The sequence below is a fragment of the Streptomyces sp. TRD_SC_5 genome (genome assembly GCF_056836825.1).
Window position 1 is genome coordinate 1583287 of sequence record NZ_JBWZZS010000001.1, and the last position, 57671, is coordinate 1640957.

The following is a 57671-nucleotide window of genomic DNA, read 5'->3' on the forward strand; positions in this document are numbered from 1 at the left end:
TTCCAGCCGGCCGTGCAGGGCCTCGAAGGCCTGTTTGTCCATGGCGAGGCAGACATGGTTGACCGGGTGGCCGGCGGTTCCCTCGGCTCCCGGGATGGCGTTCATGGACCCGGCCATGGTGAGCGGGGCGAGGTCGAGGAGGGATACGGCGGAGATGCGCACGGAGGGGAAGGCCGCTTTGCCCTCGGCGAACTCGGCGGCGCGTACGCCGGTCAGGCCCACGGTCTTCTCGTAGAACTCCACCGAGGCAAGGGGGTCGTTGACCCAGAGCACGACGTGATCGAGATGTGTTTCTGTCATCCCCAAAGGCTGCGGCGTGATCGTCTTCGAGCACAAGGGGCGCGCCGCGCGACGTTTGACGGCCCGGTCGGCGCGCCAGGAATGGGGGCATGCCTGACACCGCACTGCAGTTGTCCGAAGAGGTACGGGAGGCGCTGGAGCGGCGCCGTCCCGTCGTGGCCCTCGAGTCGACGATCATCGCGCACGGTCTGCCGCGCCCACGCAATCTGCGGGTCGCGGAGGAGCTGGAGGAGGTGGTACGTAACGTCGGAGCTGTTCCCGCAACCATCGCCGTCCTCGACGGCAGGGCCCATGTCGGCCTGGACAAAGCACAATTGGATCGCATTGCGAACGACGACTCGGTGCGCAAGCTGGGCCATCGCGATCTCGCGCCGGCGCTGGCGACGGGTGCGAGCGGAGCGACGACCGTGTCGGCGACGGCGTTCCTGGCCGCCCGGGCAGGCCTGCGCGTCTTCGCCACCGGCGGGCTCGGCGGCGTACACCGGGAGTGGACCGAGACGCAGGACGAGTCGGCGGATCTGGGGTTGCTGGCGCGGACGCGGATCACGGTGGTGTGCGCGGGAGTCAAGTCGATACTCGACGTCCCGGCGACGCTGCAGCGTCTGGAGACGCTCGGGGTCGGGGTCCTGGGGTACGGAACTGGGCACTTCCCTGGGTTCTACCTGAGCAGCTCGGGCGAGCCGGTCGACTGGACAGTGCGGACACCGGGTGAGGTGGCGGCGGTGATGCGTGCCCAGGAGGCGTTGGGCGGACCGGAAGCGGCGCTGCTCGTCGCCAACCCCGTACCGGAGGCCGAGCAGCTCGATCCGGCGCTGCACGACCGGGTGCTGGCCGAGGCTCTGGAGGAGTGCGGGAAGCGCGGGATCGCGGGCCAGGGGGTCACGCCGTTTCTGCTGGACTACCTTGCGCGGAAAACGGAAGGGGCGTCGCTGGAGGCCAACTTGTCTGCGGTGCGCGGCAACGTGCGACTGGCGGGGCAGATCGCGACCGCTTGGACGCAGGCATGAGCGAGGACGTGGGAGGAGGTGTGGGGGCGGGCGCCGGAGGGGGAGGCTTGGGAGCGAGCGCCGGAGGGAGAGCCAGTGAGGGTGGGGACGGCGGCTCGGGTGGTGCGCTGCTGGTGGTCGGCGATGTGGTCACCGATGTCGTGGCCCGCCATCGCACGCCGCTGGCGCGGGCGACCGACACGGCGGCGGAGATCAGGACGCTGCCGGGCGGGGCCGGCGCGAACGTTGCCTGCTGGGCGGCGTACACGGGACTGGCGGACGTACGGCTTCTGGCGCGGGTCGGTACGGACGCGGGTGCCTGGCACGAGGAACGGCTGCGGAGTGCGGGTGTGCGTCCGCAGATGGTGTTCGACGGGGCGGCGGCGACCGCCACCGTGATCTCCCTCGTCGACGCCGCCGCCGAGCGGACGTTCCTCACCGACAGTGGGGCCGCCCTGCGGCTCTCTCCCGATGACTGGTCCCCTGTCCTGCTGGACGGCGTCGGCCATCTTCATCTCTCCGGTTACCTCTTCTTCGCTGGTACGAGCCGGGAGACGGCCCGGCTGGCGATGCACGCTGCCCGGGAGCGGGCGGTGACGGTGAGCGTGGATCCGGCGTCGGCGGGGTTCATCGCCGAGCTGGGCGTGGACCGCTTTCTGGAGGCCGTGGCGGGGGCGGATGTGCTGCTGCCCAATGAGGACGAGGCCAGGCTGCTCACCGGGCTGCCGGACGCGGGGGACGCCGCGGCCAAGCTGAGCCGGCACTTTCCGCTGGTCGCCGCCACCCTGGGCGCGGGGGGTGCGCTGCTCGCCGCCGCCGGCCAGGTGCGTTGCCGCGTTCCGGCGGCGGCTGCGAGGGCGGTGGACACGACGGGTGCGGGTGACGCGTTCGCGGGTGCGTTCCTCGCGGCGCGCCTCGCCGGGGCGGTCGACGCGTCGGCCTTGGCGGCGGGGTGCGGGGCGGGGGCGCGTGCGGTGACGTGCGTGGGCGGGAGACCGCCTCTTCCGTGAGGGGCGTCGGTGGATCGGAGCCGGGGCGTTGGGGTCGGTGCCGCCGCCGCGGCGTCTCCTCGGGTGCCGAACGGACGGGCACTCGACCTGTTCGGCGGAACAGTGTTCGACACCCTGCGGGGAGCGCCCCGGCACCGTCCCCTCCTGGCACCGCACCGGCGAGGCGGTGGCCTGGAAGTGCCCTAGCCGCCCCGCAGTCCCGACCACGCCGGATGGCGGGGGTCGTCGGCCCGTACGAGCGCGTCCGGCCGCAGGAATCCCTCCGTACTGACCACCAGGACCGTTCGGCCGCGCAGCCGCAACGCTTCGGCGAGCCGCCCGGCCGCCTCGCCGGTACGGGCGGCAGGCGCACCGTCGACGGCCACCTTGAGCCACGGGGACGACGCCGGCAGCCCGTCGTCCGCCGGTTTCAGGGCGTCGAGGTGGTCGGCGAGGGCTTCGGTCAGCCGTTCCCAGGTGATCGCTTCGAAGCGCACAGTCACCTCATGCGGGGGGCGGCGGCGCAGGCGGTCCGATCTGGTCGGCGAGCGCCACACCACGCTCCGCGATCAGGTCCTGGCACGCGCGCAGCCCGGGCCTCGGCGTAACGCCCGAGGAGCGGACGGCGAAAACGGCCTGGACCGACCGCCCCTGGACGACGAGTTCGTCTACTTTGTCCCGTACGGCGGCGGGCAGCGAGGCCCAGAGATCCGAAGTCATGAGACCGACCCTAGCCGCATCCCCGCTTTCCCTCGCCGGCCTGCTTGACCTTGCCCTTGGCGGCAGGTGCTCCGCCGCGTACTACCCCGCCTCGCACGCCGGCGCTTCGGCGTCCACGGAGAGCGGGCTGCCGGCCGGCAGCATGTAGGTCACGTACAGCACGACCGGCTCGCTCCCGAGATTGCGCCCTATGTGCCGGTGCTTGGCTCCGGACGGTTCGATGAAGGACTGGCCGGCGGTCGTCGTCTCGACGGAGCAGTCGTCGAGAGTCCGCGACAGTGTGCCTTTCTGTACGACGGCGATGAGCTGCCCGGGGTGGTGGTGCCAGCCGGTCGATCCGCCCGGGGCAATGGTGATGGTGCGTACGACCACATCGGTGACCCCCTTGGCCGTCACCTTCATGGTCCCGGTCGACGTGCCGGTGGCGAGCACCGTGCCGCTCACTCCGCTGCCGGGCGTCGCGAGTGCGGCGGAAGGCACCATGCCGAGCGCCGCCACGCACCCGCCAAGGACCATGCCCTTGCGCCCCCACCCGTGCTCACCGCTCCGTACGAACCGCGACAAACCCAAGAACCCCAAGAACCTCATTGGAACCCCTCCAACTCCCGGGCGCGGGCAGGGGTTCGATCGGAGCCCCCGCCGCCTGAATCGCCGAAACGGCCTCACCGTATCCGAGACCCACCCCACGCCCCCAGGGGTTGCGCACGACGGTTGTCGAAAGATCGGGAACAGGCTTCGGAGCCTCTCCCGTACGCCGATGATCTGGATGCGGCGACGAGCCGTACCGGCCGCTTCCGGAGTGGGTGCCCCCAGTGACCAGCCCGACCGACTCCTCTTGCGCCACCTGTCTCGTCCCCGTCCGCACCCGGTTCGCGTCCCCTGACCTGACCGAGCAGATCGTGTATGGCGGCCTCGGCCCGGCGGCAGACCCGGCGCTCCTGATCACGGCCCGTACGCCCGACGGAAGGGGCGTCCACTTCCACAACCCGTCCGGCACGACCGCGGCCACCCGGGGGGCGGATCTCCCGCTCGCCACCTTCGAACGCTTCTTCGCGGGCCGTGGGGTGTCGTTCCGTCGCATGGAAGCGGGCCCGGGGGCGTAGCCGGCCCCCGAGCCCTGTTCAATGCCGCCCATCTGGCACGCCGTCCAGTAATGGGACCAGGTCAGTCGTTATGTCGCCGTGTCATGCCTTTAGACCACCGCGGACCGAGCTCCACGGGCCGGAATTGAACCGGCATCTCGACGTGCATGGGCCTGGGCCCGGTTGAACCGGCGATCGGCGGCGAATGCTGAGTCTGGAGCAAGAGTCTGAGATTGATCGCGGCCCGTGTCCGGTATCCCGGCACGCACCGCTCCAGTCACGACGAACTTCAGTTTCAGCTTGCGCTCCTCGCGCACCCCGAGCGCACGATGGCGCCCGGGGAGTCAATAAAACTACTGCTCGCCCGGCTACCCGAAGAGGTAGCCGAAGACGGCGTCTCCCACTCGCTGGTCCGTGACCTCGGCGCCGTTGGCCTCTTCCCGCGCGAACTTCACCGCCTGCTGGAGCTTCTCCACCCGCTCGAGCAGCTCGTTCACACGGCGGGCGGTCAGCGCCCCGGAGAACTTCACGGTCGTCCAGTATCCGACCGGAATGTCTTCGTAGTACACCTCGACCTGCGCCGGGTGCTTGTCGGTCGCCTCCGCCTTCACGTGGTTGCGCGGCACCTTCTTCGTACGAAGCGTCCGTACCGCATCCGTCCTCCAGTCGTCGGTCGACGGGTCCAGCGTCCACGCCTCGGAGGCGTCCAGCACCGGCAGCTTGCGTACGAAGGCGTTGATGTCCGCCAGCTGCTTCTCCAGAAAGAGGAGATAGGAAACCGGTGCCTCGCTCACCAGCACCCGCCCGTCGACGTTCACATCGGCGCGGGCGGTGCAGTTGGCCCAGTCCTTGGTGGCGGTCACGTCGAACAGCCGGGTCAGCGTCTTCGCCGTCTCACGCAGCACGTCCTCGGCCTTGACCTGAACACGCGTGGACTCGGGCGGCAGTTGCTCGCCCTCCTCGTCCTTCGCCTGGTACGTACGCGAAATGCCCGCGAGCAAAGCGGGCTTCTGGAGGCTGTGCTGAGCTGCCGTCAGGTCCTGCTGCGCCTTGGACTTGACGCCTTTCTCGACTGCGATGATCTGATTGAGTTTCGCCACGTCCATGACGCTAGCAACATCAACTGTCCGAACTCGAACGGTTATTCACAACGCCCGGGGAGAACACACCGTAATGGGGACAGCCCTCATCGCCGTCATAGGCACCTTGCTCGGCTCGGTCGCCACCCACTTCTTCCAGCGCCAGACGGCGGAACGCACCGCCGCGCTCACCCGCGCCGAACAGCTCCGCCAGGAGCGGATCTCCGCGTACAGCACCTTCGCCGGCGCCCTCGTGGACTACCGCCGCGCGCAGAACGACCGCTGGCACCGCAAGGCCGAAGCGCCGGACAGCGCCGATGCCAAGAACTCGCGCCTCGACTCGTATCCGCTGCGCTCGGCCGCCCGGCAGGCCCTGATCCGCGTGCAGCTCGTCTGCGCGGACAGGGAAGCCGTACGACTGGCGCAGACGGCCCTGGAGTTCACGCACAGCATGCACGGGGCAACGGACGAACCGGAACGCGCCCGACGCTCGGAGCAGGCGAAGGAAGCCCTGGCCAAGTTCATCGACGCGGCGGCCCCGAGCGTGCGCTGACAGCTGGGTACGCTCCCCGCATGGACCTGGTGGCGATCGAACCAGAACCGAGCAAGCGGAGACACTGTGCCGAGTGCCGCCAAGGCCCCCTCCGCTTCCACCTCCTCGAGTTCAACGCCGCCATCTGCCTCGACTGCGCGGACCTGGCCCACCTGGTCTACCTCCCCCGAGGCAACGCGGCCCTGACGCGCAGAGCACGCGAGGCGAGTTCGCTCTGGGCGGTAGTCGTCCGCCACAGCCGGCGCCGCAGACGCTACGAACGCCAGGGCCTCCTCGTCGAGGCACCGGCCCTGGCCCGCGCCGAGACCGCCTGCCTGGCGGACGCGGACGCCCGAGCCCGCCGCCGCGAACGGGACGCGGCCCGCCGCGCCACCGAGGACGTACGCTTCACCGCCACCCTGACTACCAATATCCTCCGCCTCTTCCCCTCCTGCCCACCCCACCGAGCCCAGGCCATCGCCACCCACACCTCACAACGCGGCAGCGGCAGGGTGGGCCGCAGCGCGGCGGCCCGAGCCCTGGACGAGACGGCAATAACGGCAGCGGTCCGAGCCGCAATACGCCACGAGGACACGCCGTACGACGCACTGCTGATGAGCGGGGTACCACGATGGAAAGCGCGGACGACGGTGGCGGCCGGTATCGACGAAGTACTGACGGCTTGGCGCCTGGAGATCGCCTGCTCATGACGGTCACTAGCGGGTCGTCAGGCCAAGCGGCATTTGCCACGACGAATTCTCCGCTCAGCGCTCAGCTACGCGAATGTGACGCCAGGCCATCGCCAAGGAGTTTCTCATCCGGATCTGCTGGCAGTCGGGAGCGTCAGATCCACCGCAACTCGGCTGCGTGAAGAGCGTTTGCCGCTGCTGCCAAGGGTGCACCCAGTCTCTACCGTGCGGGGGCCAAACCCGTCGGAGTCACCTCCATGGCACCCTGCTTGATCAACACAGTCATGTCCTGCTCGAAGGCCGCCCTGATGTCGGGGCCGAGGCGGTACCAGCCGAAGAAGCGGGCGGTCTCCTGAAGCACCTCGTCGCGCTGGCTGCCGGGCGCTTCGGCGAGAACACCGAGCAGCGCGGCACGGCGTTCGACGGCCGGCACCAGGGCGACCTTGCGTGCGCACTCCGCGGTTGGTGTTCGGGCCAACACCTCGTCACGTTCAGGCAGGTCAACGGTGGTATCGGTCCAGATAATTTGCCGCGAGCGCTTCAGCGACTTGAGTACGCGCCGGATGGCGTCCTGCACGATCACGCCGGAACGGCCGAGCTGCCAGGCGTCGCGCGCCCGGTCGAGGATCAGCTGTTCTTCCACCGGCCCCTCCGTCCGTACAACCTGCATGATCACGTCGGCCAGTACGCCTCTACCTTCCTCCTCACGCAGGTCCACGCCCGGCACCCCACGAGCAGAGGATGCGATCTGCCGGTAGTCCATCAACTCTCGGGCGCTCAGCGCCCGGTAGGGACGGCTCCACTCGGACCGGCTGGGCTCTGCCACCGGAACGTAGTCGACGACGGGTGTGGGCTCCCGCTCCACGCACGCCTCCGCACCGGCAGTGGCCTCCGGGTACGCATTCGGCTCGCGGCACGCGATCACCTGGGACAGCGCGGACTCGCAGGCCGCTTCGACGGCCGCACGTAGCCGCTGTTCGGCCTCGGCGCGGTTGCGGTACCAGTCGGTCCCCCAGATGCGGTGCAGCTTCCACCCCAGGTCGCGCAGGACTGCCTCGCGCAGCCGATCGCGGTCGCGGGCCGCGCGCGAGGAGTGGTACATGACCCCGTCGCACTCGATGCCGAGGGCGTACGCACCGGGCAATGCGGGGTGGCGTACGCCCATGTCGATGCGATAGCCCGCGACGCCGACCTGCGGCTGGACGTCGTACCCCCAGCCGCGCAGGACGTCGAGGACCGCCTCCTCGAAGGGGCTGTCCGGCTCCGCCGTCGGGTCGTCGGCTGCGAGTTCCAGGATCTGCGGGCCCTGCTGGGCGTACTGGAGGTAGCGCTTGAGGTGCTGGACGCTCGGGTTGGGGCTGTCGGGGAGCGCGCCACCCTCGAAGGAGGCGATGACCTCCATGCGCCGGCGGGCGCGGGTGACCGCAACGTTCAAGCGCCGCCAGCCGTCTTCCTTGTTGATCGGGCCGAAGGTGGAGCGGAGGCGGCCCTGGGCGTCGGGGCCGTATCCGACAGACAGGATGATGACGTCGCGCTCGTCCCCCTGCACGGACTCCAGGTTCTTGATGAAGAACCCGTCGAGGCGGTCGTCGGTGAAGTGCCGATTGAGATCGGGGTGGGACGCGCGGGCGTTGAGCACCGCTTCCTCTATGGCCTGGGCCTGGGGCTGGGAAAAGGCGACCACGCCGAGGCTGCTGCCCGGGCGGGTGCTGAAGTGGTGGATCACACGTCGGGCGACGAGGTCGGCCTCGACGCGGTTGTCGCGGCGACCTCCGCGGTCGTAGATGCCGTCGGCCTTGAAGAACTCCACGCCGACGTCGTCGCCGTGCTCCAGGGCGCCGGGGAAGGTGACCATGGAGTTTTCATAGAAGGAGCGGTTGCTGAAGGCGATCAGATTCTCGTGACGGCTGCGGTAGTGCCAGCGCAGCGGAAGCTCCCGCAGGAGGCCACTGGCCTTGCAGGCGTTGAGGATCGACTTGAATCCGGCGCTGTCGTCATCGTCCCAGTCCTCGTCTTCGTCGCTCTCGCCACCAGCAGTGAAGAACGAGGTCGGCGGCAGCTGCTTCTCGTCGCCGGCCACGATGAGGGCGTCACCGCGGTAGACAGAGTTCACGGCATCCTGCGGGAGCACCTGCGAGGCCTCGTCGAAAATGACAACGTCGAACCGAAAGTCGGCGGGAAGAAATTGGCTGACGGTCAGGGGGCTCATCATGAAGCAGGGCTTGATGAGGCGAACGATGTCACGCGTGCCGGAGAGGAGCTTGCGCACCGGCCAGTGGCGGCGCTGCAGTTCGGCCTGGCGACGCAGGATCGCGGCCTGACCGGCGTTGGTACGGCGCGGGCGGCGTTCGTTGCACGCGGCGATGACCGTGGCGTGGGACGCCTGCACCAGGTGCCGGTCGATGGCACGAAAACGTTGCACGAGCTGGTCGCGTTCGCTCGCACGCATCGGGCGCAGCCGCTGGTCGGTGGCGAGCTGGTGCTCGATCCATGCCTGCAGGACAGTCCGTTCCAGGGCCGCGGGAAAATCCTCGGCGGGAACGTCACGATCGGCAAGCTGCCGGGCGAGAGAGTCGAGGCCGTAGGCGCGCAGCCGCGCCAGACCGACGGCGCAGGACAGCCAGGCGTCCGGGCCCTGGGTGTCGTCGCGCAGCGAGGAGAGGAGCCGTTCCGCGGTGGGGAAGGACGACTCCAGAGTGGCCGACAGCTCCTCGGCTCGATCCGCGTCGAAATGGTTGGTGAGCTGCTCGGCCTGGCGCAACCACTCCTCGTGGCGCCGCGCGGGAGCCGGGTCGGGAGTAACGGTGCACATCATGTGCGCCGCCTTGGGGGTCAGCGGCGCGGAGCGACGCCCGTCGGCGGTACGGCGCACCTGGTGCGCCCAGTCGAGCGCGGCACCGACAGCGTCGGTGCCGCTGCCACTACCCGCGTACAGGGCGCCGAGGATGCGGCGATCGGAGACCTCGGTGGCCACGAAGTCGCTCTCGCAGGCGCGCGCGTCCACCACGGCCCGTACCGCTGCCCGGGCTTGGACGAGGGGGACAGCGTCTGCGGTCCGACCGCCCGCGGTGAATACACGTGCGGTGGATCGAATGAATCTGGACGCCTCGTCGAGCGGCTCGAGGTGCGCGCGCAACCAGTCGGCGCACTCGTCGAAGGCCCGTTGCGCCAGCACCGGCCCCATCCCGGCGAGATGCGGCTCCTGTGTCTGCCGCCGCCAATCGGTCACATCCGAACGGAGGCGGCCCGCCTGGCGCAGCAGTTCCGGCTGGGGCGGGTTGCCATCGGCGAGACAGGAGGCGAGCAGGGTGCGGCGGGACGGATCCGCGATGGTGGCGGGGGCCAGGCGGTGGATGCCCCCGGCGACATCCAGAGCGCGGCACAGGGCGGCCGTGTTCGGGTGCCCGTCCGGCGCGTATGACCCCAGGAGAAGGGCCGTGCGGGACACAGTGGCGGTCTGCTCCCGCGTGTCATGGGCCAGGGCCCGGATGAGAAGGGCGCCGACCTCGCGGACTTCCGCCTCCTTGCTGTCGCTTACGTGGCCGATGCGCGCGGGGTCAGTGTCGAGCCCCCGGTACCAGGGGCCGAGCAGGAGCCGGTCGGCCGCCTCGCAGGCGTCGAACGCTTCAGTCCGCGCGCGGGCTTCCGCGGCCGCGGCTATCCCGGCGCGGGCTCCGGCGAGCGTATGGTCCGGCTCGCCGTCGCCGTCTCGGCCGCCGGAGCAACCGCGGACCGTGTCGAGGACGAGCGCAGCCTCGTCGAGCGGCTGAAGGTGCGCACGCAGCCACTGGGCTGCCTCGGAAAGCGACAGCTCGGCTAATTCGTATTGCACGGAGGCTAGTTGCGGTCCAGCAAGAGCCTGCGCCCATGTGTCGAGGTTGGCGCGCAGCTGTTCACTCAGTCCCAGCAGCTCCGGCTGCGAGGCCGGGCTCCTCGCGAGTCGCGAAGCAAGGAGTGGCCGCCGGAAAGGGTCGGCCACTACCGGTGCGGCGAGGCGGTGAATCGTCTCCGCGTGGCCGAGCGCGGTGTGCAGTGCGGGCAGGTCGGGCAGGCCAGTGGCGGCGTAGGGGCCGAGAAGGTCGGCGTACGAGCGAGTGAGGTGGAGGAGGTGGCGGTACTTCTCATGCCAGTCGAGGGCGAGCGGTAGCTTGTCGAACAGCTCGCTGCGCCACGCTCCGGTGACGGTCAGCGCGGCGACGAACTTGCGGTCGGCGCGGTGCCGGGCCGAGAGAATCGCGCCGACGACCCCCCGACGGCCCTCACTGAGGCGCCGTACGGTGTCCGGCAGCTCAGCAGCGGCAGTCACGTCCGGACGGAAGGTCTCCCTGGCTGCGTGCTCGGCAGCACCGAGCTGCTGGGCCGCCCCCTGGAGCTCCGAGAGCGCAACGCGGACGCGAGGTAGCACAGACGGGTCGAACCAGGAATCCAGCGGGGCGTGGACGGCTTGCGCGAGGTCAGCGAGCACACACAGGTCGTACGCCTCGGTAGCCCTGCCCGGCGGCTCGCAGGACAGCAGAGCGGCGATTTCTCCAGCGCGAGTGCGGGCGGCTTCGACTGCGTCACGCATTACGGCGAACTTACTGCGGACCGCGCCTACCTGATGCTGAGTCATATAGGAGAGTGCCAGCCCTGTGGGCACCAGTCCCTCCAGGGACCGCTCGCTCGCGGGCGGCTCCGGCGTCAGGGCCGGGGGCAGATCCGTCCAGGCCGACCCCACGACCGACGCGGCCGTCGCACGGGCGCACAAGGCCAGTTCCCGCCGGGAGATGAAGCCCTGCAGTGCCGCTGCGACCGTCGCGACTGCGGCTTCCTCCCCCTCGCGCAACCCTTCGGGGGAAAACCACTCCTCGAGCGGCCGGTGTTCGGCCCCGGCCAGCTCGATGAGGTCACAGACCGCCGCAGCGGCGGGTACGCCAACGGGTACGTCGAGACCGAGCTGTCGCGTCAACGCGAGCATCGTGTGGTGTGCGCCGGTCAGCTGCTGCGCCGTCGCCTCGAAAGCGCCGGAGAGCTGAACAGCGCGGGATTGCGTGAAGCCGGAAAGATCGAGCCCGGCGGGCGACAGCTCCGACAGCGCGCGCTCTGCGGCCCCGGGCTCACTGCTGAGCCTGGGTGACAGCTCCTCCCAGCGCGGCCCTGCCGCGCCTTCGGCCGCGGCGCGCGCTCGGTGCACTCGCTTCACCCGTGCGAGAAATGCGTCAACCGGCTCTTCGATCTCGCCCGCGATGTCGTCGACGGTCAGCCACTCCTGAGGGACTGGGCTGCGCGTGTGGAGAAGACTCAGCAAGTCGGTCAAGCGGGTAACTTCAGGGGCGCAGGTAATCGGCTCGCCCGAGTCGTTGAGATCCCCGTACCGGGCCACCGCCTCGGTGAGGCCGTCCAGTGCGGCGATGGCCTGCTCCAGCGCCGGCCCAGGGTGCGGGAGGTCCGCGCGCAGTCCGCGCCAGGGAAAGCTGCGATCAGCGACCGCCGTCCAGGCGTCGCGGACCGTGGCCGCGGCGTCGAGGATCGCTTCCATGTCCCGGGGGCCCAGTAGATCCGCACGGAAGCCCTCCTCTTCGCTGCCGTCGTCCCGGACGGCAGCGGTGACGTACGCCACGGGGGCGTCCGCGAGCTGGCTCACGCGGCCTATGACGTCGTGCAGGGAACGCTCGAGGGGCAGGCGTGGCTCGTTCATCGCCTCGGCATAACCAGAGAGGGATTCCCGCACCTCTCGTGCCTGGGCCAGTTCATGGTCGGTCAGCTGCGGCGCCTGCGGCTCCTCAATCAGCGCACGCCCCAACTCCTGTGCGACAGCTTTGCGGCTGGTGCTGTGGCTGTGCAGGGCCAGTGCGTACGAGTCGAGCCCCACCGACTTGAGCCGGTCGAGCACCACATCCAGCGCTGCGGCCTTCTCACTGACGAAGAGCACACTGCGCCCCGCGTGCATCAGACCGGCGATCATGTTCGCGATGGTCTGGCTCTTGCCCGTACCGGGCGGGCCGTCCAGGACGAAGGAGTGGCCGGCCACGGCGGCGGCCACCGCCTGCCGCTGCGAGGCATCGGCGTCCAGAACCAGCGGGCTGTCCTCGGGCGGGCACAGCTTGTCGATCCGCCGGATGTCGGCCTCCTCGAAGTCGAAACGCTCCGGGGCCAGACGGGCGGCGGGGCCGAGGGCGACTGCCCTGACCAGGTTACTGTTGAGGACCTGGTCCTCGTTGTCGAGCAGGTCCTGGTACATGGCCTCCTTGTGGGAGGTGAACAGTGACAGCACGACCCGCTCACGGACATCCCAGGCCGCCTTGCCCGCGGTCGCCGCCCGTGCGGCGGCGAGTACCGCGGGCAGATCGGCGGGGTCGGTCTTTGCCACCGGAGTCCAGTCGATGTGGAACTGCTCCAGCTTCACCGGAAGAGCCGGATTGAGCCGCGGCTCCTCGTCTTCGGAGGCGAGCAGCACGAACTGGCCGGTCTTGGTGACCTCAAGCTTCACGGGAACCAGCACCAGCGGTGCGTCACTGCCCGAGTCGGCGCCGTCCTCACGCCAGTTGAGTACGCCGACACCCAGGTGCAGTGTCCACAGACCGTAGTCGTTGAAGACCTGGGTCGACCTGGTCCGCAGAGTGCGCAGCGCCCGGTACAGCGCGGGTGAAGTGGTCTTCTGGGTGACCAGCCCTCCACCGCGGACTTCCGGAGCGGGAGTGGGAGCAGGCGCGTCTGTGTCCTTGCGGAGCTGCACCGCCTGGGACGGGCCGTCATCCTGCATTTCCTCGGCATCAGGAAGCTCCGCGAACAGCCGGCCACGGGCGAGCCCTGCCAGTACCTCGTCGGCGGACGGCGCCTTGATCTCCAAGGTTGACATCTTGGTATGCCGGAAGTTCAGCAGGCGGTTACGTCCGCTCAAATCCACCAACGACGTACGCCAGCCGGCAAGAACCGCCCTGAAGCGCTCCACATCACTTACGCCGGAACCGTCACCGCTGTCATTGGCTCCCACAAATGTCACGCTCGTCCTTCACCCTTGCCGTCGCGCTTCGGGGCTGCCAGCACAGAGACCCAGCTGACCGGCTGGACATCAAGGACACCGAACGAACAGGAGCTTTGTTCCTCACCCCTGCGAACTCACCATTCCCCCGGCCCCTACCACCCCTGGTGAAGGGAGTGTAAAGGCTGCCCGGAGCCGACGTGAAGGTATCGCCCTTCAACAGGCTTGCTTCCGTGCGCCTGCGTGCGCCCTGCTGACGGGCGGCTGCCACGCCTACGTTCATGTGGCATGAACTGGCGCAGGATTTGGCCCTATTGGGGGCTCGTCTTATTCATCGTCGCCATCGCAGCCTGGCTGTCGTCGGACATCGGCCCCGCGGGTCTGTCCGTGCTCTTCGCGCTGAGCTTCCTGTGGTTCCTGTTCCAGGCGCCGATTCCCTGTGGCGCCCCCATCCGCAGAGCCGGCGAGGTCTGCCGGAACAACGCCCACGGTCTGCTGCGCGGTTGCCACTACGAGCGGCACAAGTGGAAGCGCCTGCGCACCCTCGTCGTGCACCCGCAGTTACGCCGTACGGGTCGCGAGCTCTTCTCCGACCCGAAGGTCAGCCTGGCCAGCGTCGGAGCAATCGTCGCTCTCCTCTCCACAGCAGTGACCACCACGATCACTGTCTTGGGCAAAGGTGGATCCTGATGGGTACGTCGACGCCCTGGAGAGGGCCTGGCGGACGCAGTGGTACGGGCAGGTCGTGGGCGGATCTCGGCCGACGCCTGGGCCGGCCGCCAGAAGGCCGCCCGGAGCCTCAGGAAGCTGCCGCAATCGCTTGCATCTCCGTCCTCCAGGACACTCTGCGCAGCGACCCGCAGTCGTTCGGGCTGGCAGCGGCATCAAGGCAGGCCGGGTCACGGCTCGTCGACGTACTCGATCAGTTGGTCACCGACGGTCCAGCGGCCCTGACCACGGCTCCCCATGTCACCTTCGCCGATCCGGGCGCCGCTTTCGTCTCCGAGTTCAGCCGGAGGGTGACCGGCGACGGCACGACCCTCGTCGACGCAGCCGTACGCCGCGCCGCGGCGCAGAGCGGGCATCGCCTCGTCTCCGTGCACCCGGAGGTCCTGCACGATCGAAACCGTGGCTTCCCCGGTGACCTGCTGTGCCTGCTCTATCAATGGTTCTTCGCCGATCTGGTGACAGAGTTCCTGCGCTCTTTCATCGCCGGCCACGTCGCCCTCGCCGTACCCCTGCTGCCTGCCGTCGATCCCAGCGGAGAGATAACCGACGCGATCGCCGATCAGATACTGGAGCTCGTCCCCGACCCTTGCGAAGAAGCAGCTCGGCTGGAGCCGCGCGCCCAGGCCGTCGTCACCGGGGAATCCGAGGCCGCTGTCCCGCTCTCGGCGATCGCACGCGACCTGGTCCCGGGCACGCTGGGGAAGGCTCTCGGGCTGACCATGGACCTGACCGGCACCCCGGAGGCAGCCGTATGAGCGCCGACGCTCCGTACCGTTTCTGGTGGCGCTCGCACCAGGGCGAGGAGCCCACCGCACCGGGGTGGCACACAATCGGCAGCGCCGGATTCCGGGAGCGGGAAGCCCGTATCACCGGGCACCAGTACCTGCACGCCTTGGCGCCGGACTGGTCCGACGACCTGCTGCGGCTTGCACGCGCCGCCTTCCTCGCCGACAAACTCGCCTCCCGCGACCGGGCCTTCGACCGCTGGACGCGCCGTCTCACCCTGTCCGTTCCTGTCAGCGATCCCATCCGCTGGAGCGGTACGTCCGCCGCCCTGGCCGCCGCCCTGCTGCAGATGCTCACCGGCGACCACTGGGACATACGCCCGCGAGCCCTGCGCACCCCGCCGACACAACCTCCGATCCCGCTGGGCGAGGACTGGAGGGCCAGCGAAGTCGCTCTGTTCTCCGGCGGGTTGGACTCTCTCAGCTGGGCGGCGCAGCGGGCCACGACCACCACAGGCGGGTTGCTGCTCTTCGTCACCTTCGCCGAGCCCAAACTCGAGTTCGTTCAGCACGCCGCGCATGACGCCGTGACCCGTCTCGCCGAGGCATCCGGCCGCAGGGTCCGCCATGCGACCGCGCGGCAGGTGCTGGGCGGCCGGGACGGTCGGTCGGCAGAGCGCTCGTCACGATCCCGTGGACTGCTGTACGCCGCCACCGCGGTCCGGGCCGCTGCCGCGAGCGGTGTTTCCACGGTCCACCTCCCCGAGAACGGGCAGCTCGCCCTGAACCCGCCCCTGACCGCGGCTCGCGCATCCGCCCTGTCGACCCGGTCCGTCCATCCATGGACCCTGCATCTACTCAACCGCCTCATCGGCACGATCGGCGGCGCCGTCACGGTGAACAATCCGCTGTCCAGCCTCACCAAGGGCGAAGTCTGCCAGGCTGCACGCGCCTGCGGCCTGTCGCCGTACGACCTGGGGGCGACGCTCAGCTGCGGCAGGCCGCCCCGTCGCCTCCGAAACTCCCAGCACACAAATTGCGGTATCTGCTTTCCCTGCCTGATCCGCCGTTCGGGCCTCCTCGCAGCGAACGGCCAAGACAGAACCGACTACGAGGCGTCCCCCACCGAGCCCGAACTGCGCCGCGACCGCACAGTCGACTGGCAGTCGCTGCGCCGCTGGCTGGAAGCCCCGTACAGCGCCCTTGACCTGATCGCCGACCAGCCGCTGCCTCCCGGTACTGACCCGCAGCCCTGGCTGGAGGTGATCGAACGGGGCCGAGTCGAGCTGAGCACCCTGGTGGCGTCGGTGTGAGCCGACCGCGCCAGGACTGAAGGTGTTTGCGCGTTTCCTCACCAGCCCTCCGCAGCTCACCCGTACCCGTTACGATCAGACCTGGGGGTTTTTGCCGCTCTGAGCAGCGGCGATCAGCGCGGATCGGACGAAGCGGGGACGGCGACATGCAGGACGGCCGGTGGACGACGGTCACCGATTCCGAATTCGAGCACGAGCGCCGGGGCCTGGAAGCCATCCGCAGGGAACTGCCGGGCACTGAGCCGTGGCGGGCCTGGTCGAACTTCACCTTCACCGCGCACTCCGGCCACGTCCGCGAAGTGGACCTGCTGGTCGTCTCGCCCGGCGGGGTGCACCTGGTCGAGCTGAAGGACTGGCACGGTTCGGTCGAGTCCCGTAACGGCGGCTGGCTGCAGACCCAGCCCAGTGGGCGGCAGATCTCCCACGGCAACCCCCTCCACCTGGCAAACAAGAAAGCCAAGGAACTGGCCGGGCTGCTGGCGCAGAACGGCGAGCGGGTGTGGGTGTCGGAGGCGGTGTGCTTCACCGACTCCTCGCTGAAGAACCGCCTGCCCGCCCACGACCAGCACGGCGTCCACACCGTCAAGCAGCTCCTCGACATGCTCCAGGAGCCTCCGCGCGACGAGCGGCGCCGGATCGACGCCACGAAGTCGCGCGCGATCAAGGTGGCGCTGGAGCGGGTCGGCATCGCTCGCAGCGACGCCGAGTACAAGGTCGGCCCGTATCTGCTGCACCGGAAGTCCTTCGACTCGGGCCCTACCTGGGCGGACTACCTGGCCCACCACAGCGAGCTGCCGGAGGCGGCCCGCATCCGCGTGTATCTGCGCGAGCGCGGTTCCGACGCGGGGCTGCGTGCCTCGGTGGAGCGGGCGGCGCGGCGCGAGGCGGCGGTGCTGCGGCATTTCCGGCACCCCGGTGTCGTACAGCTGAAGCAGTACGACCCGTCCGGGCACTCGGCAGGCCCCTCGCTGATCTTCGATTACGATCCGCGGACGCTGCGGCTGGACGAGTACCTGGTCCAGTACGGCGAGAAGCTGGACATCCTCGCCCGCACGGCGCTGGTGCGCCAGCTCGCGGAGACGGTGCGCTCGGCGCACAGCCGGCGGATCTATCACCGCACGCTGGCCGCGCGGGCGATCCATGTGATGCCGCGCGGCCGGAGCCGCGCGGCGGGCTCGGACAGCGACGAGGCCGGCTGGCTCACTCCGCACCTGCAGATCTCGGACTGGCAGGTCGCGGTGCAGCGCAGTTCCGAGCACGGCGCGCAGGGCGGCAGGGAGCGTTTCGCACCGACCTCCTTCTCGCGGGCCGGGGCGCATCTCGCCGAGGGCGCGGACCCGTATCTGGCACCGGAGCTGACCGCGCTGAAGGCCGATCCGGTGGCGCTGGACGTGTACGGCCTGGGAGTGCTGGCTTATCTGCTCGCGACCGGGCAGGCTCCGGCCGCCAGCCAGGCGGAGCTGCTCGCTCGCTATGAGGCGGGTGAGGGGCTGCGGCCGAGCGCGCTGGTGGACGGGCTGTCGGAGGACATCGACGACCTGGTGCAGGCCGCGACCGCCTTCAAGCCGGAGCAGCGGCTGTCCTCGGTGGGCGAGTTCCTGGAGATGCTCGAAGTCGTCGAGGAGACGCTGACCGCACCCCCGACCCCTGCCCCGGCCCCCTCCCCTGCCGCCGCACCGGCTCCGCGTCTGGCCGCCCCTGAGAAAGACCCCCTGGAGGCGGTCGCGGGCGATGTGCTGGTGGGCCGCTGGGAGGTCAGGCGGCGGCTGGGCACCGGTTCGACGAGCCGGGCGTTCCTGGTACGCGACCTTCAGGCCGACCCGAAGGCACCCCCCTCCAAGAGGTTCGCGGTGCTGAAGGTCGCACTGTCGGACAGCCGGGGCGAGGTGTTGGCCCGCGAAGCCGAGGTGATGGGGCGGCTGCGCGCCGATTCCCGGATCATCCGGCTCATCGAGCCGGAGCCGCAGCGGATCGGGCCCCGCACGGTCCTGATCATGGAGTACGTCGGCGACGAGCGCGAGGCCGACGCCACCCCCTCCGCGCCCGGCGCCCCTAAGCGCAAGCGCCGTGAGGAGACGGTCGCCCGTCAGCTGCGGGATTCCGGCCGGCTGTCGGTGGACCAACTGGAGGCGTACGGCGACTATCTGTTCGGCGCAGTGGACTTCCTTGAGGGCGAGGGGGTGTGGCACCGCGACATCAAGCCGGACAACATCGCGATCCGCATCCGCCCGAACCGCACCCGCGAGCTGGTCCTGATCGACTTCTCGCTGGCGGGCTATCCGGTGAAGGAGACCGCGGCCGGCACGGACGGCTACTTGGATCCCTTCATCGGCACCCTCACCGACCGGTCTGTGTACGACGCCCATGCCGAGCGGTACGCCGTCGCCGTCACCTTGCACGAGATGGCCTCGCGGGAGCTGCCGGTGTGGGGCGGCGGCAAGGTGTCGCCGCGACAGACGGACGCGGAGAAGGAGCCGTATCCGACTATCGCGGCCGAGGCGTTCGACCCGGCGGTCCGCGACGGCCTGATCGCGTTCTTCAAGAAGGCCCTGCACCGGGACGCGGCTCAGCGTTTCAGTGACCTGAAGCCGATGCGTGACGCCTGGAAGAAGATCTTCCTCGCGATGGACGAGGCGAAGCCGTCCTCGCGCCGCTCCCGGAACGGAGCAGCGGTGGCGGCCGCTGCGGCTCAGGACGAGGCGGCCGAGGCCACGGGCGCGGTGATCGCCGAGGCCGAGGAGGAGACTGCCGAGCAGCAGCGCGACCGGCAGGCGGCGGAGGCGGTCCGTACGACACCCATCTCGGCATCGGGTTTGAGCCCGGCCGCGGAGTCGTTCGTGTACGGGCTTCGAGTGAACACGGTCGGCGAGCTGCTCGACTACAGCCAGCGGCAGCTCGTCAACGCGCCCGGCCTGGGCGCCAGGACCCGCAAGGACGTCCTGAGCCGTATCAAGCAGTGGCGGCAGCAACTGTCCGAGCAGCCCGCCGCTCCGCTCACCGCGGAGGGCCGCAAGGCCGCGAAGGAGGAACTGTCGGCGGCGGAGGTCGCGCTCACCGACGCGATGGTGGCGGAAGGCAGCGTGGGCGCGCTGCCCGAGCGAGCGTTGCAGTCGCTCAGCCTGGACGCCCTCGCGACGCTGTTCGTACCGGAGTTGAGGAAAGAGGGCGGGAACCACAACGAGTGCGAGATGGTGCGCCTGCTGCTGCGCCTGCCGAACGGGCAGGGCGTCCTACCCGAGATCGGGGTCTGGCCGAAGCAGAAGGACGTCGCGGACAAGCTGCACCTGTCGGCGGGCCGGATCCCGCAGATGCTGAAGACGCAGCGCACTCGCTGGAAGAAGCTGCCGGCCGTGCAGGCTCTGCGCTCCGAGATCCTGGAGCTGCTGCGGGATCTCGGCCGGGTCGCTTCGGCGGCGGAGATCGCGGACGCGCTGGCTGTACGGCGCGGCACGCGCCTCCAGGAGCGGGAACAGCGCCGAGCCCTGGCACTGGCCGCAGTGCGGGCGGTGGTGGAGGTGGAACAACTCGCCCCGGAGGACGCCCCGTTCCAGCATACGGCCAACCGTGACGCGGCCGACGAGGGCATGGGCGCGGGCCTGCTCGCGCTGGAGGTCGGCGACGGCGACGCCCCGGACACCCCGTCGGCGCCCGGCCTGCTCACGTACGCCCAGAAGCTGGGCCGGGCTGCGGACCGGCTGGCGAAGCTGGAGACGCTGCCGACCGCCGCGACCGTACTCGGCGAGCTCACGGCGATTCCCGCGCCGAGCGGGGTCGTGGAGTGGGACGAGCGGCGGCTGGTCGAGGTGGCTGCGGCTGCCTCCCGAAATGCCGCCGCCACGCCTCGACTTGAGATCTACCCGCGCAATCTCTCTCTGGTTCGGGCTCTGCGCCTGACCCAGGCGGGGCTGGTACGGCTGGTCCCCGGGCTGGCGGAGGTGCACCAGCCGGGGCTGACGGGCAGCGAGGTGCACGAGCGGGTGCGGGCGCGCTTCCCAGAGATCCTGGACGCACGCGGCGGACATGCGTTGCCCACGGGCGGCGCACTGACCAAGGCGCTCCAGAAGGCCGGATTCGACCTGGAGCTGTCGACCCGGGAGACCACCCGTACGCAGCGGTATCTGCCGCGCCAGATGGACGGCGGCTCCAGCTATCTGTCCTCGGGCGCCCGCCGGCAGATGACCGGCGTCGCCCCCGCGACCCGCTACTCCGACGACCCGCAGCTCGCGGGCGCGGTGGCCGCGGAGGAGCGGCTGGTCGGCTCGGCGCGACGGGACGGCTTCCGGATACTGACGGTACGGACGGGGCGTGCGCAGGATGCCGTACGGGAGTTGACGGGCGAACGCTTCGACGGCGAGGCGGTGTCGGTGACCGACCTGTTCCTGCGGGCGATGCACGAACAGGTGGACCCGCGGCCCAAGCCGACCTGGGAGACGATCCTGCGGGCGGATGTAGCGGAGCCCGGGTCGAAGGCGGCGATGAAGTTCGCCGAGTACGCGCGGACGGCGTGGGGTGTGCTGGAGCCCCGGGTGAGCGCACTGCTGTCGGCGGGGGGCCCGGGTCCCCGAATGCCGGTGGTCCTGACGGACGCGGGTGCGTTCGCGCGGTATGACGCGATGGGCGTGCTGGACCGGCTGGCCGAGCAGGCGCGGGGCGGCGGGCGCGGGCTGTGGCTGCTGTGCCCGCAGAGCGACCCTGCGCGGCCGCCGCGGCTGGGGACGACGGCTGTGCCGTACCAGGCGGGGCTTGGCGAGTGGATTGTGCTGCCGGACTCCTGGGTGACGAATGCCCACCGGGCCGGCGAAATGGCTGTAACGACAACTGGAGATGTGGCGACGTGATCGACCGCAAGGCACTGCTGGTGGACCTGATCAAGCAGGTCAAGGCGGTCGAGGTGGACCTCGGCAATCAGGTCAAGGCCGGCGAGGCGGTTCTCAAGCCGCTGCGCGCGGAGTACGAGAAGGCGCGTAAGGCCGCCGAGACGCCGGAGGCCGCACCGGTGTGGGGTCCCTGGCTCGAGGCGCTGCTGGCCGAGGCGTCGGAGGAACGCGCGGACCGCGTCCGGGTGGCAGAGGCGGTCGCGGGGCGGCTGCGGGCCGAGTACGACCTGGCTTTCAAGCTCGGTCGCACAGGGGAGACCTGGAACTCCTGGCTGTACGGGGCTCCCAAGGTGTCTGGCCGCGTCAACCAGGTCGCGGTGGCGTGGGTCCTTGGCACGGTGTTCGTGCGGTTCTGCGAGGACAACCGGCTCATTCCGGAGCCGTATCTGGCTGGCGCGGAGCCTGAGCGCCGGGACCTCGCGGAAGCCCGGTATGCACAGTACGTCGACGAGGACGCGGATCCGACCTACCGGGGCTGGCTGGAACGGGCGTTCTCGGAGCTGGGCGCGGGCCAGGCCGGGAAGCTGCTCTTCGACCGGCGGCACAACCCTCTGTATCAGATCCCGCTGTCGCACGACGGAGCGCGGGCGATCATCGACTTCTGGCGCGAGCGGGACGAAGCGGGCGTCCTTGTCCACGATTTCACCGACCCGCTGAACGCGGACGGCACGGAGGGCTGGGACACGCGATTCCTGGGCGACCTATACCAGGACCTGTCGGAGACAGCGAGGCAGATGTACGCGCTGCTCCAAACCCCGGAGTTTGTCGAGGAGTTCATCCTCAATCGGACGATGAACCCGGCGGTACGGGAGCTGGGCGGCCGGTTCGGCGAACTGAGAATGATCGACCCGACATGCGGGTCGGGACACTTCGTGCTGGGCGCGTTCCGGCGGATGGTGCGGTTGTGGGCGGAGAAGCAGCCGGGGAAAGAGCTGCACGAGCGAGTACGGGCGGCGCTCGACTCGGTGCATGGGGTGGACGTAAACCCGTTCGCGGTGGCTGTGGCTCGATTCCGGCTGCTGATGGCTGCGATGGCGGCGGCGAACGTACGCACGCTGGCGGAGGCTAACAAGTACGACTGGCCAGTCCACTTGGCGGTGGGCGACTCGCTCATCAAGGACCGACAGCTTGAGCTGGAGCTCATCGGCGAGGAGTCGGGAGACCCGCTGGTGGAGTTCGCGTACGCGACGGAAGACAGGCATGAACACAAAGGGATTCTGGATCCCGGGCGGTACGACGTGGTGGTGGGGAACCCGCCGTACATCACAGTCAAGGACAAGAGCCTAAACGATTTGTACAAGGAGCTGTACAAATCGTGCGCGAGACAGTATCAACTTTCAGTCCCGTTCGCTGAACGATTCTTCCAACTAGCCAAAACAGGAAAAGTAGACGGCAGCGAATCCGGAAGAGTCGGACAGATCACCTCGAACGGCTTCATGAAGCGAGAGTTCGGAAAGAAACTAATTGATGAGTTCTTCGCAAATTCAATCGAGCTTACGGAGGTTATTGATACCTCAGGGGCCTACATCCCGGGCCACGGAACTCCGACAGTAATCCTCATTGGGCGACGTAATAAGTATGGGCGCTCGACGACCGTCCGAACAGTGATGGGCGTGCGAGGAGAGCCAGGGTTCCCCACGGATCCTGCGCATGGCCATGTCTGGCGAGCGATTACCAACCAAGTCGACAATCCCGGCTCGGAGAGCGAATGGGTAAGCTCCGCAGACACGCCTCGAGTCAAGTTGTCCAAGCACCCATGGAGCCTTACTGGCGGCGGCGCATCCGAATTGCGCGACCAGCTCGAGTTCACCAGGAACTCGAGACCATTTAAACAATTCGTCGCCGACTCGGGTAATATGCTAAACACCCGGGAAGATGACGCGTACATTACACGTGGAGCAATAAGGCGCGCGGGCCTCCCTGAGGAACTAACCCGACGCATGGTCGAAGGGTTCGATATTCGCGACTGGGCTCCCCAAGGGTCCGCAGAGGTGATTTTTCCATACGGCCCTTCTGGCGAGCATCGAGAGCTCAGCTTGCAGGAGCTGAAGGCTCTCTGGCCTTCCAAGTCGCTACTGCGCGTGAGAAAGTCTCTCTCTGGCACACAGGAAGAGCGAGGGCTCGCATGGTACGGGTATTCCTCCTTCTCACCTCGACGCTATACGACCAAGAATCTGCTTGTATTTACCCTAGTCTCAACTCACCAGCATTTCCTTCTGCGAAATGCGGAAGAAATCTACTCCCAAGCAGCAACGGTTGTCACACTCAATGAGGGGCCCTTCGCAACGATAATGGGGACACTAGGGATCCTCAACAGCTCCACTGCATGTTTTTGGCTCAAACAGGTAAGCCAGCCAAAAGCGGGCGGCGGCAACGGGCGTGGAATGCAGGACGAGGCATGGGAGGAGCGCTACGAATTTACCGGAACCAAGCTGAAGGAGTTCCCCCTCCCTGTCGAGAACCCCACCGCCCTCGGCTCCAGTCTCGGCACCCTCGCCGAGGAGCTAGCAAACGTTAGCCCTTCCGCCCTCGCCGCCACCGACACTCTCACCGCCACGTCTCTACGCGACGCCTACTCCAAGTGGAAGTCCACCCGGGCCCGGATGATCGCACTCCAGGAGGAGCTGGACTGGCAGGTGTACTCGCTCTACAACCTGCACGGCGAAGACCTGCGTTCGCCCGATATCGAAGTACCCGAACTCGCCCTTGGGGAGCGGGCATTCGAAATCGTACTGGCGCGTAGAGTTGAACAAGGCGAAGCCTCCACCGAGTGGTTCAAGAGGCACGGGTCCACGCCTATCACCGAACTGCCCGCGCACTGGTCGGACGCTTACAGTGCCACCGTCCAGAAGCGGATCGAGGCGATCGAGTCGTCCCGCGCCATCGGTATGATGGAGCGCCCCGAGTACAAACGCCGCTGGGCAACCGAAGGTTGGGACGCACTCCGGGACCGCGCCCTCCGTTCCTGGCTGCTGGACCAGATCGAGGCGCGCGAGCTGTGGTTCCAGGGCGAGCAGCCCACCCTCCTCACCCGCGCACAGCTCACCGACGCACTCTCGCGCGACGAAAACTTCGTGTCCGTCGCTGCCATCTACGCGCCCCGCAAGGAGCTCGCGACCGTCGTCGCCGACCTCCTCGCCGACGAGCACGTGCCCTTCCTCCCCGCCCTGCGCTACAAGCCCACCGGCCTGAAGAAGCGCGCCGACTGGGAGCACGTCTGGGACCTCCAGCGCCAGGAGGACGCCGCCCCAGACGAGCCGGCCAAGCGAAAGATCCGTGACACGATCCCCGTCCCGCCGAAGTACACCTCCGCCGACTTCCTCAAGACGTCGTACTGGCGAGCCCGAGGCAAGCTCGACGTGCCGAAGGAGCGGTTCATTTCCTATGCCACTGGCGCAATCTCCGGCACCCCCGACCTGTTCGGCTGGGCGGGCTGGGATCATCGGGAGCAGGCGCAGGCGCTGACCACGTACTTCACCAACCACGAGGGGCTCTCCTCCGAAGAGTTGACCCCGCTCCTGGGGGGCCTGCTGGAAATCCAGCCCTGGCTCACCCAGTGGCATGGCGAGTTCGATCCGCTGTACGGCGGCTCCCCCGCGGACTTCTTCGCCGGTTACCGCTCGCAGATCCAGGGCGAGCACGGCTTGACCGACGACGACCTGCGCGCCTGGCTGCCCGCCTCGGCCGCCCGTCGCGGCCGGAAGCCGGCCGGAAGCTGATCACCCCGGTGCGTGCCCCTCCCCCTCCGGAGAGGGGCACGCACCGTCCCGTACGGTCAGCGGCTCGGCGGCGGGCACCCGCAATCCCGGCCCCTCGTCGAGCCCGAGTACGACCGCGAGCCCGCCCGAGGCGTACCGCTCCCCCCGCACGCTGCGGACCGTGCGCCACACTCCCCACACCCGTACGGACTGCCCAACCCGGACCGTGACCGCCGCAACCTCCACTTCGGCGGGCGCGACCACGAAGTCCGGGGCCTTCAACGTCGCCCACACCGTCTTGCCGATTCCGCACTCACGCTCCTGGACACCCCACTCGTGAGCCACCGCCTCGACGAGCAGCAGCCCGCGCCCGTGCGTCTCACCCTCGCCCGGTGCCCGCACCTCAGGCGTACCCGCCCCCGCGTCGCTCACCTCCAGCCGCAGGAGTCCGTCTTCCACCTGGCGCACAATCCGCACCCCGACCAGCCGGTCCTTCGGCACCCGCACCCGCAGCGCGTTGGTCACCAGCTCTGAGAGCGCCAACTCCGCGTCATCCACGAGAGCTTGATCTGCACCCCAGCCACCGAGCACTGCATGCAGCAGCGCCCGCGCTCTGGGAACGCTGCTGCGGCGCCGTGCCAGCCGGAAGGTAACTTCGTTCTCTGCAGCCATGGCATCCCCCAGAGGGTTGATGTTCGGCCGGAATCCCCTTGGTCAGAGGCGCAGTTGAGCCCGGGGATGCCGATATCCACGGCCAGCAGGATGCGCACGCACCGCGCGAATCTGCAACGTTGCCGATTAGATCCAACCCAATGTTCCCCATTTCGAGTTAATCTCGGTCCGCTACGGCCGCTGCTCTGCTAGAAGGTGTTGGCATGCCTACTAACAGCGCCACCCCGAACCCATCAACCGTCCTCGGCCGCCAACTTGGCGACGAGTTGCGCCGGTTGCGCGAGGCGTCAGGGTTAACAACCACCCAAGCAGCCGAGGCCATCGACTGCACCAAGGGCAAGATCAGCCGGATTGAGAACGGCCGGGTGGCAGTCCGACTCCCCGACCTAACAGCGATGTTGCACGCTTACGAGGTGTCGGACCCAGACCTCAAGGGTCGACTTAGCGCACTGGCTCGAAAGGCGAACCGCCGTCGCAGGGAAGGATGGTGGAACCAGTACGGATCCGTCCTCGCCGACACGTATCGCGACTACATCGCACTGGAAGCCATGGCCGGATCGATCCGCACGTTCCAGGCGCAGCTTGTCCCCGGCTTGCTTCAGACCCCGGACTACATCCGGGCCGTCACCGTAGCCTCTCGGCAGTGGCAGACCGCAGACGAGATCGAGAGGTTCGTCCAGGTACGCCTCGCCCGCCAGGAACGCCTCGCGGACGGCTCGCACCTGCACCTCTGGGTCGTCCTGTCAGAAGCCGTACTCCTCCAACAGGTCGGCGGAGCACAGATCATGAACACGCAGCTACACCACTTGCTGACCGCCTCCGAGAACCCCAACGTGACCATCCAGGTACTGCCGTTCTCCCGTGGAGCCCATGCGAGTATGTTCGGCCCGTACGTAGTGTTGGGATTCGCCGAGGAGGGGGCGCTCGACGTGGTGCTGGCGGACAATCCGACCGGTTCCATGTGGCTGGAGCGGGAAGAGGAAGTCGCCCGATACCAGGACCTGTTCGACGCCGCACGCACGTCCGCGCTCTCGCCGGTGGAATCCCGTGCCGTCATCCATCGCAGGGCCAAGGAGCACAGACCATGAAGAGCGCACACCACGGCACGCCAGACCTGTCAGGCGCGAGGTGGCGCAGCAGCACGTACAGCGGCGGCAACAACGAATGCGTTGAGGTGGCCGACAACATTCCCCACGTCGTCCCCGTCCGCGACAGCAAGCGCCCCGCCGGCCCTGTGATCGGCGTCAGTCGCGACGCCTGGCGCGCATTCGTCACTCAGCTCCGCTGAGGCGGGTTGCCGCACGCGCCCGCTGCGTTCAAAGGCTGCCGACCGCTGGCGGAAAACGTGGAGTCCCGGACAGGCCGTGCCACTAAGTAGCACAGTGCGGCACAACCCGCGATAGCGTGGGCTTATGACCGCACAGCCTGAGATCACCCAGCGCGACCTCCGCAACAGGTCCAAAGAGATCATGGATGCCGTCCAGGGCGGTCAGTCGTTCACCGTTACCCGCGACGGGCACCAAATCGGCGAGCTGATCCCACTGCGGCGCCGCAGGCGGTTCGTCTCTCGCGGAGAGTTCGCGGCGATGTCGCGTACCGCTTCCGACATCTCGCTGGACGCGTTCCGCGCGGACCAGGACCGGACAGCCGAGCAGGAGACGGACGCCCCTCATGCCCGTTGAAGAGCTGGTGGAACACCCGCAGGGCCTACTCGACACCAACATCATGATCCTGCGCCGGTGGGTGGACCCCGCAGAGCTGCCGGCCGAGATGGCGATCAGTGCCATCACGCTTGCCGAGCTGTCCGCAGGACCGCACGAGGTTCGCAGGAACGAGGAGCAGTCCGACTACGACGAGCACACCGAGCGGGCCCGCAGGCTCGACGTGCTCCAGCGCGCGGAGAACGAGTTCGATCCGATCCCCTTCGGCGCGGAGGCCGCCCGTATCTACGGCAGGGTCTGCGCCGGCCTCATCACCTCAGGACGCAAGCCCCCGCGACGGATCGCGGACCTGATGATCGCGGCCATCGCCGTCGCCGAGGGGCTACCGCTGTTCACCACCAACCCTGCTGCCTTCAAGGGACTGGACGACCTCCTCACCGTGGTCCCGGTGACGCGCCCCAAGGTGCTCCACGACCGGTGACCCGGGCGGATCGCCCTCCTCCCCGCCCCCCAGCGCCTCGTACCCTTGTACGACGGCAAAGAGAATGGAACGGAAGCAGCAGACCATGGCCACCACCGCGCCCCCGGCCCCCCTCCTCCGCGATGTCATCGACATCAAGCCGTCCATCTCCACCTCCGACTTCGTTCTGAAGCTCGCCGAGGCGGTGACCGACGAAGGCGCGGCCCGTGCACTCAAGGACTACGTCGTCACCGAGCGGCTCCTCGAAAACTTTGACGAGGCCCTCGGCCTGATCAAGGCCTCGCTGGACGGGCACACATCGAAGGCCGCGTATCTGCACGGCTCGTTCGGTTCCGGTAAGTCGCACTTCATGGCCGTACTGCACGCCCTGCTCAGGGGCGACCAGACGGCCCGCTCCCGTACTGAATTCGACTCGGTCCTTGCCAAGCACGAGTGGCTGATCTCGGAGTGCCGGCGGTTCCTGCTCGTGCCGTATCACGTGCTCGGGGCGAAGTCCCTGGAGCAGCGGGTCCTCGGCGGATACGTCAGCCATGTCAAGGCCCTGCACCCCGAGGCGCCCACCCCGCAGGTGTACCGCACCGACTCGCTCTTCGAAGACATCCGGTCCCATCGCTACCGGATGGGCGACGAGAAGTTCATCGAAGGGCTCAGCGGAGCCGAGGGCACCGCAGCCACCACCACCGTCGATGACGAAGACGACGACGAGTGGGGCGAGCCGTTCGCCTGGACCCCGGCGCTGCTCGACACCGCGCTCGCCGCGGAGGAGCTGGACGGCGGCGAGGTCAACCTCAACCTGGTCAACCCAAGCACCCCTCCTGAGCTGCGCGCCAAGCTGGTGCACGACGCGAGCGCCACCTGGTTCCCCGGGTTCGCCAAGAACGCCGCCGAGGATGAGCACGGGTTCATCTCCCTGGACGCCGGCCTCGGCGTCATCGCCGAGCACGCCAAGTCGCTCGGCTACGACGGGCTGATCCTGTTCATGGACGAGCTCATCCTCTGGCTCGCCAACCACATCCACGACCAGAAGTTCGTCTCCCGCGAAGCCGACAAGATCACCAACTTTGTCGAGGGCGCGGACTCTCGCCGTGCCATCCCGATCGTGTCCTTCATCGCCCGCCAGCGCGACCTGCGCGAACTGGTCGGCGAGGAGACCTCGGGGGCCGCCGAGACCGCGATCCAGGACAGCCTCAACCTGGCCTCCGGCCGCTTCGACAAGATCACGCTGGAGGACCGCAATCTCCCGCAGATCGCTCACGCCCGGCTGCTGAAGCCGAAGGACGACGAGGCCGCAGTCAAGCTGAACGCCGCGTTCGCGAAGATCAAGCGGGTCGGGCCGCGAGTCTGGGACGTACTGCTCGGGTCGGACGAGGGGACCACCGGCGCCGATGAGGAATCCTTCCGGCTGACGTACCCCTTCTCGCCCGCCTTCATGGACACCCTGGTCCACATCTCCTCCGCGCTGCAGCGCTCCCGGACCGGTCTGAAGCTGATGGGACAGCTGCTCGCCAACCACCGGGACGACGCAACGCTTGAGCAGTTGATCCCGCTCGGCGACCTCTACCCGGTCATCGCGGACGGCGGTGACAGGCCGTTCGTGGACACCCTGAAGGTGGAGTTCCAGGCGGCGGACAAGCTGTACCGGACCAAGCTGCGGCCGTACCTCCTCGGCGTGTACGAGATCACCGAGGAGGACATCGAGCGCTACCGCCACCGGCGCGGGGCCATCACCGACCAGCAGCTCGCACAGCGGTGCACCGCCTTCACCGGCGACAACCGGCTGATGTGCACGCTGCTGCTGTCCGCGCTCGCGCCCAGCGTGCCCGCCCTGCGCGACCTGACGATCCGTCGGCTCGCCGCACTGAACCACGGCTCGGTCATCACCCCGATCCCCGGTGCCGATGTCGGAGTCATCACGGGCAAGGTCGGCGAGTGGGCGTCCCGCTTCGCCGAGATCAAGAAGACCGGCACCGACGCCAATCCCGGTGTACGGCTCGAACTGGCCGGCGTGGACGTGGACTCCGTCATCGCCAACGCCAACGTCAACAACAACAGCCACAACCGCCGCACTCTCGCCAAGCGCCTCCTCGCCGAGGAGCTGGGCGTGGATCTCCAGGACCGGATGGGCGCCGACGACCTCAGGCTCGTCTGGCGCGGCTCGAACCGGACTCTGGAAGTCGTCTTCGGCAACATCGCCGACGACGACGACCTGCCCGACCACGAGTTCGCCCCCAGCCAGGACGGCCTGTGGCGGCTCATCATCGACCTGCCCTACGACGAGGGCGAGTACGGCCCCCGCGAGGACGCCAACCGGATGCGCGCGATGCGTGAACTGCCCGGCGAACGGCCGCGCACCGTGGGCTGGATCCCCACCCATCTCTCGGTCTCCCGCTACCGCGACTTCGAGCGCCTGGTCACCATCGACTACGCGCTCGCCGACGACCGGCGCTTCGACACTCAGTACGCCGCCCACCTCAACGCCGACAACCGGGCCCGGGCCAAGGCGCTGCTCGAAGGGCAGCGCGAACAGCTCACCAAGACCGTGAAGGCCGCGTTCAAGCAGGCGTACGGCTGCGCGGACAAGCTGGCCAGCGATGTGGACGTGTCCTTCGACGACCACTTCGAGGCATTGCCCGACGTGCCCGAACTCCGCGTCTCCATCGGGCAGCCGCTGCGGGACGCCGCCAGGCATGTGGCGGGCAAGCTGCTCGCCCACCAGTACCCGGCCCACCCGGACCTCGACCCGGACGACACCAAGACCGCCGTGAAGCCCGCCGATGCGCGGACCGTCTTCGCACACGTACGGACCGCGAGCGAGGCCCCCGACCGGCAGGCCGAGATCCCCGCCAAGGACCGGACCGCGATGCGCCGGATCGCCGCGCCGCTGGGCCTGGGCCAGCAGAAGGAGGCGTACTTCCGGCTCTCCACCCGCTGGGTGGACCACTTCGGTCTGCAGGCCCGGGGTGAGGGCGTCACCGGCGACCGGAGCGTCGTACGGCTCACCGAATGGCTGGACCGGCCCGAGCCGATGGGTCTGGAGCCCTTCCTCGCCAACCTCGTCATCGCTTCCTACGCGGAGCTGGACGACCGCGTGTGGGTGCGGGCCGGATCAGTACTAGACCCGGCTCCCGAGCCCTCCGCCGTCAAGCAGGGCGACGCGCTGCGCGCCCAGCCGCTGCCGGAGGAGACGGATTGGGAGGAGGCCGGGAAGCGGTACTGGGAGATCTTCGGCGAACAGCCGCCGAAGCTGCGTCGGGGCCGGATGGTCAGTCAGTTCGCCCGGATGATCACGGGCAAGGCCCGCGCCTTCCAGCCGCACGCGGCCGATCTTGTACGGGAGCTGGAGAAACACTCCGTACTGCTCGCCCTGGACGGGACGGACGAGGCCGGCAGGCTCGCCATCGCCCGGCGATCGCTCGACCTGCTCAACGAGCTGCTCGGCCTCGACCAGGGCGCTGCCGGCGGTACCGCCGCGGCCAAGCAGATCATCACCGCCTTCGCCGCCTTCGACCTCGGTACGGTCTCGGCCAGCCGCTACGGCGCCTCGATCAAGCAGGCCGAGCGGGTCGCCTCGGCACTGGCCACCGCCGCCTGGGACATGCTGAAACTCGCCCCCGGCTACGGGCCCCAGGGCGAGGCAGTACTGGAGGCGCTGCGCGGCGCGGCCGGCACGGATCAGCTCACCAAGAACCTACGGGAGGCACTACAGGAGGCGCGGGACGGGATCGTCTCCGTCATCCAGCGCAGCAGGGCCGCCGCCACTCCCCTGAAGACCGAGCCAGCGCCCGCGCCATCAGCCTCGCCGCCGCTGACCACGCCTGAGTCGGTGAACCTGAACACCGATACGAGCCACCCGGCCGTGCCCACCCGGATGCCCCTCGGCGGGCCCGCGCGGCGATCGGGCGGCGGCCGGACCACTGCATCAAAGGCGCTGGCCGAACTCCGGACGGAACTCGCCGAGCTGGCGCAGTCCGAACCGGACGCAACGATTGAGATCAGCTGGCGGGTAGTCGAATGAGGCGCGTGAAATGAGTACGGCAGCCATCACCAGTGCGGTACGGCTCAACACCGCCACCATCACCCAATACCTGGCCTCACAGTCCGGCCTCACCCCCGGCAAGCGCCGGGCAGTGCTTCTGCGTGCCGCGCCCTCCTGGGAGGGACCGGCCGAGCTGACCTGGGGCGGGGAGCGGCAGGTTCTGGTCGCTGCTGCGCCCTCACCGCTCGCCGTGCACGAGCTGGTTCTGGCACATCTGGCCCCCGGCTCCCGTACGCCCGAGGTACTGGTGGTGCTCACCGACCGCGAGGAAGCTGAACTCGGCCCCGATCTGCTGGCCAAGGTGCACAGGCAGCGAGTCAACAGCGTGGACATCTGGGAGGTCGTGCGCGAGGCGTTCGGCGCGGGCTCCACCGACGACCGGCTTCTGAAGGAGAACTGGGCCGCTGAGGCTCTCCTTGACGCCACTCCGCCCGGCGGCTGGCCGCCGCTGGCCGGCGGGCTGCTGTCCCGGCCCGAGGCCCTGACCTCGCTGGCGCTCCGCAGGCTCGGCATCGGCCGGTACGACCCTGACCGCGACCCGCACACTGCCCCGCCCGGGGGCGACAGGCTCGACGTACACGCCCTGCTGCGATGGTCGCTGACACCCGGCGGCCCGGATCGCCATCTCGCGCTTCGCGCGCCCGAGCGCTCCGGGCTCGCACGCTTCCTCGCCGAGGAGGACCAGACCGGTCTGACCGGCCGGGCGTTGCTGGCGCTGGTGGATGCTGAACACGGGGCGGACGCGGTCGCGTTCGGGCTGGTGTGCGCTGCACTGTGGGAGCACGCCGACGCGGGGGCGGACGCCGAGAACTACCGGGCGCGCGGACGCGCCGAGCGATGGTTCGGCGACGAGCCGCCCGCGCGCGGCGAGGCCCTGGACGCTCTGGTGGCCACCTTCGGGCGGTCCTGCGAGGAGTTCGTCTCCGGGCTGCTGCTGACCGGGCGGAACACCCTTGAAGCGGAGGCTTCGGCGCTCGCGCGGCGGCTTACGGGCTCCACACTGGACCGGGCCGCCACTCTGAGCCGGCAGTTCGGTGCGGAACGGGCTGCACAGACAAGCCCCGTACTGAGAGCCGGACTTGAAGCTCGGTTCGCCAGCGTCGGGCAGGCGCTCTCCGGCGGCGATCCACAGCGGACGGCACAGACGTTGGAAGAGCTGGGCAGGCACCGCCTCGCTCCGGAAGCCGACTCCAGCACTCGCATAGAGCGGGCGCGCATGGCTCAGCGGCTCATCGCGTGGCTGGCGACCTCTCCCGCGCAAGAGGCAGAGACCGTGGCGGCCGGGATCAGCCGGCACATCGCCGAGACCGGCTGGGTGGACCTGGCGCTACAGCACATCGAGGCCGGGGGCGACCCCGATCCCGTACTGAAGTCCGCCTACGGCACCCTGTGCTCCACGGTACGCACGCACCGGCGCGAGATCGACCGGGCCTTCGCACGCGCACTCGCCACCTGGACGGCGAACGGAAACGCCCCCGGCTCGATGCTGACCGTGGAATCGTTCCTGCCGAACATCGTCGGGAAGCTGGCAAAGACCGGGGATCGCCGGATCCTGCTGCTCGTCCTCGACGGGATGAGTGCGGCCATCGCCGCCGAACTGGGTGAGCAGCTGCGCGAGCACTGGGCCGAGTACGACCCGCTGCCCGGCACCAAGGACACCCCGCAGCGGCGGGCAATGGCCGCCGCTCTGCCGACGATCACCGCGGTGTCGCGCACCTCGCTGTTCGCGGGCAGGCTCATGAAGGGCTCGCAGGCGGACGAGAAACGGCTCTTCCCTGCCCACCGTTTCTGGGGCGAGGACAGTGCCGTGGTCTTCCACAAGGACGATCTGCGCGGCGAGAGTGGCGGCGACACCTTCGGGCCCGCCCTGCAGGAGGCGCTCGCCGACGACCGTACACACGTCGCGGTGGTGCTCAACACTGTCGACGACCGGCTCGCCAAGGAGCAGAAACTCGGCGACGGCGCCTGGCGGCTCTCCGACATAGGGAGCCTGCAGGCACTGATGCGGTCAGCCGCGGCACAGGGCCGCGCGGTGATCCTCACCAGTGACCACGGGCACATCATCGACCGGCACGGAGCCAAGGTCGACTCCCCCGGCATGCAGTCCGCCCGGCACAGGGCTCCGGGCGGCCCGCTCGCCGAGACGGAGGTCGCGCTGCACGGACCCAGGGTCGTCTCCCCGGAGACCGGCGACGAGATCGTCGCCCTGTGGGACGCGGACTCCCGTTACGTCGCCCAGAAGGCGGGCCACCATGGGGGCGCGTCAGTCGCCGAGTTCGCCATCCCCGTGCTGGCCTTTCTTCCTTTTGGCGCGAATCCGCCCAAGGGCTGGCGGGAGCTGGGCAGCCAGCAGCCGCCCTGGTGGTCGCTGCACCCGCAGACCTCTGCCGCCGACCAGCCGGAGCGTCGGCCGGCCGACGCTGCCGCCGCCCCTCCGAAGAAGAAGACTGCCAAGCAGGCTGAGGCGGATGCTGCGTTCGCCAGCAGCCATGACTCACTCTTCGACGTGGTCCTGGCGCCCAGCACCGAGAGCGCCCTGCTCACCCCGCAGCTCGTGTCCCCCGACGATGACTTGGTGAGGCGACTGCTCTCCTCGGAGATCTTCCTGAACCAGCTGGATCTGCTCACCCGCAAACCACCGCTTCCCCGGGTGGAGAAGGCGGTACACGCGCTCCTGGAGACCGGCGGCACTCTGCCGGTGACAGCGCTGGGTCAGCGCATCGGCCTGCCCGCCGGTCAGAATCCGGCCGGCTTCGCCGCCGTACTGCGCCAGGTGCTGAACCATGACGGCGTCCAGGTGCTCGAGTCCCTGCCTGACGGCCGCACGCTGAAACTGAACGCCGGGCTTCTGAAAGAGCAGTTCAAGCTCAGGTGAGTTGTCGGAGAAGCCTGGCGAACTGGCGCAGTTCCTCGCTGAGCTTCTCCGACAGCGGCTCGGGATCGAAGTGCGCGATCTTGTTGCGGATGGCTCGCACCCGGTCTAGCTGGCTCACGAACTGGATGCGGTCCACGCCCGTCCATCCGAGAGACTGCCAGTTCTGATCGGCCTGGGCACAGAGCGCCGCGCTGCCCTGGTCCCCCTTGAGCAGCGTCACGTAGTCGCCGAACATCAGATCCGAGATCAAGCCGGTCTGCTTCTTCCGGGGTTGTACGGTCTTGATGACTTCGGCACCGATCGCCGTACCCAGGCACTTGCGCAGCCGGGACTCGATTTCACCAACCAGGAAGAAGGGCCGGGCGGTCGCCTCGAACCGCTCGGTGATGTCCGCCGCGGTCACGATTCCAGTGAAGCGTCCGTGGTTACCCCTGACCAGCAGGTAACCGTGCTCGCTGACCTGCGGCAACAACGCGAAGAAGTCCTGGTGCACTTCGGCGACCGGCAGCATGTCCTCCAGCATCGCGTTCGCCAGCACCGGCGCGGCCCCCGTCTCGTACATCCGGGCCACAGAACTCCAGGTGACGACGCCGCGCAGAGTGTACTGGTCTTCGAGGACGGGAATCTGAGAGTAGTTGTTGGTGCGCATAAGATACGTCGCCTGCGTCAGCTGGTCGTCGGACCTGACAGAGGCAACCCCACTGCGGGCTGCCTGTAGGTCTCCGATCCTGAGCGGGCGCTGAGGCAGCGTCCCCGGTGCCAGCTCCTCCTCTGCTGCTACCGCTTCCTCGCCGTCGTCGACGACGTCGGCGACAACAGATTCCCGTGCCACAACATGGACTTCGGCCCACTGGCTGCAGGTGTCGAACGACGGCACCGTCGAGAGTCCAGCATCCTTCAGCGCCCGGTCGATGGCCGGGATGGTCTGCGGGTTGCGGACGCGGACTCCGAACAGCAGGGTGAGCTGCTGCACGGGGACCTTCGTGCCCTTGAGTTTGAGGAGCTGCTCCCCGATTGACAACTCTGACATGGTCCCGCTCACCAATCCGACGGGTCGCGGAGGACGGTTCGCTTGCCCATGGCCGACCTCACGAGCTCCAGGAGCTGCTTGGAACGGTCGGCATAGAAGCGTTCGAAGTCGCCCTCGTGCAGAGCGGAAGGGTCGATGAGATGGGTGGCGATTACATCGTCGAACCACTCCGGACGCATACCAGACTCCAACGCGAGCGACTTCAGGTACGCGGGAGGCGAACCGGTCATGCTCCGGCTGGCACGGTAGGACAACGGGGTCTTATTGACGATCGAGTTGGCGCGCACGCTGTGGCGCGGGGATCTCTTGGCGATCCACCCCTTGGGGAAGATCTGCCGTACGTCCACATTGTGTTCAGTCAGCCGCACAGGACTGAGGGGTGCCTCACTGAAGTACCAGTCCACCGCGCCCTGCCTAATGAGGAGTGCGTAAATCCCTTTGTAGGCGGCGCTGTTGCGGGTGGTCAGACTGTCCAGCCGGTCGGAGAGGAAGGCAGCCTCCATGGTCGTATCGGGAACCGACCCGTCTTCGCCGCGCACCGAGCCGACAAGCTGCTCCACATCGCGGGTGAAGCGACTCTCGGTCGAGCCCCCGTACATCTCGCCGAGCACCCCGCACCAGTACCACTGAGTGATGATCTCATCGCCCTTGAACCCTTCGGTCGCGTCCCCCAGGATGGCGCGTACGGCCGCCAGCGGTACGAGCTGCGTGCGGTAGGGCAGGTCGGCGGCGCGGACGATGCACTGCTGCTCAAGAAACACACCCACCCACTCGAAGGCTTCGGCCACGCGGGGGGCCAGTCGGCGGAAATCGGCGAGCGGCAGCTCAAGAAGGTCGCGGCGCTTGCAGGAAACCGCGGTACGGAGACCCTGTTGCTTGTGTTCCCAGGTGCGGACCAGAGCGACTGCCTGCAGGAAGTCGCTGCTGCTCAGCCCATCCTCGAGGCCTTGCTCCAGGCGCCCGAACACCGGGTAAGAGGCAGCCAGTTCCTTCTTGATCCTCTGCCACTCCACGGGGAGCCTGTAGTAGTCCCCGAACTGCTCGACATGGCTGCGGTCGCCGGCATACGTGGCGGTGAGCAGCTCGAAGACGTTCAGCGGCACGCCCCCGGTGTTCACTCGCTCGAATACCGCACACACGGCGTCCATAGTGGTGGAGGCCGCGAGCCGGATCATCGGGACCTGGAACGACTGCACATGGTTCAGCACTTGTTCCACGAACTGTGACCACAGGTCCCAGTTCGCCTCGTCCATGCCCACGAACGCTTTTTGCCAGGCGCTCACCCGCTGAGGGTCAAAGACAATGTGGAGTGGAAAGTAACCGGCCGCGCACTCCAGTGCGGTCGTGCTCAGGTCGAGTACCACCCTGCGCGCGAAGTCAGCCTTGAACACCCGCTCTTCCGGCACGGACACGATTGCGTCGTCGCGGTCCGCCGGCGATCCCACTGCCTTGGCAATATCGATGTAGTACCAGCGCTTCAGGTCCTTGCCCCGGGCATCAACCGTTTGGACAGGACGGTCGCGGTGCAGAGCTTGGAAGAGTGAGGTGAGACGCTGCTGACCGTCAAGCAGTAGGAGATCGGGCGTCCTTTCGCTGGCGCTCTCCGCACCCGTCAGCGTTCGGGCCTTGAACGGCGAGGTGCCGCCTGTCTCGAGCGTCATCACGACACCGAGTGGATAGTCGAGCGTCACGGTCGCGATGAGTGCTCGAATCCGCTCATCGTCCCACTTCCAGTCCCGCTGGAAGTCCGGGAGTTGTATGGCTCCCGATGCCACGTCCCGAAGGACCTCTTTGAGCTTCGGACTGTCGAGCGCCACGCGCGTGTTCCCCACCCTTGGACCTGAACGGTGTTGCGCCGATTGGATCAACTTGATCACACCAACGTCAAGGAATCCTTCCCCCTCCGCTTATGCACACCGAGCAGATCCAGCCATCCATGGCCGACTAGGCAGGCCGTCCGATCGAAAGAGCGAGTTGCTACATCGCGGCGGACGGATTCGTCTCTGCCGCTTCAGACAGCTGCTTGTCCGCGCGTGATGTCACCCTGACCGCCGTACAGGTCTTGACGGGTCGCACCCCGATGCCCCAGGTGCCACTACGGCGCCGGTCACGAGTAGAGGCCCAATGCGAGACTGTCCGGGTGAGTACCGCTGAGTCTTCCCACCCCGCCTCCGTCAGTGCCGCCCGCCGCCGGAGCGTGATCGACGCGCTGAGGCGCGGAGCCGTGCCGGAGAGCGGGCTGGACTTGCTCGCGACCGGTCTCGGCCGCTTCGAAGCAGCGCTCGACGCGGAGCTGGACGCCGTGGCGTCAGGATCCGCGGTATTCAAAGCCGTACGCGGGGAGTACGGGTCCGGCAAGACGTTCTTCACGCGTTGGCTCGGCGAACGCGCCAAGCGGCGCAACTTCGCCGTCGCCGAGGTGCAGATCTCAGAGACTGAGACACCCCTGCACAAGCTGGAGACCGTCTACCGTCGGCTCACGGAGCGGCTGGCCACGCCCGGTTTCCCGCCGAGTGCGCTGAGGCCAGTGGTCGACGCCTGGTTCTATGCGCTGGAGGAGGACGCACTCGCCGCCGGGGCATCGGAGGAGGCACTGTCCAGCGAGGTCGAGAGTCTACTGACGGCCCGCCTCGCCGAGGTTTCCCGGCATGCCCCGTCCTTCGCGACGGCGCTGCGGGGATACCGGTCCGCTCTCTCCGCGGGCGACGAGGCGACCGCCGCAGCAGTCATGGCTTGGCTGGGCGGGCAGCCGCAAGTGGCGGCCGCTGCCCGCAAGGCCGCCGGCGTGCGCGGCGATCTTGACCACTTCGGGGCCTTCGGCTTCCTACAGGGGCTGCTCACCGTGCTGCGCGACTCCGGTCACCCGGGACTCTTCGTCGTACTGGACGAGGTGGAGACCCTGCAACGCGTCCGTTCAGACGCACGTGACAAGGCTTTGAACGCGCTTCGTCAGCTCATCGACGACGTGCACTCCGGGCGCTTCCCCGGGCTCTACCTCGTCATCACGGGGACTCCTGCCTTTTTTGAAGGGCAGCAGGGCGTCCAGCGTTTGGCCCCGCTCGCTCAGCGGCTGGCTACCGACTTCAGCACGGATCCGAGATTCGACAACCCGCGCGCGGTGCAGTTGCGGCTGCCCGGGTTCAATCAGGAATCGCTGGTGGGCCTGGGCATCACCATCCGTGATCTGTACTCGGCCGGCGCGGCGGCACAGAAGCGCATCAAGGCCGTGGCCAATGATGCGTACATCGCTGACCTGGCGCAGGCGGTCGCTGGGGCACTCGGCGGCAAGGTCGGGGTGGCGCCCCGACTGTTCCTCAAGAAGCTCGTCGGTGATGTCCTCGACCGCGTCGACCAGTTCGACGACTTCGACCCGCGGCGGCACTACGCGCTGACGGTCAGGACCTCTGAGCTGAGCGAGGTCGAGCGTAATGCGGCCGCGACCAGCGCGGACGAGATCGAGCTGGAGCTGCCGTGACCGGCCTACCCGACCCTCTAGACCGGCTGCATCCCGGGCTCGTGCACCACATCGTCAACAGCCTGGGGTGGCCGGGCCTACGTGTGCTTCAGGAGGAGTCGATCGCGCCGTTGATGGACGGTTCGGACGCCATCCTGCTCGCCCCAACGGCCGGCGGGAAGACGGAAGCCGCTTCCTTCCCTGTGCTGTCGAGGATGGTTCAGGAGAACTGGGCCGGTACCTCGGTGCTGTACGTCTGCCCGTTGAAAGCTCTGCTGAACAATCTGTTGCCGCGCCTCGAGACGTACACTTCCTGGCTGGGCCGGACCGCTGCTCTATGGCACGGGGATGTCTCGCAGACGCGCCGCAAGAGGATCCTCCGGGACCGGCCGGACGTACTGCTGACCACGCCGGAGTCGCTGGAGGCGATGCTGGTCAGTGCCAATGTCGACCACCGGGCCCTCTTTTCCGGCCTGCAGGCAATTGTCGTGGACGAGGTGCATGCATTCGCAGGAGACGACCGGGGCTGGCATCTGCTGGCTGTACTCGAACGGCTGGAGCGTGTCGCCGGACGGCCTGTGCAACGGATCGGGCTCTCGGCCACCGTCGGCAATCCCGAACAGTTGCTGACCTGGTTGCAAGGGTCGGGGGCCGGAAAGCGTTCGGCTCAGGTCGTTGCCCCGCACTTGCGGGAGGAGACCCCGACGCTGCCGCCGCCCGGCGACATCCAGCTCGACTATGTGGGCTCCTTGGCCAACGCGGCCACGGTTATCGCTGCCCTGCACCGCAGCGAGAAGCGGCTGGTGTTCTGCGAATCGCGGAGGCAGGTCGAGCAGCTGGGCGAGAGTCTGCGAGCCAAGGGTGTGACGACGTTTCTGTCGCACGCGTCTCTGTCGATCGACGAACGGCGGCGGGCGGAGGAAGCGTTCGCCGAGGCACGCGACTGCGTAATTGTCTCCACCAGCACGCTTGAACTCGGCATCGACGTCGGTGACCTGGATCGCGTCATCCAGATCGACGCGCCTTCCACGGTGGCCTCCTTCCTGCAGCGTCTGGGCCGCACCGGCCGACGTTCGGGCTCGACGCGTAACTGCTTGTTCCTCGCTCTCGACGAAAGTGGCCTTCTTTCGGCCGCCGCTCTGCTCTTGCTGTGGTCACGCGGCTGGGTCGAACCCGTCGTGGCGCCTCCGGAGCCACGGCACATCGTGGCCCAGCAGGTTCTCGCACTCTGTCTGCAGGAGCACACAGTCGGGGACAGGTTGTGGCAGGAGTGGTGGGGTGGGCTTGGCCCGTTCGGGCCTTCTGCCGAGCCGATCGTGCGCCATCTCGTCGAGGAGGGCTACCTCAACCGTGACGGCGGCCTGCTTTTCGTCGGACCTGAGGCCGAACGGCGCTTTGGTTACCGGCATTTCATGGACGTAACCGCGGTGTTCATCGCAGCTCCGGAATTCAAGGTGCTGTCCGGACATACCGAGATTGGAACCACGGACCCTGCTCTTTTGACCGAGGAAGTTGCAGGCCCGCGGCGACTGTTGTTGGCCGGGCGCAACTGGCAGGTGACTTACATCGATTGGTCGCGACGCCGCTGCTTCGTAGAACCGGTCGAGAGCGGGGGCAAGGCTCGGTGGGGCGGTCTGGGCGCCGCGCGTGTTAGTTCGTACGAACTAACACGCGCGGCGCGCGAGATCCTGCTCGATGCCGACCCTCCGGTCACGATGACCCGTCGCGCCCAAAGCGCTCTGGCACAGGTTCGCGAGGAGAGCGCGGAGCTGGTACACCCCGGAGGAACAGTGCTCACGCGCGGCGGGCGTGACACAAATGTACGCTGGTGGACATGGGCCGGCCACCGGGCCAATGCCACTTTGGCCGCCACGCTCTCGAGTGTCGCCGATCCACTTCAACGCCCCACCAATACGCACATCAGGCTACGCGAGGACTTGGCCCTCCAGGATTGGAAGAAGGCCAAGGAAGAGGCCACCGACCAGCTCTGTCTCCCGGTAGTGGACTCTCGCGCGCTGAACGGGCTCAAGTTCAGCGCTACTCTCCCTCCACGTCTCGCGGAGGCCACCCTCGCTGTGCGTCTGGCAGACCTGGACGGCGCGGCAATGGCATTGCGTGAGGCGGTCCGATTCACCATTCCGGGGTCCTGAGCCACAATCCGCTCCGGGAGGAACAGCTCCGTATGCGATTGAGGTCGGACACATCCGCCTGCGCTACTGTTTCGATCAGCCATTGCGGCCCGACGGGCTTCCATTTCCCCAGGACACGCCCCCACCCGCACGAGTCTTCTCGTGTGTCCGGGGGATCCCTACGTGCTCCTGCTCCAGGCGCCCGCCCGAGCGCTGCTCTCGCTCCACAAGCGCGGTGTGCTCAAGCCCCATCTGGTCGAGCGCATCAAAAAGTACCAAAAGGACGTCACGGCAAGCGAGCAGGAGGCGTGGGCAACCAGCCTCATCGAGCTCGCACGTGATCTCGTCGCGGTCGGCAGGTCCGAGGTCCGCGTCCTGGTCGAGTTTCGGCCTCCGGGGTACGGAAGCAAGGGGCCGATGGACGCTGTACTCGTGGGCATCCATCCGGAGAGTGGCCGCGACTCGTACCTCCCCGTGGAGCTCAAACGCTGGACCGAGGCCAGGGAAGCTCCGGGCAAGCCTGGTAACTACGAAGTCGGGTACCCAACGCCGACCAAGCATCCGAGTCAGCAGGTGAAGCCCTTCTGCGACTTCCTGGTTGGCGAGAAGGGGCCCCTCAACGCGCTGAAGGTCGAGCTGGCTGGTGCCGTCTATCTGCACAACGCCGTGCAGGCGGACGTGGCAGACCTGTTGAATCACAAGTCCGCTCGGACGATCAAGACGGTGCATTTCACCGGCGACAGGCGCGATGACCTTCGCAGCCTGCTCAGGACGCAGTTCTCCAAAGCCTCTGGCGAGTCCGCTGTGGAGCGACTGTTCACACAGATGGGGATGCGTGATCCGACCCTGGTCGAGGTCATGCTCAACAATCCACTCGCAGATGTCCTCTTCCAAACGCACGGCGAGGATCACGTCTTCACCTTGCGTGGTGTGCAGGTAACAGCGAAGGATGACATCCTCGCGGCCGTCGAGCGCGCTACGAACCGGGGCGACAAAGCCGTCTTCATCGTCTCCGGTGGCGCAGGCACCGGAAAGACTGCCATCGCCGTCGAGCTACTACGCGACGTTGAACCGCCTGCCACGGCGAGACTCGCGAACGGAGCCGAGGCATTCATGGCCACGTTGAAACAACATCTTGGCAGCACCGACCCCGTACTCCATGACTCACTCGTCCACTTCAACGAATTCGTCCACGCGCAGCCCGACGGGCTCACTCTGCTCATCTGCGACGAAGCTCATCGGCTACGGAAACACTCCGACGACCTGTACCGCTCTGAACGCCGTGGAAATCGACCTCAGGTCGATGAGCTGATCGATGCAGCCCGGGTGACCGTCTTTCTCCTCGACGAGAAGCAGTCGGTGCGCGGTAACGAGGTCGGCACGGTCAGTACGATCCGCAAGGCGGCGCGGGCGAAAGGGATCAAGGCGGTCGAGTACGACCTTCGCCGGCAGTGGAGGTGCGGTGGAAGTGACTCGTATATCGAGTGGGTACACAGTCTGCTGGGTATCAGCGATAACGCGCCTTGGGACTGGGTGCCCGACGGAATGATCCACGTTCAAGTGGCGGGCAGCCCGCGCGACCTGGAAGACATCATTCTGACGGAACACCGTGCAGGGTCGACGGCCCGGATGGTTGCCGGGTACTGCTGGCCCTGGAGCAAGCCACTGAGGGATGAGGTTGGGACTCTCGTCCCCGATGTGGAAATCGGGAGCTGGCGCCGGCCCTGGAACGTCAATGGAACACGCAAGCGCTACGAGAACGGTGCGCCGCCGAAGAACCTGTGGGCCGTACAACCGGAAGGAGTCCATCAGGTCGGCTGCGTCTACACGGCGCAGGGTATGGAGTGGGACTGGTGCGGCGTCATCCTCGGCAAGGACTACGTCAGGCGGGACGGCGTATGGCTATCGCAACGCGAAGGCTCACACGACTCCAAGGTCAAGGCGAAGCCCAACGAACGCTTCCATGAGTGCGTGCAGAACGCCTACCACGTGCTTCTCACCCGGGCTCGGCGCGGAGTGGTCCTCTTCTCGGTCGACCCTGAAACTCAGGAGTTCCTCACGTCGAAGGCCCCGGTCTTCGACATCGAAGGACTTCGTCCACCGGGCGGGTTCGACCCCTCGTAGTCTGCCCTCCACGCGATATTGTGTGATCGATCGTCACGCGGCCCGACGGGCTTCCGTTCCAGGACACGCCCCCACCCGCACGAGCTACTTCGTGCTGCCTGGGGGCATTCCTTGCTGTTCCGCGACTCCGCCGCCGCGGTCGCCGCCGAGATTCACTCGAGCGCCCTGTTCCTCCGACTGACTGAGCAGTTCGTCCACGTGCACGGATACAAGCCAAGCGCCTCCGAGGTGCGCTCCTGGGAGCGCAGCCTCCCCGCGGTGACGAATGCGCTGCTGGATGCGGGGCTCGGGCAGGTGGAGGTGCTGATCGAGTACAGCCTGCCGTTGAACAGCAAGCGCGCAGATGTGGTGCTGGCCGGTGTTCACCCGAAGACGGGCGCGCCGTCGTACGTCGTCATCGAGCTGAAGCAGTGGAGCAGCGCGACGCCCGAGGACGGGGAGCCGTTGCTGTGCCGGGTGGACGCGTACGCGCAGCCGGTGCTCAATCCCATCGAGCAGGTGCGGGGATACTGCCGTTACCTCGCGTCGTTCAACGGGGTTGTGGCCGCGCATCCCGATCGGATCGCGGGGGCCGCCCTTCTGCACAATGCCACCGAGTTCGGCGTGAGCGGGCTGTACGAAGTTGAGCAGGACGAATACGGGCGGCTGTTCACGGGGGAACGACGTGGGCAATTCCTGGAGTTTCTTAAGTCGCGGCTCTCCCCCGCGAACGGTGCCGCAGCCGCCGATGAGCTGCAGGGTGCGAAGATCGGGCCTTCGAAGCAGCTTATGGCTGTGGCTGCCGACGAGGTCCGCGACCAGGAGCAGTTCGTGCTCTTGGATGAGCAAAAGGTCGCGTACGAACTCGTGTTGCGGGCCGTCCGGCGTGCGCGCCAGTCCGACCACAAAGAAGTCGTCGTCGTGACTGGCGGCCCGGGTACGGGCAAGAGCGTCATCGCGCTTTCACTGCTGGGAGAGTTGTACCGCGGCGGGCATACAGCGCTGCATGCGACCGGGTCGAGCTCCTTTACGACGACCATGCGGAAAGTGGCAGGTGCGCGCAAGCGCGAGGTGCAGGAGCTGTTCAAGTACTTCAACAGCTTCATGACCGCCGACAAGAACAGTCTCGACGTGATCATTTGCGACGAGGCACACCGCATGCGGGAGACCTCCGCCAACCGCTACACGCGCGCTGATCACCGGACCGGCAAGCCCCAGGTCGAGGAGCTGATCGACGCAGCGAAGGTACCGGTCTTCCTGCTGGACGAGCATCAGGTGGTGCGTCCCGGCGAAATGGGCACGGTGGAGGAGATCCGGGACGCCGCGGCGGCCAAGGGACTGCAGACACGCGTGATCCCGCTCGACAGCCAGTTCCGGTGCGGCGGCAGTGATGCGTACCTCCGGTGGGTCGTCCGACTGCTCGGGCTGGAGGGGGGCGGCCCCGTGGAGTGGGAGCCGGACGACAAGATGCAGCTCACTGTGGTCGACTCTCCGCGGGAGTTGGAGGGGTTCCTGGAGTCGCGCCGAGCGGAGGGGAACGGAGCGCGGATGTCTGCCGGTTACTGCTGGAAGTGGACGACGAAGGTCGCTCCTGGGCAGCCGCTGCCCACGGACGTGGTGATAGGTGACTGGGCACGACCCTGGAATGTCTACGGCACCCGAGCGGTGATGGGTGCTCCGCCGGCTGCTCTCTGGGCCACCGATCCGGCAGGCTTCGGCCAGGTCGGATGCGTCTATACCGCGCAGGGATTCGAGTACGACTGGAGTGGTGTGATCCTCGGGCCGGATCTGGTGTGGCGCGGCGATCGGTGGGTGACGGATCGTACGAAGTCGAAGGACCCCGTGTTCAAGAAGTCGACGCCGGATGCGGACGTCGACCGGTTGATCCGGAACACGTACAAGGTGCTGCTCACCCGCGGGATGATCGGGACCGTCATCTATTCCACCGACGCCGAGACCCGAGCCAAGCTTCGGGCGCTCGTACAGCCCAGGGAATCAGCGGCGCTTCCCGTCTAGACCGGGAAGGCTGACGCTCCGGAGTGTCTCCGCCCCTCGTACCGGGTCGAGACAGTTCATGCAGACATATGCCATAGGAGCATGGTTGGCCGATACGCTCTCATTCCGCTTCCGTGGGCATCCCCGGAAGCGTTCAGGGAGGGCTGTCCAGGCTCCGCCGTGCAGCCCTTGCACTGCCTGGGGGGCTTCACGTGCACGAGATGATCAAGGGCGCCAATGTCGGTCTGACAGCGCTCAGCGAGAACACCGGATCCGTCACCGTCAGCCTGGGATGGAGCAGCCCCGACGGGGACGGGGACGCCGACGTTTCCGTACTGCTGCTGGGTGCGGACGGAAAGGTGCGCAGTAACGCCGACTTCTTCTTCTACAACAACCCGGCCGCGGCCAACGGCAGCGTGCAGCTCCTCGGCCAGACGCCGACCAGCAACGGCAATGAGGACCGCATCCAGCTGGACCTCACCGCCTTACCCTCCGACGTCGAGCGGGCCGTGGTCGCAGCCAGCCGTCATCAGCGGGCCGCATTCGGGCAGTTGGAGAACCTCCGGATCACACTGACCGACGCGGGCGGCGAGCGGCTCCTCGGCTTCTCGATCTCCGAGGCGAGTGTGGAGAGCGCCTTCGTCTTCGGCGAGATGTACCGGCGCAATGACGAGTGGAAGTTCCGGGCGGTCGGGCAAGGTTACGAGACCGGGCTGGCCGGGCTGGCCACCGACTACGGCATCGAGATCGACGATGACGATGAACAGGACGCCGGGGCCGCCGGGGCCGCAGAGGAGGAGGCGGACGATGTCTCCGGCTCGGTGCCGTCCTCGGCGGTTGTTCCGGCGCCGAGGCCGGCGGCCGTGCCCGTCGTGGACGTTCCGGTGGTTGAGGTGCCGGTGGTCGTCCCGGCTCAGGTAGCTCCTGCTCCCACTACTCCCGCGCGCCGACTGCGTACCGCCAGGAAGAAGGTCACGCTCCCCAAGGTCCCCAGGAAATCGCTGGCGGAGAACGACTCCTGGCGAGCCGCCCGGCTGTTCCCCGCGTCGTCCCTCAAGAGCGACAGGGAACGCGAGGTCCGGGCGACCTCGATCCTGCTGTCCGTGATGGCCCACGTACCGGAGTTCGGCCGCAGGCTCACTGCCGGCTTCGGTGCGCCGTCCGGCCACATCGAAACGTTTACGGAAGTCACTCTGCCGAACGGGGACAGCCCGAGACGTCCGGACGGCGTCATCCGTATCGAGCGCGCGGGCAAGCTCTGGACTGCCCTGGTCGAGACCAAGACCAACGGCAATCCGCTCAAGGCGCAGCAGGTCCAGGACTACATGGACATCGCTGCCCGACGCGGTTACGAGGCTGTGATCACGCTTTCCAACGATGTGGCGCTCGAAGGCAGTCCCCTCGTCGATGTCAAAATCGACGGCCGCCGGAAACACAAAGTCGCCCTGTGGCATCTCTCCTGGGCCGAAGTCACCCATCAGGCCCAGATGTTGATCCGACATGAAGGGGTACGGAACGAGATCCGCGCCTGGATGCTTCAGGAACTCCTCCAGTACCTCCAGCACGAGAACTCCGGTTGCCACGGCTTCCAGAACATGGGACCTGCCTGGGTACCCGTACGCAACGGCATCGACCAGGAGACCCTCTGCCCGGGCGACCAGCGGGCAGTACTCGTCGTCGAGAGTTGGGAACGGCTCATCCGGCAGGTGTGTCTGAGGCTCGGTGGTGAACTCGGCGAAAAGGTCATGCCGGTCCAGCGCGCCAAGCGCGGCACCGACCCGCAGTCCCGGCGCACCGCTCTCGCGGAACGCTTCTGTGAGGACGGGCGGCTGCACGCCGAAATCCGGATCGACGGCGCGGCCGGAGTTCTGGCTGTCACCGCCGACCTCCGGCTGGGCAAGCTACGTACTTCCATCGACATCGTGGCTCCCGATCAGGTGTACCCCCTCAGCAGGGTCAAGCGTCTGCTGAAACAGCTCGTGGAAGCACCGGCCGACCTACACGTCCAGACCCTTCTTGACGGTCAGGGAGCGGGCCCGCGCGGCACGCTGGAGAAGCTCCGGCCCGAACCAGGAGATCTCGTCCCGAGGAGTGCCGGACAGATTTCCGGTTTCCGGTTGTCTCTCTCCAAGAGTGTGGGCAGCACGCGTGGCAACGCCGAGACCGGGTTCATCCGCAGCGTCGACGACGCGGTGGACCGCTTTTACTCGAGCGTGATCGTGCACTTGGAGTCTCTGGCCGGTCGCCGGTCGCCGGAGGTCGCCCTGGCCTGAGCCGCCGGGCAGCGGGGACGCCTCATCACCCGTGCCAGATGCAGGCATGACGGTGGCGGGTCGGCGGGTGGTCGAGGTCCTCCGCGGTGGTGGGGCCGGCGCGTAGTTGTTTGCGGGCTCGGGTGGTGAACTGGTGGAGGGCGGCGCGGGCCTGGGTTTCTTGTCGGGAGCGGCCGGTGATCGGGGCGCCCGAGGCGCGGGGGAAGGTGTAGCAAACAAGGGTGTGGATCAGGTGGTCCGGGGTGGGGCGGCGCGGAGTTCCGCGTTGGAGTAGCGGAGGTCTGTGAGCACGTGGGCCGTCCACGAAGTGGAGGGGGCGGGGTGGACCACCAGCTCGTGTCGCGGTGCTTCAGTGGAGTGTGGTGGGCGGTACGGGACATCGGGTCCTCTGTCGACGGGCCGCCGGTCGTTCCAGCGTGGCGAAACGGCCGTATCGCTTGGTTCGCATGCGGGCAGCCTGGCCCGCGCCACCTGTTGTTGTCGAGCGCTTTCTCCGCTCGCGGCTGCGGCTCGTGATGCCAGGTGGGCTGCCGTCCGGCGTCAGGCGTCGAGCAGGGCCGTCAGTGCGCCCACCGGGTCTTCGTCCGGGGGGCCCGTTGGCCACCAGTCGTCCGTGCCCGGGTCGGATTCGTAGGGGTACCAGCGGTCGTCGTGGCCCAGGCGGAGCTGGATGCCGCGTTCCGCGTCGGTGAGGCGGTTGCGGTGGGGGCGCAGGCGGGGGAGGTCCGCGGCCTGCAGGGCCGGGCGGGCTCGGTCGAAGGGGCCGGCTGGGGGGTCCCACGGGGTTTCGAGTACCGACAGGCCCGTCAGGCCGCCCTGTTGCCAGGCGGCGACCGCGCGGGCCAGGTCGGTGGGGCTGCGGTCATGCGCGGAGGCCAGGGTGGCGTACAGCTTGCGGGTCGCGGCGGTCAGGCCGGAGCCGGGCTGGGCGGCGGCCAGGCGGACCGCGTCCTGCCAGGGGGTGAGGGGTGCGATGGGGTCCGTGCCGGTGGTGAGGAGTGAGTGGGCGCGGGCCGCCGCGTCCGTTACTAGCAGGTCCAGGGACAGCGGGTCCGGGGTGCCTCGTGTGCCCGGGTACGCGCCCGAGGCGTGGCCCGGGTGCGGGGGTACGGGCAGTGGGTCCGGGAGGGGTGGGAGCGTACGGGGGGTGAGGGCCGTGGCTGCCGGTACGCCCGGGAAGGGCGGGGGTGCGGGCTTCTCGCGGGCGGAGTGGGCGGCGTTGCGGCGGGCGAGGTCGTCGAGCAGGTCGCGCTCGGCCCTGCCGCGCATCAGGAGCAGGACGAAGGGGTCCGCGTCCAGGAGGCGGGCGGTTTCGTAGCAGAGGGCGGCCGCGTGCTTGCAGGGGTGGCCGCGATCCGGGCAGGAGCAGGACGGGACCAGATCGCCGGGGGCCGGGAGCAGGTCCACGCCCACCTCGGCCGCCGAATCCACCAGGGAGTGCGGCATGTCCTTGTCGAGCAGGGCCGCCATGTGGGCCGGATTGGCCGCCGCCATGGCCAGGAAGCGGTCCCAGCCGTCGTCGGAGAGAGTGCGCAGACGGATCTCCGTACGGTACGGACGGGGGCGGCTGCCTCGTACGTACGTGATGATCCTTCCCGGCGTCACACTGATCGCGCCGACGTTGCCCTCGCCGGCGTACGTATGGCCACGGGCCAGGCGGGCCGGGTCGAGTGAGAGTGCTTCCAGGGCCTCGACCCAGGCCTTGCCCCACCAGCTGCTGCCATTGCTGCCGCTCGCGCTCATGCCGGCCTCCGCAGCGAGACCAGGTCGGCCAGTTCGCGGTCGGTGAGTTCCGTCAGGGCTGCTTCCCCGCCGCCGAGGATCGCGTCCGCCAACGCCCTTTTGGACGCGATCAGTTCGGCGATACGGTCCTCCACCGTGCCCTCCGCGATCAGCCGGTGCACCTGCACCGGCTGGGTCTGGCCGATGCGGTACGCGCGGTCGGTCGCCTGGTCCTCGACCGCCGGGTTCCACCAGCGGTCGTAGTGGATGACGTGGGCGGCCCGGGTGAGGTTCAGTCCGGTGCCTGCCGCCTTGAGGGAGAGCAGGAAGACGGGGACCTCGGCGGACTGGAAGCGGTCCACCATTTCCTCGCGCTGGGCGAGGGGCGTTCCGCCGTGCAGGAGTTGGGCCGGGACCGCGCGGGCCTTCAGATGGTCGGCGAGCAGACGGGCCATCGTGACGTACTGGGTGAAGATCAGGACCGAGCGGCCCTCGGACAGGATCGTGTCGAGAAGCTCGTCGAGGAGCTCCAGCTTGCCGGAACGGCCGGTGAGGCGCCGCGTGTCCTCCTTCAGATACTGCGCGGGGTGATTGCAGATCTGTTTGAGGGAGGAGAGGAGCTTCATGACGAGGCCTCGGCGCGCGATGCCCTCCGACTCCTCGATGGCCGCCATGGATTCCCGTACGGACGCTTCGTAGAGGGATGCCTGTTCGCGGGTGAGCGAGACGGGGTGGTCGGTCTCCGTCTTGGGCGGCAGCTCCGGCACGATGCCCGGGTCGGACTTCTTGCGGCGCAGGAGGAAGGGGCGGACCAGGCGAGCCAGGCGCTCGGACGCCTCTTCGTCCTCGCCGCTCTCGACCAAGCGCGCGTGGCGGGCGCGGAAGGACTTGAGCGGGCCGAGCAGGCCGGGAGTCGTCCAGTCGAGGAGGGCCCACAGCTCGGAGAGGTTGTTTTCGACAGGTGTGCCCGTCAGGGCGATTCGCGCGGGGGCCGGGATGGTGCGTAGCGCCTTCGCCGTGGAGGAGTACGGGTTCTTGACGTGCTGGGCCTCGTCGGCGACGACCATCCCCCAGGAGTGGGCGGCCAGTTCGGGCGCGCTGGTGCGCATCGTGCCGTACGTCGTGAGGACGAAGCCGCCGTCGGGTTCGTCGGCGGCTTCGAGAGTGCGGGCCGTGCCGTGGAAGCGGCGGACGGGCACACCGGGAGCGAAACGGGTGATCTCGCGCTGCCAGTTGCCGAGGAGGGACGCGGGGCAGACGACGAGAGTGGGAGCGCTGCGGGCACGGCGGAGGTGGAGGGCGATGACCGTGATCGTCTTGCCGAGCCCCATGTCGTCGGCGAGGCAGCCGCCGAGGCCGAGGGAGGTCATCTGGTCCAGCCAGGCGAGTCCGCGCAGCTGGTAGTCGCGCAGGGTGGCGTCGAGGCCTGGCGGCTGGGCGACGAGCGAGCCCGTTCCGATGTCGGTGCCGGCCGTGAGGCGGTCGCGGAGTGCGGCCAGGGCGCCCACGGGGACCGCTTCGACCTGTTCGCCGTCGACCTCCGCGCTGCCCGTGAGGGCCGCCGCCAGGGCGTCCACCGGCTGCAGCAGGCCCAGTTCACGCTTGCGCGCCTTGCGCACGAGCGCTGGGTCGACCACCACCCACTGGTCCCGGAGCCGCACGATCGGGCGGTGCGCCTCGGCGAGTGCGTCCATGTCCGCCTCGCTGAGCGGCTCGCCGCCGACCGCCAGCTGCCAGCTGAAGGCGAAGAGCTCCTGTGCGTCGAAGAAGGGGGTGCCGTCGGTCGCGGACCCGGGCGCGGAGCGTACGACCGCGGTCGCCGTGAGCGTACGGGCCAGTTCCCTCGGCCAGTGGACAGCGACGCCGGCCGCGCCGAGCCTGGCGGCCGCGGGGCCCAGCAGCTCGTACAACTCGCCCTCCGACAGCGGCAGTACGTCGGGGACCGGGCGCTCGAGGAGACGGCCGAGCGGCGGCCAGACGCGCGCGGCGCGGCGCAGCGCCAGCACGGCGTCGATGCGGGCGCGCGGGCCGAAGCCCTCGCTGCCGCCGCCGGACCACAGGGCGGCCGCGTCGATGACGTGCGTGGGGTCGACCAGGCTGTGCACCTGTACCAGGGCCGTGCCGGCTCGGCGCTCGGCCCCGCCGCCCCCCGTGCTCTCCCCGCTCTCGGGCGATTCCTCGTCCGGCGTCTCGTCCGCCGCGCTGTCGAAGAGCTCGAACTGGGAGAGGTCGAGGCGCAGTGATACGCGCACCCCCGCGTCCATCCCGGCCGCGACCTCCGCCGCCCACTCCCGCAGGCCCGGAAGGTGCTGCGGGGCGCGCGCCGCGAAGGGCGCGCCCACGGCGTACGCCGCTGAAGGCGTCCGGGGCAGGGTGTCCACGACCGCGTCGAGGAACGCCTTCACCAGGGCCTCGGGGGCAGGCAGCTCGAGTGGCGTACGTCCGGGCAGCGGGACGGCGTGCGCCTCCGGGGGCATGGCCGCGGCGATGGCCCGTACCTGCGCGATGTCGTCGGCGTCGAGCGGTCCGGCCCGCCACGCGTCATGGTCCCCGGCGGTGAGCCCGGGCAGCAGCCGGCCACGCGCGGCCAGGTGCAGAGCGTGCAGCGCCGCCGCGCCCCAGCAGCGGGTGGCGGGGTGGGCGGCGGGGTCGTGACGGGCGCGGACCAGCAGTGGCAGGGCGTCGGAGAGGGAGAGGAGGACGGCGGGCACGGTATGACGGCGTACGGCGGTTCCACCCGCGCCGTGGCGGCGTACGACCGTGATTTCGGTGGAGGCGTCGGGCAGTGCGCCGCCCTCCGGGTCCCACAGGGCGATCCTGCCTTCGCGCGGCAGCTCGGCGGGGAGAAAAACCGCCGCGCGACGTCCCGTGCCGATCATGGCTCCACCCCCGTCCCCGCTGGTCGCGTCGCTGTACTCGTGCGCTCGTGGCGCTTGTGTCCCTGTCCACGTGCGAGTCTACGGGCGGGGTCTGACACTGGTCCTGGGTCCCGCCGCGCGGGCGGGTGCGGCGGCGTACGCATGAACATCTCGCCATGAGGCACCCGCCCCGGACCGGCACAGTCATCCGAGGAAGAGGAGCATCCCGTGGGCGAACACCACGCCAAGCCCCGCACCGCCGCCGACGAGCTCGCGGAGGAGATCAAGCAGTCGGGGCCCCACACCGCTGAGCGCGACTCCGCTCGTGGGGACGACGACGGCGAGGGCGGCGACGCCACGTCGCCCAATGTGGGCGCCCAGGAGTCCGCTCACCGCCACGACGAGGACGAGGGCCAGGGCCTGGATCGGCGCGAGCGCGAGGACTGATGAGCGACGCCGCGCCGTCCCCCTCCGCTGAACACAATCGGCGCCTCCCGCGCCGGATGCGCGGGAAGCGCCCGTTCCGTTCCGGTCCGCGCCCGGTTACCCACGACGTCGCATCAGGGCGACCAACTCCGCGTTGTGGTGCCGGTGGGTCCACACGACGACCAGGAGCGGCACCAGCAGGATCAGCGGCGTCGCGGCGTTCTGGCCGTCGAACACGGCGAGTTGGGTGACGAACGCCCCGATCATCAGCGCACCGAGAGCGAGCGCCGCCACCCCGGACAAAACGGGGATCAGCAGCGCGATCGCGCCCGCCAGCTCCAGTCCCCCGACGACGTACATGAACCAGTCACCGAAGCCGATCTTGTCGAAGCCCTCCGACGCCGACGAGTGGCCGACCAGCTTGGGAAACGCACTCGGTACGGCGAAGAACACGGCCAGCAGGATCTGAAGGACGCGCACGGTGATCCGCGCCGCCCGAGACGTCTCAGTGCCGGTGGTGACGGTGGTCGTTGCCTCGGACATCGTGGTCTCCCTGGGAAGCGGTAGCGCTGGGCCTCGTGCTTTCACGGATACAGACCGCGCCGCGCCCCGGAACTCATCGCCGGATCACCGCCGACTCATAATCCGAGGCGGCCATTTCCGCCGGACCAGTGGGTACCTGTCCCCATGGGAAGAGGCGATTCGTCATGATCATGCGTAGTGGGAGTGAACCGAGGACCGCGCGCAGTCCCCTACGGCTCCGGCTCCTGCTGAGCCTCTGGGGCCTGCTCTGGGCCGTCGGCGGCACGCTCGCCTTCGCCGCCACCGGGCGCGCCGGCTGGGCCGTCGCCTGCGGCGTCCTCGCCGTCGTCGTCACCGCCGACCTGGTGATGGTCGTACGCCGCATACGTCAGGGCCCGCACTACCAGCCCGGCCGCGACGTCCCGCCGTACGACCCGCCGCGCCAGTAACCCCTGCCGCTGGCGGGCGCACGAGCCCCGCCCGCCCGCTCAGTCGTCCGCGTCGAACCGCGCAGCCGCCAGATACTCGGGCTTCGGATCGAGCGCCGCCGCCAGCCGGAAATGCCGTTTCGCCCGGTCCGCGCGCAAGGCACGTTCGTAGGTACGCGCAAGGGCGAAATGAGCGAACGCGTTGTCGGGCTCGCGCTCCAGCACGAGCTGGAATTCGAGCTCCGCCGAGCGCAATTGGGCGGACGCGAAGAAGGCACGGGCCCGCAACAGCCGGGCCGCCGTGTTCTCCGGGTGGGCCGCGATGACCGAGTCCAGAAGCTTCACGGCTCCGCGCGGATCGCGCGCGGCCAGCAGGTGCTCCGCCGCGCGGTAGTCGATGATGTGGGTCTCCGGGCTGCTTTCGGGCACGCCGACGTCCTTCCGCTCGCCTCAATTCTTTCCAACGGCCCGGGCAGCATGCCGTATTCCGTCAGGAAGCCGTCCGCGCGGCCCGCTCCGTCAGTTCCGCCCACACCTTGCGCACCTGCGGCTCGAGCGCCTCCAGCGGCCCGTCGTTGTCGATCACCAGGTCCGCGATCGCCAGCCGCTGCTCCCGGCTCGCCTGCGCCGCCATCCTGGCGCGCGCCTCGTCCTCGGTCATGCCGCGCAGCCGTACGAGCCTGTGCAGCTGAGTCGGCGGCGAAGCGTCCACGACGACCACGAGGTCGTACAAGGGGGCCAGGCTGTTCTCCGCGAGCAGTGGTACGTCATGGACGACCACGGCGTCCGCTCCCGCCGCGCCCTCCAGCTCCGCCGACCGCGCGCCCACCAGTGGGTGGACGATCGCGTTCAGCGTCGCCAGACGGGAGGCGTCGGCGAAGACGATCGAGCCGAGTTTCGGCCGGTCCAGGGTCCCGTCCGCGGCGAGGACGTCCTCCCCGAAGGCCTCGACGACGGCCGCGAGCCCTGGCGTTCCGGGCTCGACGACCTCCCTCGCGATCTTGTCGGCGTCGATCAGCACGGCTCCGTACGAGACGAGCAGCCGCGACACTTCGCTCTTGCCGGCGCCGATTCCGCCGGTCAGACCCACTTTCAGCATGCGCGGAAGCCTAGACGAGGAGCCTGGAGGGGCCTAGACGTGAACCTGGAGGGCCTTAGAGGTCGCCCTCCCGCTCGGCGAGAAAGCGTTCGAATTCGAGGCCGATCTCGTCGGCCGACGGCAGATCGACGGGCTCGGCGACCAGATTGCCCCGTGTCGCCGCGCCCGCCACCGCGTCGTACTGGTGCTCAAGGCCCTGTACGAGCGAGACGAGCTCCTCGTCGCCCTCACCCACCTGCCGGTCGATCTCGTCCTGCGTACGCCTGGCCTCCGTACGCAGCGAATGCGCGACGCCCGGCAGCACGAGACCGGTCGCGGCCGTGATCGCCTCCAGGACGGTCAGCGCGGCGTCGGGGTACGAGGAACGCGCGACGTAGTGCGGCACGTGCGCCGCGACGCCGAGCACGTCGTGTCCCGCTTCCTCGAGCCGGAACTCTACGAGCGACTCCGCACTGCCGGGCACCTGCGCCTCGTCGAACGGGCTGCGGTGACCGGGCATGAGGTCGGTGCGGTTGCCGTGCGGGGTGATGCCGACGGGGCGGGTGTGCGGGACGCCCATCGGGATGCCGTGGAAGTTCACGGAGAGGCGTACGCCGAGCCGCTCGACGATCTGCTGTACGGCGAGTGCGAACCGCTCCCACTCCACGTCCGGCTCGGGTCCCGAGAGCAGCAGGAAAGGCGCTCCGGTCGCGTCCTGGACGAGCCGGACGTCGATCTCCGGCGCCTCGTACTCGGACCACTTGTCGCGCCGGAAGGTCAGGAGCGGGCGGCGGGCACGGTAGTCCACCAGCCTGTCGTGGTCGAAACGTGCCACGACCTGGTGCGGCAGTGTGTCCAGCAGCTTCCCGACAATCTGCTCGCCGGTCTCACCCGCGTCGATGTAACCGTCGAAGTGGTAGAGCATGACCAGTCCGGCCGATTCCTGCGCGAGCGCCATGTCGACGACGGCGAGGCCCTTCGGCTCCCACTCATACAAATCCTGCGGATCAAGCACGATTACCGCTCCTCCTCGTGTTCCTACGGAAGAACGTGCCCTGGAGCGCAGGCATTCCCGCCTCGTGCCCCTTCTCCGGCGGCCTTCCGGCGGTTCCCGGGAACGTTTCGAGGGGCGGGCATGAGTAAGGCCCGCCCCCCATGGGGAGCGGGCCTTACTTTCAGCCAGTTACCGGCTGGTGGTCAGAGCGTCAGCTCTGGCCGCCCGCCAGCTTCTCGCGGAGCGCGGCCAGGGCCTCGTCCGACGCCAGGGCGCCGGAGTTGTCCGCCGACTCCGAGGAGTAGGAGCCGCCGCCACCGGTGCCACCGGAGGCAGCCGGGGCGCCGGCGGCCGGGGCAGCAGCGCCCTCGGCAGCGGCGGCCTCGTCGGCCTCGCGGGACTTGATGACCTGGGCCTGGTGCTGCTCGAAGCGCTGCTGCGCCTCGGCGTACTGGCCCTCCCACGCCTCGCGCTGGGTCTCGAAGCCCTCGAGCCAGTCGTTGGTCTCGGGGTCGAAGCCCTCGGGGTAGATGTAGTTCCCCTGGTCGTCGTACGACGCGGCCATGCCGTACAGCGTCGGGTCGAACTCGACCGAGGCCGGGTCGGAACCGAACGACTCGTTGGCCTGCTTCAGCGAGAGGCTGATGCGACGACGCTCGAGGTCGATGTCGATGACCTTGACGAAGATCTCGTCGTTGACCTGGACGACCTGCTCCGGGATCTCCACGTGGCGCTCGGCCAGCTCGGAGATGTGGACCAGACCCTCGATGCCCTCGTCGACGCGCACGAAGGCACCGAACGGAACGAGCTTCGTGACCTTACCGGGAACGACCTGCCCGATCTGGTGCGTACGGGCGAACTGCTGCCACGGGTCTTCCTGCGTCGCCTTGAGCGACAGCGAGACGCGCTCGCGGTCCATGTCGACGTCGAGAACCTCGACGGTGACTTCCTGGCCGACCTCGACAACCTCGGAGGGGTGGTCGATGTGCTTCCAGGAGAGCTCGGAGACGTGCACGAGACCGTCGACGCCACCGAGGTCCACGAACGCACCGAAGTTGACGATCGAGGAAACGACGCCGGAGCGGACCTGGCCCTTCTGCAGGGTCGTGAGGAAGGTCTGACGGACCTCGCTCTGGGTCTGCTCGAGCCAGGCACGGCGGGACAGGACCACGTTGTTGCGGTTCTTGTCCAGCTCGATGATCTTGGCCTCGAGCTCCTTGCCCACGTAGGGCTGGAGGTCGCGGACGCGGCGCATCTCGACGAGGGAGGCCGGCAGGAAGCCACGGAGGCCGATGTCGAGGATGAGACCACCCTTGACCACCTCGATGACGGTGCCGGTGACGATCCCGTCCTCTTCCTTGATCTTCTCGATCGTGCCCCAGGCGCGCTCGTACTGCGCGCGCTTCTTGGACAGGATGAGACGGCCTTCCTTGTCCTCCTTCTGGAGAACAAGAGCCTCGATCTCATCGCCCACGGCGACGACCTCATTGGGGTCGACGTCGTGCTTGATGGAAAGCTCGCGGGAGGGAATGACGCCTTCGGTCTTGTAACCGATGTCGAGGAGAACCTCGTCCCGGTCGACCTTCACGATGACGCCGTCAACGATGTCGCCATCGTTGAAGTACTTGATCGTCTCGTCGATCGCGGCGAGGAATGCTTCCTCGTCACCGATGTCGTTGACCGCTACCTGCGGGGTGGTGGTGGCGGTGGTCTCGGTGCTGCTCGTCATGTGGGTAAGGGCTCCGGTACGGACAGTAAGTCGTAGGTACTGCTACGCCGGGAGCCCGTATCGGCACCTGCTGATGCCGAGCAGCCTAGGAGGCGCGATTCCGGGGAACGGAAGCGCCTCGACAACCGAGGGGACATACAACCGGTGCAAGCGCAGCCTGCTCTGTCTGAGGTGCGCAGGCTCGCAGCGCAACTTGTAGCATACGGGGGCAGCCGGGCAGGGTCAATGCGCGAAGGCGCCCACCCGGGGCGGATCGCCCCATACCCGGCACAACCAGTGTTTGGCGAGGCCACAAGGGCCGCACCGTACTCTGCCGCTACAGGCTCGAGCGGAGCCTACGCAGACGAGACAGACGGGCGCAATGAGCCACAGTAAAGACGCCGCAGACGCTTTCGACGCCCTCGACACCTACGTCCCGGACGACTCGGACGAGGGGGAGGCGACCCGGCGCGAGGCCGGGGAGGCGGAGAGCAGCAGGGCGAGCCGGGGGTGGTGGGACCGGAACGCGGACGAGTACCAGAGCGA

39 protein-coding genes and 1 pseudogene (2 of these 40 only partly in view) are annotated in these 57671 nt (G+C 68.4%); 24 read left to right on the top strand and 16 right to left on the bottom strand.

Annotated elements, in window-relative coordinates; translation table 11 throughout:
- A protein-coding gene (locus AC1P0E_RS07390; RefSeq protein WP_482741349.1) for a VOC family protein crosses the window boundary here: on the bottom strand, positions 1-300 show its 5' portion. 126 nt of this gene lie to the left of the window's left edge; the window shows 300 of its 426 coding nt (coding positions 1-300); its start codon is at positions 298-300; the stop codon falls past the left edge of the window.
- 89 nt (positions 301-389) lie between these two features.
- Between AC1P0E_RS07390 and AC1P0E_RS07395 the strand changes: the two genes are divergently transcribed.
- Positions 390-1307, top strand: a complete 918-nt coding sequence (locus tag AC1P0E_RS07395; protein WP_482741350.1) for a pseudouridine-5'-phosphate glycosidase — start codon at positions 390-392, stop codon at positions 1305-1307.
- Positions 1304-2296, top strand: a complete 993-nt coding sequence (locus AC1P0E_RS07400; protein ID WP_482741351.1) for a carbohydrate kinase family protein — start codon at positions 1304-1306, stop codon at positions 2294-2296. The genes AC1P0E_RS07395 and AC1P0E_RS07400 overlap by 4 nt, the downstream gene beginning before the upstream one ends.
- 236 nt (positions 2297-2532) lie before the next feature.
- On the opposite strand, the pseudogene AC1P0E_RS07405 reads toward AC1P0E_RS07400, so the two are convergent.
- From AC1P0E_RS07405 to AC1P0E_RS07415, 3 genes and pseudogenes are all read right to left on the bottom strand, one after another.
- Positions 2533-2772 (bottom strand): annotated as a pseudogene (locus AC1P0E_RS07405) (uridine kinase); the annotation flags it as partial.
- A gap of 7 nt (positions 2773-2779) precedes the next feature.
- On the bottom strand, positions 2780-2995 hold the full coding sequence (locus AC1P0E_RS07410; protein ID WP_482741352.1) for a hypothetical protein: 216 nt from the start codon (positions 2993-2995) through the stop codon (positions 2780-2782).
- An 81-nt stretch (positions 2996-3076) separates the two neighbouring features.
- Positions 3077-3583, bottom strand: a complete 507-nt coding sequence (locus AC1P0E_RS07415) for a cupin domain-containing protein (RefSeq protein ID WP_482741353.1) — start codon at positions 3581-3583, stop codon at positions 3077-3079.
- A 224-nt stretch (positions 3584-3807) separates the two neighbouring features.
- Here AC1P0E_RS07415 and AC1P0E_RS07420 point away from each other — a divergent pair, with 224 nt between their 5' ends.
- Complete coding sequence (locus tag AC1P0E_RS07420) at positions 3808-4098, top strand: hypothetical protein (protein WP_482741354.1); 291 nt, start codon at positions 3808-3810, stop codon at positions 4096-4098.
- 347 nt (positions 4099-4445) lie between these two features.
- Here AC1P0E_RS07420 and AC1P0E_RS07425 read toward each other — a convergent pair whose 3' ends face one another.
- Positions 4446-5177 carry a DUF7873 family protein gene (locus AC1P0E_RS07425; protein WP_482741355.1) on the bottom strand — a complete coding sequence of 244 codons (732 nt, stop codon included), beginning with the start codon at positions 5175-5177 and terminating at the stop codon, positions 4446-4448.
- 73 nt (positions 5178-5250) lie between these two features.
- Between AC1P0E_RS07425 and AC1P0E_RS07430 the strand changes: the two genes are divergently transcribed.
- Positions 5251-5709 (top strand): hypothetical protein, encoded by a 459-nt coding sequence (locus AC1P0E_RS07430; protein ID WP_482741356.1) that lies wholly within the window; start codon positions 5251-5253, stop codon positions 5707-5709.
- 20 nt (positions 5710-5729) lie between these two features.
- Positions 5730-6398: a DUF2293 domain-containing protein gene (locus tag AC1P0E_RS07435; protein WP_482741357.1), complete on the top strand. Its 669-nt coding sequence runs from the start codon at positions 5730-5732 to the stop codon at positions 6396-6398.
- Between the two features lie 199 nt (positions 6399-6597).
- Here the strand turns inward: AC1P0E_RS07435 and AC1P0E_RS07440 are convergent, their stop codons facing one another.
- Entirely contained in the window at positions 6598-13359 is a 6762-nt protein-coding gene (locus AC1P0E_RS07440) for a DUF3320 domain-containing protein (RefSeq protein ID WP_482741358.1), read from the bottom strand.
- 267 nt (positions 13360-13626) lie between these two features.
- Between AC1P0E_RS07440 and AC1P0E_RS07445 the strand changes: the two genes are divergently transcribed.
- The 5 genes from AC1P0E_RS07445 (at position 13627) to pglX (ending at position 24701) form a co-directional block, all read left to right on the top strand.
- Positions 13627-14028 (top strand): hypothetical protein, encoded by a 402-nt coding sequence (locus AC1P0E_RS07445; RefSeq protein ID WP_482741359.1) that lies wholly within the window; start codon positions 13627-13629, stop codon positions 14026-14028.
- Entirely contained in the window at positions 14028-14822 is a 795-nt protein-coding gene (locus AC1P0E_RS07450) for a hypothetical protein (protein WP_482741360.1), read from the top strand. The genes AC1P0E_RS07445 and AC1P0E_RS07450 overlap by 1 nt, the downstream gene beginning before the upstream one ends.
- Entirely contained in the window at positions 14819-16105 is a 1287-nt protein-coding gene (locus AC1P0E_RS07455) for a 7-cyano-7-deazaguanine synthase (RefSeq protein WP_482741361.1), read from the top strand. Before AC1P0E_RS07450 ends, AC1P0E_RS07455 begins: the two co-directional genes overlap by 4 nt.
- Positions 16106-16251: 146 nt before the next feature.
- Positions 16252-20943: a BREX system serine/threonine kinase PglW gene (pglW, locus tag AC1P0E_RS07460; RefSeq protein ID WP_482741362.1), complete on the top strand. Its 4692-nt coding sequence runs from the start codon at positions 16252-16254 to the stop codon at positions 20941-20943.
- Positions 20940-24701, top strand: a complete 3762-nt coding sequence (gene pglX / locus AC1P0E_RS07465; RefSeq protein ID WP_482741363.1) for a BREX-2 system adenine-specific DNA-methyltransferase PglX — start codon at positions 20940-20942, stop codon at positions 24699-24701. The genes pglW and pglX overlap by 4 nt, the downstream gene beginning before the upstream one ends.
- Here the strand turns inward: pglX and AC1P0E_RS07470 are convergent, their stop codons facing one another.
- On the bottom strand, positions 24702-25352 hold the full coding sequence (locus AC1P0E_RS07470) for an ATP-binding protein (RefSeq protein ID WP_482741364.1): 651 nt from the start codon (positions 25350-25352) through the stop codon (positions 24702-24704).
- Positions 25353-25555: 203 nt separating this feature from the next.
- Between AC1P0E_RS07470 and AC1P0E_RS07475 the strand changes: the two genes are divergently transcribed.
- The 6 genes from AC1P0E_RS07475 (at position 25556) to pglZ (ending at position 34405) form a co-directional block, all read left to right on the top strand.
- A complete protein-coding gene (locus AC1P0E_RS07475; RefSeq protein WP_482741365.1) occupies positions 25556-26440 on the top strand; it encodes a helix-turn-helix domain-containing protein in 885 nt (294 codons plus the stop codon).
- Positions 26437-26640 carry a DUF397 domain-containing protein gene (locus AC1P0E_RS07480; RefSeq protein ID WP_482741366.1) on the top strand — a complete coding sequence of 68 codons (204 nt, stop codon included), beginning with the start codon at positions 26437-26439 and terminating at the stop codon, positions 26638-26640. Before AC1P0E_RS07475 ends, AC1P0E_RS07480 begins: the two co-directional genes overlap by 4 nt.
- Before the next feature lie 124 nt (positions 26641-26764).
- Entirely contained in the window at positions 26765-27034 is a 270-nt protein-coding gene (locus AC1P0E_RS07485; protein ID WP_482741367.1) for a type II toxin-antitoxin system Phd/YefM family antitoxin, read from the top strand.
- Positions 27024-27494, top strand: coding sequence for a PIN domain-containing protein (locus AC1P0E_RS07490; RefSeq protein ID WP_482741368.1), 471 nt, complete (start codon positions 27024-27026; stop codon positions 27492-27494). Before AC1P0E_RS07485 ends, AC1P0E_RS07490 begins: the two co-directional genes overlap by 11 nt.
- Before the next feature lie 64 nt (positions 27495-27558).
- Positions 27559-31509: a BREX-2 system ATPase PglY gene (pglY, locus tag AC1P0E_RS07495; protein ID WP_482741369.1), complete on the top strand. Its 3951-nt coding sequence runs from the start codon at positions 27559-27561 to the stop codon at positions 31507-31509.
- Positions 31510-31519: 10 nt separating this feature from the next.
- Positions 31520-34405: a BREX-2 system phosphatase PglZ gene (pglZ, locus tag AC1P0E_RS07500; RefSeq protein ID WP_482741370.1), complete on the top strand. Its 2886-nt coding sequence runs from the start codon at positions 31520-31522 to the stop codon at positions 34403-34405.
- Here pglZ and AC1P0E_RS07505 read toward each other — a convergent pair.
- Together AC1P0E_RS07505 and AC1P0E_RS07510 are read right to left on the bottom strand one after the other, a co-directional pair.
- Positions 34398-35378, bottom strand: coding sequence for a CBS domain-containing protein (locus AC1P0E_RS07505; RefSeq protein ID WP_482741371.1), 981 nt, complete (start codon positions 35376-35378; stop codon positions 34398-34400). The genes pglZ and AC1P0E_RS07505 overlap by 8 nt on opposite strands.
- A gap of 65 nt (positions 35379-35443) precedes the next feature.
- The gene (locus tag AC1P0E_RS07510; protein ID WP_482741372.1) at positions 35444-37252 is read right to left on the bottom strand and encodes a GmrSD restriction endonuclease domain-containing protein; all 1809 of its coding nucleotides are present in this window, start codon (positions 37250-37252) and stop codon (positions 35444-35446) included.
- A gap of 323 nt (positions 37253-37575) precedes the next feature.
- Between AC1P0E_RS07510 and brxD the strand changes: the two genes are divergently transcribed.
- The 5 genes from brxD to AC1P0E_RS07535 all read left to right on the top strand — a co-directional run bounded on the left by brxD (position 37576) and on the right by AC1P0E_RS07535 (position 47389).
- Complete coding sequence (gene brxD, locus AC1P0E_RS07515; protein ID WP_482741373.1) at positions 37576-38910, top strand: BREX system ATP-binding protein BrxD; 1335 nt, start codon at positions 37576-37578, stop codon at positions 38908-38910.
- Complete coding sequence (locus tag AC1P0E_RS07520; RefSeq protein WP_482741374.1) at positions 38907-41039, top strand: DEAD/DEAH box helicase; 2133 nt, start codon at positions 38907-38909, stop codon at positions 41037-41039. The genes brxD and AC1P0E_RS07520 overlap by 4 nt, the downstream gene beginning before the upstream one ends.
- Positions 41040-41201: 162 nt before the next feature.
- On the top strand, positions 41202-43142 hold the full coding sequence (locus AC1P0E_RS07525; RefSeq protein ID WP_482741375.1) for a DUF2075 domain-containing protein: 1941 nt from the start codon (positions 41202-41204) through the stop codon (positions 43140-43142).
- A gap of 111 nt (positions 43143-43253) precedes the next feature.
- Positions 43254-45137, top strand: a complete 1884-nt coding sequence (locus AC1P0E_RS07530; RefSeq protein WP_482741376.1) for a DNA/RNA helicase domain-containing protein — start codon at positions 43254-43256, stop codon at positions 45135-45137.
- A gap of 200 nt (positions 45138-45337) precedes the next feature.
- Entirely contained in the window at positions 45338-47389 is a 2052-nt protein-coding gene (locus AC1P0E_RS07535; protein WP_482745678.1) for a TerD family protein, read from the top strand.
- Positions 47390-47929: 540 nt separating this feature from the next.
- Here the strand turns inward: AC1P0E_RS07535 and AC1P0E_RS07540 are convergent.
- Positions 47930-49132, bottom strand: a complete 1203-nt coding sequence (locus tag AC1P0E_RS07540; RefSeq protein WP_482741377.1) for an SWIM zinc finger family protein — start codon at positions 49130-49132, stop codon at positions 47930-47932.
- On the bottom strand, positions 49129-51990 hold the full coding sequence (locus tag AC1P0E_RS07545) for a DEAD/DEAH box helicase (RefSeq protein WP_482741378.1): 2862 nt from the start codon (positions 51988-51990) through the stop codon (positions 49129-49131). Before AC1P0E_RS07545 ends, AC1P0E_RS07540 begins: the two co-directional genes overlap by 4 nt.
- Before the next feature lie 207 nt (positions 51991-52197).
- Between AC1P0E_RS07545 and AC1P0E_RS07550 the strand changes: the two genes are divergently transcribed.
- Positions 52198-52416, top strand: a complete 219-nt coding sequence (locus tag AC1P0E_RS07550; protein ID WP_482741379.1) for a hypothetical protein — start codon at positions 52198-52200, stop codon at positions 52414-52416.
- Between the two features lie 96 nt (positions 52417-52512).
- On the opposite strand, the gene AC1P0E_RS07555 is transcribed toward AC1P0E_RS07550, so the two are convergent.
- Entirely contained in the window at positions 52513-52938 is a 426-nt protein-coding gene (locus AC1P0E_RS07555) for a DoxX family protein (protein ID WP_482741380.1), read from the bottom strand.
- A gap of 170 nt (positions 52939-53108) precedes the next feature.
- Between AC1P0E_RS07555 and AC1P0E_RS07560 the strand changes: the two genes are divergently transcribed.
- On the top strand, positions 53109-53366 hold the full coding sequence (locus AC1P0E_RS07560) for a DUF6343 family protein (RefSeq protein WP_482745679.1): 258 nt from the start codon (positions 53109-53111) through the stop codon (positions 53364-53366).
- 39 nt (positions 53367-53405) lie between these two features.
- On the opposite strand, the gene AC1P0E_RS07565 is transcribed toward AC1P0E_RS07560, so the two are convergent.
- The 4 genes from AC1P0E_RS07565 to rpsA form a co-directional block, all read right to left on the bottom strand.
- Complete coding sequence (locus AC1P0E_RS07565; protein WP_482741381.1) at positions 53406-53774, bottom strand: tetratricopeptide repeat protein; 369 nt, start codon at positions 53772-53774, stop codon at positions 53406-53408.
- Between the two features lie 61 nt (positions 53775-53835).
- The gene (gene coaE, locus AC1P0E_RS07570) at positions 53836-54444 is read right to left on the bottom strand and encodes a dephospho-CoA kinase (protein WP_482741382.1); all 609 of its coding nucleotides are present in this window, start codon (positions 54442-54444) and stop codon (positions 53836-53838) included.
- A 55-nt stretch (positions 54445-54499) separates the two neighbouring features.
- Positions 54500-55381, bottom strand: coding sequence for a PAC2 family protein (locus AC1P0E_RS07575; protein WP_482745680.1), 882 nt, complete (start codon positions 55379-55381; stop codon positions 54500-54502).
- 247 nt (positions 55382-55628) lie between these two features.
- The gene (gene rpsA, locus AC1P0E_RS07580; protein WP_482741383.1) at positions 55629-57146 is read right to left on the bottom strand and encodes a 30S ribosomal protein S1; all 1518 of its coding nucleotides are present in this window, start codon (positions 57144-57146) and stop codon (positions 55629-55631) included.
- A gap of 361 nt (positions 57147-57507) precedes the next feature.
- On the opposite strand from rpsA, the gene AC1P0E_RS07585 reads away from it, so the two are divergent.
- Positions 57508-57671, top strand: partial view of a class I SAM-dependent methyltransferase gene (locus AC1P0E_RS07585; protein ID WP_482741384.1) — the start only. Its footprint extends 706 nt past the window's final position; the window shows 164 of its 870 coding nt (coding positions 1-164); its start codon is at positions 57508-57510; its stop codon lies beyond the right edge, outside the window.

Excerpts from the sequence above, each read along its gene's own strand:
- AC1P0E_RS07410 (WP_482741352.1), bottom strand. The coding sequence starts at position 2,995 with ATGACTTCGGATCTCTGGGCCTCGCTGCCCGCCGCCGTACGGGACAAA.
- AC1P0E_RS07470 (WP_482741364.1), bottom strand. The coding sequence starts at position 25,352 with ATGGCTGCAGAGAACGAAGTTACCTTCCGGCTGGCACGGCGCCGCAGC.
- AC1P0E_RS07535 (WP_482745678.1), top strand. The coding sequence starts at position 45,338 with ATGATCAAGGGCGCCAATGTCGGTCTGACAGCGCTCAGCGAGAACACC.
- coaE (WP_482741382.1), bottom strand. The coding sequence starts at position 54,444 with ATGCTGAAAGTGGGTCTGACCGGCGGAATCGGCGCCGGCAAGAGCGAA.
- AC1P0E_RS07480 (WP_482741366.1), top strand. The coding sequence starts at position 26,437 with ATGAAGAGCGCACACCACGGCACGCCAGACCTGTCAGGCGCGAGGTGG.
- AC1P0E_RS07400 (WP_482741351.1), top strand. The coding sequence starts at position 1,304 with ATGAGCGAGGACGTGGGAGGAGGTGTGGGGGCGGGCGCCGGAGGGGGA.
- AC1P0E_RS07450 (WP_482741360.1), top strand. The coding sequence starts at position 14,028 with ATGGGTACGTCGACGCCCTGGAGAGGGCCTGGCGGACGCAGTGGTACG.
- AC1P0E_RS07415 (WP_482741353.1), bottom strand. The coding sequence starts at position 3,583 with ATGAGGTTCTTGGGGTTCTTGGGTTTGTCGCGGTTCGTACGGAGCGGT.
- AC1P0E_RS07485 (WP_482741367.1), top strand. The coding sequence starts at position 26,765 with ATGACCGCACAGCCTGAGATCACCCAGCGCGACCTCCGCAACAGGTCC.
- pglZ (WP_482741370.1), top strand. The coding sequence starts at position 31,520 with ATGAGTACGGCAGCCATCACCAGTGCGGTACGGCTCAACACCGCCACC.
- AC1P0E_RS07555 (WP_482741380.1), bottom strand. The coding sequence starts at position 52,938 with ATGTCCGAGGCAACGACCACCGTCACCACCGGCACTGAGACGTCTCGG.
- AC1P0E_RS07545 (WP_482741378.1), bottom strand. The coding sequence starts at position 51,990 with ATGATCGGCACGGGACGTCGCGCGGCGGTTTTTCTCCCCGCCGAGCTG.
- AC1P0E_RS07395 (WP_482741350.1), top strand. The coding sequence starts at position 390 with ATGCCTGACACCGCACTGCAGTTGTCCGAAGAGGTACGGGAGGCGCTG.
- AC1P0E_RS07455 (WP_482741361.1), top strand. The coding sequence starts at position 14,819 with ATGAGCGCCGACGCTCCGTACCGTTTCTGGTGGCGCTCGCACCAGGGC.
- AC1P0E_RS07435 (WP_482741357.1), top strand. The coding sequence starts at position 5,730 with ATGGACCTGGTGGCGATCGAACCAGAACCGAGCAAGCGGAGACACTGT.
- AC1P0E_RS07575 (WP_482745680.1), bottom strand. The coding sequence starts at position 55,381 with ATGGCGCTCGCGCAGGAATCGGCCGGACTGGTCATGCTCTACCACTTC.
- pglW (WP_482741362.1), top strand. The coding sequence starts at position 16,252 with ATGCAGGACGGCCGGTGGACGACGGTCACCGATTCCGAATTCGAGCAC.
- AC1P0E_RS07475 (WP_482741365.1), top strand. The coding sequence starts at position 25,556 with ATGCCTACTAACAGCGCCACCCCGAACCCATCAACCGTCCTCGGCCGC.
- AC1P0E_RS07490 (WP_482741368.1), top strand. The coding sequence starts at position 27,024 with ATGCCCGTTGAAGAGCTGGTGGAACACCCGCAGGGCCTACTCGACACC.
- AC1P0E_RS07560 (WP_482745679.1), top strand. The coding sequence starts at position 53,109 with ATGCGTAGTGGGAGTGAACCGAGGACCGCGCGCAGTCCCCTACGGCTC.
- AC1P0E_RS07540 (WP_482741377.1), bottom strand. The coding sequence starts at position 49,132 with ATGAGCGCGAGCGGCAGCAATGGCAGCAGCTGGTGGGGCAAGGCCTGG.
- rpsA (WP_482741383.1), bottom strand. The coding sequence starts at position 57,146 with ATGACGAGCAGCACCGAGACCACCGCCACCACCACCCCGCAGGTAGCG.
- AC1P0E_RS07445 (WP_482741359.1), top strand. The coding sequence starts at position 13,627 with ATGAACTGGCGCAGGATTTGGCCCTATTGGGGGCTCGTCTTATTCATC.
- pglY (WP_482741369.1), top strand. The coding sequence starts at position 27,559 with ATGGAACGGAAGCAGCAGACCATGGCCACCACCGCGCCCCCGGCCCCC.
- AC1P0E_RS07430 (WP_482741356.1), top strand. The coding sequence starts at position 5,251 with ATGGGGACAGCCCTCATCGCCGTCATAGGCACCTTGCTCGGCTCGGTC.